At 60.0% G+C, this 57671-nt stretch carries 49 protein-coding genes (1 of these 49 running past the window's edge); 23 read left to right on the forward strand and 26 right to left on the reverse strand.

The window, feature by feature from the left end; translation table 11 throughout:
- Positions 1-274 precede the first annotated feature (274 nt).
- From ACN0SY_RS11125 to ACN0SY_RS11150, 6 genes are all read right to left on the reverse strand, one after another.
- Positions 275-1468 carry a thiolase family protein gene (locus ACN0SY_RS11125; RefSeq protein WP_417687208.1) on the reverse strand — a complete coding sequence of 398 codons (1194 nt, stop codon included), beginning with the start codon at positions 1466-1468 and terminating at the stop codon, positions 275-277.
- Complete coding sequence (locus tag ACN0SY_RS11130; protein WP_417687209.1) at positions 1465-2904, reverse strand: AMP-binding protein; 1440 nt, start codon at positions 2902-2904, stop codon at positions 1465-1467. Before ACN0SY_RS11130 ends, ACN0SY_RS11125 begins: the two co-directional genes overlap by 4 nt.
- A gap of 2 nt (positions 2905-2906) precedes the next feature.
- Positions 2907-3470 (reverse strand): biotin transporter BioY, encoded by a 564-nt coding sequence (locus ACN0SY_RS11135; RefSeq protein WP_417687210.1) that lies wholly within the window; start codon positions 3468-3470, stop codon positions 2907-2909.
- A gap of 153 nt (positions 3471-3623) precedes the next feature.
- Entirely contained in the window at positions 3624-4235 is a 612-nt protein-coding gene (locus ACN0SY_RS11140; protein WP_417687211.1) for an energy-coupling factor transporter transmembrane component T family protein, read from the reverse strand.
- Positions 4232-5011, reverse strand: a complete 780-nt coding sequence (locus ACN0SY_RS11145; RefSeq protein WP_417687212.1) for an energy-coupling factor ABC transporter ATP-binding protein — start codon at positions 5009-5011, stop codon at positions 4232-4234. Before ACN0SY_RS11145 ends, ACN0SY_RS11140 begins: the two co-directional genes overlap by 4 nt.
- Positions 5012-5131: 120 nt before the next feature.
- Positions 5132-6547 (reverse strand): PLP-dependent aminotransferase family protein, encoded by a 1416-nt coding sequence (locus tag ACN0SY_RS11150; RefSeq protein ID WP_417687213.1) that lies wholly within the window; start codon positions 6545-6547, stop codon positions 5132-5134.
- Positions 6548-6622: 75 nt separating this feature from the next.
- Here ACN0SY_RS11150 and ACN0SY_RS11155 point away from each other — a divergent pair, with 75 nt between their 5' ends.
- Entirely contained in the window at positions 6623-7219 is a 597-nt protein-coding gene (locus ACN0SY_RS11155; RefSeq protein WP_417687214.1) for a LysE family translocator, read from the forward strand.
- Positions 7220-7270: 51 nt separating this feature from the next.
- Here the strand turns inward: ACN0SY_RS11155 and purU are convergent, their stop codons facing one another.
- The 3 genes from purU to ACN0SY_RS11170 all read right to left on the reverse strand — a co-directional run bounded on the left by purU (position 7271) and on the right by ACN0SY_RS11170 (position 10299).
- Positions 7271-8137, reverse strand: a complete 867-nt coding sequence (purU, locus tag ACN0SY_RS11160) for a formyltetrahydrofolate deformylase (protein ID WP_417687215.1) — start codon at positions 8135-8137, stop codon at positions 7271-7273.
- A gap of 69 nt (positions 8138-8206) precedes the next feature.
- Entirely contained in the window at positions 8207-8956 is a 750-nt protein-coding gene (locus ACN0SY_RS11165) for a 3-keto-5-aminohexanoate cleavage protein (RefSeq protein ID WP_417687216.1), read from the reverse strand.
- Positions 8957-8982: 26 nt separating this feature from the next.
- On the reverse strand, positions 8983-10299 hold the full coding sequence (locus tag ACN0SY_RS11170) for an aspartate aminotransferase family protein (protein WP_417687217.1): 1317 nt from the start codon (positions 10297-10299) through the stop codon (positions 8983-8985).
- A gap of 288 nt (positions 10300-10587) precedes the next feature.
- Between ACN0SY_RS11170 and ACN0SY_RS11175 the strand changes: the two genes are divergently transcribed.
- Positions 10588-11013, forward strand: coding sequence for a YcbK family protein (locus tag ACN0SY_RS11175; protein ID WP_417687218.1), 426 nt, complete (start codon positions 10588-10590; stop codon positions 11011-11013).
- A 7-nt stretch (positions 11014-11020) separates the two neighbouring features.
- Here ACN0SY_RS11175 and ACN0SY_RS11180 read toward each other — a convergent pair whose 3' ends face one another.
- Entirely contained in the window at positions 11021-11380 is a 360-nt protein-coding gene (locus tag ACN0SY_RS11180) for an ArsC family reductase (RefSeq protein ID WP_417687219.1), read from the reverse strand.
- 254 nt (positions 11381-11634) lie between these two features.
- On the opposite strand from ACN0SY_RS11180, the gene ACN0SY_RS11185 reads away from it, so the two are divergent.
- The 9 genes from ACN0SY_RS11185 (at position 11635) to ACN0SY_RS11225 (ending at position 24238) form a co-directional block, all read left to right on the forward strand.
- Positions 11635-13311 (forward strand): adenylate/guanylate cyclase domain-containing protein, encoded by a 1677-nt coding sequence (locus ACN0SY_RS11185; protein ID WP_417687220.1) that lies wholly within the window; start codon positions 11635-11637, stop codon positions 13309-13311.
- A gap of 150 nt (positions 13312-13461) precedes the next feature.
- Positions 13462-14619: an acetylornithine deacetylase gene (argE, locus tag ACN0SY_RS11190; protein WP_417687221.1), complete on the forward strand. Its 1158-nt coding sequence runs from the start codon at positions 13462-13464 to the stop codon at positions 14617-14619.
- A gap of 142 nt (positions 14620-14761) precedes the next feature.
- Entirely contained in the window at positions 14762-16348 is a 1587-nt protein-coding gene (locus tag ACN0SY_RS11195; RefSeq protein WP_417687222.1) for an ABC transporter substrate-binding protein, read from the forward strand.
- 60 nt (positions 16349-16408) lie between these two features.
- Positions 16409-17383 carry an ABC transporter permease gene (locus ACN0SY_RS11200; protein ID WP_417687223.1) on the forward strand — a complete coding sequence of 325 codons (975 nt, stop codon included), beginning with the start codon at positions 16409-16411 and terminating at the stop codon, positions 17381-17383.
- 13 nt (positions 17384-17396) lie between these two features.
- The gene (locus ACN0SY_RS11205) at positions 17397-18341 is read left to right on the forward strand and encodes an ABC transporter permease (RefSeq protein WP_417687224.1); all 945 of its coding nucleotides are present in this window, start codon (positions 17397-17399) and stop codon (positions 18339-18341) included.
- A 10-nt stretch (positions 18342-18351) separates the two neighbouring features.
- Positions 18352-20079: an ABC transporter ATP-binding protein gene (locus tag ACN0SY_RS11210; protein WP_417687225.1), complete on the forward strand. Its 1728-nt coding sequence runs from the start codon at positions 18352-18354 to the stop codon at positions 20077-20079.
- A 373-nt stretch (positions 20080-20452) separates the two neighbouring features.
- Positions 20453-21916, forward strand: a complete 1464-nt coding sequence (locus tag ACN0SY_RS11215) for an HAD family hydrolase (RefSeq protein ID WP_417687898.1) — start codon at positions 20453-20455, stop codon at positions 21914-21916.
- 105 nt (positions 21917-22021) lie between these two features.
- The gene (locus ACN0SY_RS11220) at positions 22022-23821 is read left to right on the forward strand and encodes an IlvD/Edd family dehydratase (RefSeq protein ID WP_417687226.1); all 1800 of its coding nucleotides are present in this window, start codon (positions 22022-22024) and stop codon (positions 23819-23821) included.
- Positions 23822-23956: 135 nt separating this feature from the next.
- Positions 23957-24238, forward strand: coding sequence for an SCP2 sterol-binding domain-containing protein (locus ACN0SY_RS11225; RefSeq protein ID WP_417687227.1), 282 nt, complete (start codon positions 23957-23959; stop codon positions 24236-24238).
- A gap of 117 nt (positions 24239-24355) precedes the next feature.
- Here ACN0SY_RS11225 and gfa read toward each other — a convergent pair whose 3' ends face one another.
- Entirely contained in the window at positions 24356-24994 is a 639-nt protein-coding gene (gene gfa / locus ACN0SY_RS11230; RefSeq protein ID WP_417687228.1) for an S-(hydroxymethyl)glutathione synthase, read from the reverse strand.
- Positions 24995-25350: 356 nt separating this feature from the next.
- On the opposite strand from gfa, the gene ACN0SY_RS11235 reads away from it, so the two are divergent.
- Complete coding sequence (locus ACN0SY_RS11235) at positions 25351-26184, forward strand: isocitrate lyase/PEP mutase family protein (RefSeq protein WP_417687229.1); 834 nt, start codon at positions 25351-25353, stop codon at positions 26182-26184.
- A 120-nt stretch (positions 26185-26304) separates the two neighbouring features.
- The gene (denD, locus tag ACN0SY_RS11240) at positions 26305-27282 is read left to right on the forward strand and encodes a D-erythronate dehydrogenase (RefSeq protein WP_417687230.1); all 978 of its coding nucleotides are present in this window, start codon (positions 26305-26307) and stop codon (positions 27280-27282) included.
- A 20-nt stretch (positions 27283-27302) separates the two neighbouring features.
- Here the strand turns inward: denD and ACN0SY_RS11245 are convergent, their stop codons facing one another.
- Positions 27303-28484 (reverse strand): citrate/2-methylcitrate synthase, encoded by a 1182-nt coding sequence (locus ACN0SY_RS11245; protein WP_417687231.1) that lies wholly within the window; start codon positions 28482-28484, stop codon positions 27303-27305.
- A 76-nt stretch (positions 28485-28560) separates the two neighbouring features.
- On the opposite strand from ACN0SY_RS11245, the gene ACN0SY_RS11250 reads away from it, so the two are divergent.
- A complete protein-coding gene (locus ACN0SY_RS11250) occupies positions 28561-29658 on the forward strand; it encodes a citrate synthase/methylcitrate synthase (protein WP_417687232.1) in 1098 nt (365 codons plus the stop codon).
- An 82-nt stretch (positions 29659-29740) separates the two neighbouring features.
- Here ACN0SY_RS11250 and ACN0SY_RS11255 read toward each other — a convergent pair whose 3' ends face one another.
- From ACN0SY_RS11255 to ACN0SY_RS11305, 11 genes are all read right to left on the reverse strand, one after another.
- The gene (locus ACN0SY_RS11255; RefSeq protein WP_417687233.1) at positions 29741-31144 is read right to left on the reverse strand and encodes a TRAP transporter large permease; all 1404 of its coding nucleotides are present in this window, start codon (positions 31142-31144) and stop codon (positions 29741-29743) included.
- Positions 31145-31154: 10 nt separating this feature from the next.
- Positions 31155-31775 (reverse strand): TRAP transporter small permease, encoded by a 621-nt coding sequence (locus ACN0SY_RS11260; protein ID WP_417687234.1) that lies wholly within the window; start codon positions 31773-31775, stop codon positions 31155-31157.
- 149 nt (positions 31776-31924) lie between these two features.
- On the reverse strand, positions 31925-32932 hold the full coding sequence (locus tag ACN0SY_RS11265) for a DctP family TRAP transporter solute-binding subunit (protein ID WP_417687235.1): 1008 nt from the start codon (positions 32930-32932) through the stop codon (positions 31925-31927).
- 241 nt (positions 32933-33173) lie between these two features.
- Entirely contained in the window at positions 33174-34109 is a 936-nt protein-coding gene (gene sigJ / locus ACN0SY_RS11270) for an RNA polymerase sigma factor SigJ (protein ID WP_417687236.1), read from the reverse strand.
- Position 34110: 1 nt separating this feature from the next.
- A complete protein-coding gene (locus ACN0SY_RS11275; RefSeq protein ID WP_417687237.1) occupies positions 34111-34542 on the reverse strand; it encodes a carboxymuconolactone decarboxylase family protein in 432 nt (143 codons plus the stop codon).
- A 126-nt stretch (positions 34543-34668) separates the two neighbouring features.
- The gene (locus ACN0SY_RS11280; protein WP_417687238.1) at positions 34669-36006 is read right to left on the reverse strand and encodes a sigma-54-dependent transcriptional regulator; all 1338 of its coding nucleotides are present in this window, start codon (positions 36004-36006) and stop codon (positions 34669-34671) included.
- Between the two features lie 6 nt (positions 36007-36012).
- On the reverse strand, positions 36013-37791 hold the full coding sequence (locus ACN0SY_RS11285) for a sensor histidine kinase (protein ID WP_417687239.1): 1779 nt from the start codon (positions 37789-37791) through the stop codon (positions 36013-36015).
- A 20-nt stretch (positions 37792-37811) separates the two neighbouring features.
- Positions 37812-38969: a molybdenum ABC transporter ATP-binding protein gene (modC, locus tag ACN0SY_RS11290; RefSeq protein ID WP_417687240.1), complete on the reverse strand. Its 1158-nt coding sequence runs from the start codon at positions 38967-38969 to the stop codon at positions 37812-37814.
- Complete coding sequence (gene modB / locus ACN0SY_RS11295) at positions 38962-39669, reverse strand: molybdate ABC transporter permease subunit (protein WP_417687241.1); 708 nt, start codon at positions 39667-39669, stop codon at positions 38962-38964. Before modB ends, modC begins: the two co-directional genes overlap by 8 nt.
- Before the next feature lie 39 nt (positions 39670-39708).
- Positions 39709-40467 (reverse strand): molybdate ABC transporter substrate-binding protein, encoded by a 759-nt coding sequence (gene modA, locus ACN0SY_RS11300; RefSeq protein WP_417687242.1) that lies wholly within the window; start codon positions 40465-40467, stop codon positions 39709-39711.
- 89 nt (positions 40468-40556) lie between these two features.
- Positions 40557-42161, reverse strand: a complete 1605-nt coding sequence (locus ACN0SY_RS11305; RefSeq protein ID WP_417687900.1) for a GMC family oxidoreductase — start codon at positions 42159-42161, stop codon at positions 40557-40559.
- 222 nt (positions 42162-42383) lie between these two features.
- Between ACN0SY_RS11305 and ACN0SY_RS11310 the strand changes: the two genes are divergently transcribed.
- A complete protein-coding gene (locus ACN0SY_RS11310; protein ID WP_417687243.1) occupies positions 42384-43565 on the forward strand; it encodes a hypothetical protein in 1182 nt (393 codons plus the stop codon).
- Here ACN0SY_RS11310 and polA read toward each other — a convergent pair whose 3' ends face one another.
- The 3 genes from polA to ACN0SY_RS11325 form a co-directional block, all read right to left on the reverse strand.
- Positions 43566-46544, reverse strand: coding sequence for a DNA polymerase I (gene polA, locus ACN0SY_RS11315; RefSeq protein ID WP_417687244.1), 2979 nt, complete (start codon positions 46542-46544; stop codon positions 43566-43568).
- A gap of 55 nt (positions 46545-46599) precedes the next feature.
- Positions 46600-47631, reverse strand: coding sequence for an acyltransferase family protein (locus ACN0SY_RS11320; protein WP_417687245.1), 1032 nt, complete (start codon positions 47629-47631; stop codon positions 46600-46602).
- 179 nt (positions 47632-47810) lie between these two features.
- Positions 47811-48317: an FxsA family protein gene (locus ACN0SY_RS11325; protein ID WP_417687246.1), complete on the reverse strand. Its 507-nt coding sequence runs from the start codon at positions 48315-48317 to the stop codon at positions 47811-47813.
- A 228-nt stretch (positions 48318-48545) separates the two neighbouring features.
- Between ACN0SY_RS11325 and ACN0SY_RS11330 the strand changes: the two genes are divergently transcribed.
- From ACN0SY_RS11330 to ACN0SY_RS11365, 8 genes are all read left to right on the forward strand, one after another.
- Complete coding sequence (locus ACN0SY_RS11330) at positions 48546-49271, forward strand: Tim44/TimA family putative adaptor protein (protein WP_417687247.1); 726 nt, start codon at positions 48546-48548, stop codon at positions 49269-49271.
- Between the two features lie 99 nt (positions 49272-49370).
- Positions 49371-50486, forward strand: a complete 1116-nt coding sequence (locus tag ACN0SY_RS11335; RefSeq protein ID WP_417687248.1) for a murein transglycosylase A — start codon at positions 49371-49373, stop codon at positions 50484-50486.
- Positions 50483-51085 carry a Smr/MutS family protein gene (locus ACN0SY_RS11340; protein ID WP_417687249.1) on the forward strand — a complete coding sequence of 201 codons (603 nt, stop codon included), beginning with the start codon at positions 50483-50485 and terminating at the stop codon, positions 51083-51085. The genes ACN0SY_RS11335 and ACN0SY_RS11340 overlap by 4 nt, the downstream gene beginning before the upstream one ends.
- 4 nt (positions 51086-51089) lie before the next feature.
- Positions 51090-51461, forward strand: a complete 372-nt coding sequence (locus ACN0SY_RS11345; RefSeq protein ID WP_417687250.1) for a helix-turn-helix domain-containing protein — start codon at positions 51090-51092, stop codon at positions 51459-51461.
- 115 nt (positions 51462-51576) lie between these two features.
- A complete protein-coding gene (locus tag ACN0SY_RS11350; protein ID WP_417687251.1) occupies positions 51577-54402 on the forward strand; it encodes a [protein-PII] uridylyltransferase in 2826 nt (941 codons plus the stop codon).
- Positions 54403-54448: 46 nt separating this feature from the next.
- Positions 54449-56011 (forward strand): murein biosynthesis integral membrane protein MurJ, encoded by a 1563-nt coding sequence (murJ, locus tag ACN0SY_RS11355; RefSeq protein ID WP_417687252.1) that lies wholly within the window; start codon positions 54449-54451, stop codon positions 56009-56011.
- A gap of 119 nt (positions 56012-56130) precedes the next feature.
- The gene (gene trpS / locus ACN0SY_RS11360; RefSeq protein ID WP_417687253.1) at positions 56131-57210 is read left to right on the forward strand and encodes a tryptophan--tRNA ligase; all 1080 of its coding nucleotides are present in this window, start codon (positions 56131-56133) and stop codon (positions 57208-57210) included.
- Between the two features lie 147 nt (positions 57211-57357).
- A protein-coding gene (locus ACN0SY_RS11365; protein ID WP_417687254.1) for a heavy metal-binding domain-containing protein crosses the window boundary here: on the forward strand, positions 57358-57671 show its 5' portion. 7 nt of this gene lie beyond the right edge of the window; only the first 314 of its 321 coding nucleotides appear in the window; its start codon is at positions 57358-57360; the stop codon falls past the right edge of the window.

Raw genomic sequence — 57671 nt, forward strand, 5'->3', positions numbered from 1 at the left:
CCCTGCCGCCAGCGACGTTGCCGCCGTCGATGAACAGGCTTATACGCACCAACCCAAAAACCGTCAACGCCAAAATCCAAAAAAACAGAACAAATCAAAATCCAAAAATTACCCAATGTGGATAAGCCAAACGCAAGCAGATGCAGAAATGGCGGAAACCCGGGCTTAACTCGATATTCTTCGCGTGAATTCAAATGGTTAACGCATGCTAACGAGTTTTCCCCAGACGGCTGTACTGAATTGGCGTGTCGATGTTGGTACGCGTTGCAGGCGGTCAATCGTCAAAGCACAGCGCCATCGCGGACGCCAATCCGCCTGCTGCCGGAATGGCGGCAAGGCCAGTGAGGGCGGATCTGCTTGAGGGCGTCTCCTGCGTGAGCCCGTGAAAAAGCCGGACGGCCAGGACGGCTCCGGAAGCGCCAATCGGATGCCCCCTTGAAAGGGCACCGCCTTCGCGGTTGAGAACATCTGCGGGAATGTCCAAGGCGTCGCATGTGGCAAGGGCCTGAGACGCATAGGCTTCCATCAGCTCGATGCGCGCAAGATCAGCAATCGCGAGGCCGCACTGTTTCAGGAGGCTGTCGATGGCCGCAACCGGGGCAAGCGCCGGTTCATCCGGGGCGTCGCCCACCGACACCCCGGCGCAGACTGAAACACGTGCCCTACGCTGCCCCGCGCGCGCCATCCCTGTTGCCCGGTCCTTGCTCATGACCACAACCGCTGCGGCGGCATCCGCTTCAACGGCGGCGGTCGCAGCGTTGATCCCGCTGTCAGCAATTCCCGCAAGGACGGGTGCGCGCATTGCAACGCTCCTTGTCAATCGGCGGGCAAACGGATCGAAGGGAACCGGGGCAGCGGTTATGGTGACAAGTTCCCGCGCATAGGCACCCGCCTCATAGGCATCAAGCGCCTTGAGGTGAGACAGGCAGGCGAAATCCGCCTGAGTCTCACGTGAAATGCCGCGCCGCTCCGCCAGGCGCGCTGCCGCCTCGCTCAAATCCGGGTCCATTGCCGGATCCGGCGCGAAGGCCGGACGATCATAGGGAACTGCAGCTCCGCCCTTGTCCACCGGGCGATGCTGGCGAATTGGAGATCTTGAGAAACTCTCCATGCCACCGGCCACTATGCAATCGGCCGCCCCGGCTTCGACCATGCGAACCGCAAGCAGGATGGCATCCAGACCTGAACAACACTGGGTGTCTATGGTCATGGCCGGAACATGGGCCGGCAGCCCCGCCCGCAACGCCGCCATTCGTGCAGGGTTGCCACCGCCGTAAAGGGCATTGCCGAAAATCACGTGATCGACGTCTTCTTTCCGAACACCGGCATCGGCCAAGACTGCGGTGATCACCGGTGCAGCCAGCTCATCTGCCTGAAGCAGCCGAAAGGCGCCGCCTCTCGGAACAACCGCGGTCCGGCGGGCGGCGGTGATGACGGCTTTTGCGGGCACGTTTCCTGAACTTCTCATGACAGCTCCCCGGTATCGAGGCGTTGCTGCAGGGTCTGCAGGTCGATCTTGCCACCGGGGGTCAGCGGCAGCGTGGTGACCATGATGTAGCGCCGCGGCGTCCGTCCGCGTCCGAGGCGGACGGCGCAATGGCGGCGCAAGTCCCGGTCGGAAAGGTCGGCGTCCACGTCGGTCTGCATGACCGCTACCATGACCTTTCCGCGCAGGGGATCGGCCAGGGGAAGAACGGCCGCCGCGCGCACTTGCGGATGCTCCAGAAGTGCTGCCTCCACTTCTTCGGGAAAGATGTTGATCCCGGACGTGACGATCATGCGCTTCTGCCGCCCGGATAGAAACAGGAAGCCATCTTCATCGAGATAGCCGCAATCACCGACAGTCAACCAAGCCCCCTCGCGAACCACCTCGGAGCCACCGCCGCAAACGTAACCGGAGAACAGCATCGCGCTCGACACCCAAATTACGCCGGTGTCGCCCGGGGCACATGTCCGCCCTTGCTCATCGCGAATGCAGATAGATACGCCCAGGGCCGCCCGCCCCACGGATCCGTCAGGCGCATCGTCCTCCGGCGTCGACACCGTGATGAAACTCATCTCGGATGCGCCGTAGAACTCCACCAGGCGCGCGGCTGGAAACGGTACGGACATGGCCTTTCGGTCGTCTTCGCGCCACTTTGCCCCACTGGCCAGAACAAGACGCACGTTTTCTGCCGGGGAGCATTTGAGAATTTCGGCGGCCATCAGGCGCATCTGTGTCGGCGTTGCATAAAGAACGGCCGAACCCGATCCAGCAATGTGTCGAGCAAGGTTCTTCGGGTTGAACCGTTCGGCCAGAACAACACCTGCACCGACCACCAGACCATGGACCGCACCATATAGGTGCAGCGAATGAACCAGATTGCCCGGAATAATGACCGTGTCGGCGGGGCCGATCGGAAATTCACGCTGGCTCACCAGAAAGCTTTCGAGCCAGGAGCCATGGGAGCGCAGATAGGCCTTGGGCTCGCCGGTCGAACCGGAGGTGAAGCCCGCATAGAAAGGATCGGCAGCTTCCGGCACCCGATCCTCAACACCAGCCAGCAACCGAGCGGCCCCGCCCTCCGCACAAAGACCGGACAGTGCCAAATCATCAAGAACAATATCCGGTGCGACCTGGCGATCGATAGCGTCCCTGCGCATCTGCGGCCAGTCAGGATCATAGACGAGTGCAATGGCCCCGCGCCGGGCAACGGCGAAGAAGGCGATCAGAAGACTCGCCGGGTCGCGCAGACACAAAGCGACCCGCGCACCAAAGGGAACACGGGTCCGGAGTGTTGCACTGAGGCTGTTGATTTCACCGGTCAGGCCGGATCTGGTCCATGCCCTCTTGCCGCAACTTAATGCCGCGGCATCCGCGTCGAGCTTGGCCAGCGCATCAAGGCTGTCTCCGACGAAGGCCACGGCTATCGGGATAAGGTGCGGGACATAAGGGCCCGCGGCAGACCCCGGGACACGGTCTGTGCAACAACAGCCGTGATCGCCACCTTGATCAGGTCGCCCGGGATGTATACCGCACTTCCAAGCGCTGCCTTGACGAGCGGCAGCTCCGCCATGAGGGCAACGCCGGGAATGCCAAACAGATAGACAACACCAATTCCGCCGATGGTTGCCGCAATCGCCGCAGCCGGCAGGACGCTCAAAGATGTTGTCTTCTGCATGATCAAGCCGGCGGCAAAGGCGCCGATCGGCCAGCCGATCAGGAAACCGACCGACGGAGATGCAAATACGCCGAGACCGCCGCGCCCGCCTGCCAGGAGCGGCACCCCGAGTGCGACAAGGAAAAGAAACAGAAGCACGGCGAGAGCACCGCGAACCGGACCCAGCATGACGCCCGCAAGCATGACGCCGAGAGTCTGAGCCGTGATCGGTACCCCGCCCATGACCGGAATGGCGACTTTCGGCAGGAGACCCAGGGCAGCGATCAACGCCGCGTAGAATGCGATCTGCACAAGGGAACGGTCATTCATTGTGTTTTCCTTCTTAGCGAAACGTTCCGAAACTGGAGCCGCAGACCCAGTGAAGGCGGCCAAAAAATCTGGCCGCTTATTATAGGGAACGGCAGCAAGGTGCAAATGGCGTTTGGTCTCATGAACCACAGACGTCAGCATGTGAACGCCAACTCAGCGCCTCGGAAAACCCTCGGCACCCCCGCGCGCGGAGAGCGCTTCGGCGACATTCTCGGACATGGCAAGAGATTGCAGCAGGAACGGACTGATCAATCGCCAGCTCGTGCTTTTGCCACTGCGCGCCTGGAAGGCTTCCCGCAGCGATCCATAGACCGACAGGAGAACCGGTGCAAAGCGGATGACCAGGGAAACCGCCAACGCTGGCTTGCGTGACGACCACCCGAACCATTCCAGGGGAAGGAACAGCGGGCGAACGGCTTCGAGCATGTCATCCATGCGGGAGGTGATCGATACCAGGTTTGCCGCCAGCACCATTGCGACCAACCGGAGTATGGCGGTGAAGCCTGTGAGCCAGTCACCCGTGAGCGCATGGAGTGCGAAGATGATTGCGAGCAGGGAGACAAGTGGCTTCAAAGCCGCGACCTGAGCGAGACCCGCTTTTCCAAGGGACCCGTAAAGGGCAAGAACGCCGACAAGAACCGCAAGCAGGACAAGAGGATCGGTCACTGGGAAAACCAGCATGCCTGCGAGGGCCAGAACAACCAGCTTGATCCGGACCGGGCATCTGTGGAGCCGGCTTGTGCCGGGGAGGTATAACGAGATCATGTGAGATCGCTCCCCTCATCGTCGACCAGCCGTTCGCGGAGATCTGCTTCATAGGCGCTCAATACGTCCGCCGCCGCGCCGTCCATCCGCACCCCGTGATTCTCGATCCAAATGACACGGTCGAAATCCTTCAGGAGCGCCAGGTCGTGGCTGACCATGATGACTTTCTGGTCGAGGCCACGAAGCTTGGCCATGATCTTGCGGATTGCCAATGCATCCAGGGACGACATCGGTTCATCAAGCACCAGGAGACGCGGCTCCATGACCAGAACCGCCAAGATGCAAATCAGCTGCTTCTGGCCTTCGGAAAGTTCGGCGAAGGGCTTTTCCGCCAGATGCGCGCAGTTGTGACGATCGAGGAAGGCACGCGCCTGCTGCCGCGATTCATCCTTGCCGTGCCCAAGCTGGGTCAGGCCGAAAGCGATTTCTTCCTCGACAGTCGGAAAGATCGCCTGATGGTCCGGGTTCTGGAACACAAAGCCGACATACCGTGGAAGGGCCGAAGCCGCCTTGGTGACGTCCGCTCCGAACATCCGGACCGAACCGGCAGTAGGCTGGCGCAGGCCGTTGAGCAGGCGGACGAAGCTGCTCTTACCCGAACCGTTGAGACCAATGATTCCGATCCGGTCTTCTCTCAAGGAAAGGGCGACATCGCGCAATATCTGCCGGCCACCGATTTCCAGACTGACGCCATCGATCACCGCGAAGGGGTCTGCCGCCGGGTTGAAATCCGGCTCAGAACCGGCGGTTTTCTGTTTTCGCGTCCAGAACGGCATTTGGCGCAATTCAATCCGATAGCGGGAGATCTTGGGTTGGCCAGCTTATTGTCGGTGCAGAACTGAATGTCAAAGCCGCAATTGCATCAAGCGGGCGCCGCCCCGGACGCCTGACCTTTGTCAGCCGATCTGCCCGAGGCCAAAGCGGGTTTCACCAGCCTGGGCGATCACGTCTCGCGTGCGCATCAGCGCTGCCTCGAACTCCCTTTGTCCGACAATGGAGCCAAAGGTAATCCGAAGGAACGGACGAGGCGCCTTCTCACGTACCTGGAAATAGCGCGAGGAAAGAACCGCCACGCCCTGATGGGCCAAGCTCGCTTCGACGGCGACGGGATCTGCGCCCTTTGGCAATCCGACCCAGGCGAATACCTTGTCATCCGCGCCCTGAAGCGGCACTCCCGCAAGTATCTTTCTTGCGGTCCGATGGCGCTCGGCGTTTGCCTTCACCTTCTTCTCCAGCGTTCGGCGCAAAGTCCCGTCACGGATCCACCCGGCGATCAGCTCTGCCGTGATGGGAGAGGCCATCCAGGTGCTTTCGCCGATCAGATTACGCACGGTATTTCCATATGCCCGCGGCACATGCACATAGCCGATGCGGCTACCTGGCGAAATCAGCTTGGAGATACTGGCGATCGAGGCGGTCAGCTCCGGAGCCAGCATGCCGAATGCAAAAGGACAATTCCCGACAAACGGCGTGTAGGGATCATCCTCGATAATCTTGAGCCCGTGGTGACGAGCAACCTCGACCAGTCCCTGGCGCTCCTCGAGCGTCATCGTGTGGGTCGTCGGATTGTGCATGTTGGGCATCAGGAAAACACCCTTTACACCTTCGGTCCGTGCAGCAGCCGCCAGTGCATCCGGGTCCATCGCTAGAAAATCACCAGTTGCTTCGTCCCGCTGCAACGGGATGGGCACGAGGCGCAGGCCAAGATGGGGCGCCGAGTTGAGGATCGACGGATAGGTAAACTCGTCCACCGCCACCGCATCGCCGGGCATGAACAAGGCCTGAAGCAAAACCTGAATGCCGTGCTGGGCACCACAGGTCAGAGCGATGTTGGAGGGATCCGCATCGAGCCGGAAAAGATCGAAGAGTTTCGCTCCAGCCTGGCGATGGGTTGACAAGCCTTCGGAGGGAACAAAGCCGTTGAGGCGATCGATACCCGGCGTCCTTGCAACCCTGGCCAGCCCCTTGCTCAGGTTCGGATTAAGATGCGGGTAAGCGAAATTGCGCGCCAGATCGAGCTCGTTGGAGCGCTCCTCCCGCGGGATCAAAGGGGAGGCTTCGATCTCGGCCGGGGCGACATAGGTTCCCCGCCCGGTCTCGCCCTTCAATAGACGCCGCCGCTCAGCTTCCCGATAGGCCCTCGTCACCGTGCCCAGCGTGACACCGAGCTTGTAGGCGAGCTCCCGTTGCGGCGGCATTCGGTCCCCGGTCGAAAGAACGCCAGCACGGATATCGGCCTCGATCGCATCGGCGACGGCCAGGTATATCGGGCCGGAAGCGGCGGAGATGTCAGGGCACCAGATTGTCATCATAACAATAAATACATTGACGCCAGTTGGATCTCAAGTATCACGTTACTGCGGAAAAATTGTATCGATTGTGATAATATGGACAGCTCAACCCTAGCAGCCTTCGCGGTCTTCGTCGCGGTCATGACCGGAACGCCCGGCCCTGGTAACCTCACCTTCATGGCGATTGGCGCGACAGCAGGCTACCGGACGGCCTTTCCGGTGATCCTCGCCTCCCAGATCGGGTCGCTGGCACTCAATGTCAGCGTTGCCTTCGGCCTTGGCCAGGTGATGGCCGGGGGCGGGCCACTCGTCGTCCTCTTCAAGGGGTTGAGCATGGCCTACATGACCTATCTCGCGTGGAGGATCGTGTCGCTGAGCGTGAAGCCAAAAGGCGATGTCAGCCTGCCCTCGTTCTGGGAAGGGATCCTGATCCACCCGCTCAGTCCGAAGACCTGGGCCATGAGCCTCGTCGCCTTTACGAGTTTCTTTGCCGGAAACGGTCTGGGACTTGCCGAGAATGCCATTCTGCTGGCAGGCGGCTTCATCGCGGGCGGGATGGTCTCCCATTCGCTTTGGGCGCTTGCAGGCGTTTCCATACTGGCGATGATCGGCGATGGTCCCTTGATGCGTATCATCACGATCGCGATGGCAGCTGGTATGCTGGCCGCCACAGCCTGGGCGATGCTGATGTAATCAGCGCCCGCGAACTATTCGGCCGCTGCCGCTTGCATTTGAATTGAAGCCCTATTGGGTGAAGACAATCGTCTTGTTGCCGACGATCATGACCCGGTTTTCCAGGTGATACTTCACCGCGCGCGCGAGGACGCGGGCCTCGATGTCACGCCCACGGGCAACAAAGTCCTGAGCCGACAAGGAGTGGCTGACGCGCTCTGCGTCCTGCTCGATGATCGGGCCTTCATCCAGATCCGCGGTCACGTAGTGCGCCGTGGCACCAATCATCTTCACACCGCGCTGATGCGCCTGATGATAGGGCTTGGCCCCCTTGAAGCTGGGCAGGAACGAGTGGTGAATGTTGATCACCTTGCCGAACAGACGCTTCGACAGATTGTCGGACAGGACCTGCATGTAGCGGGCAAGAACCACCAGATCGGCTTCCGTCTCGTGCACAAGCTTGAGCAGCTTCTCCTCCTGCTCCGGCTTGTTCTCCTTGTTCACCGGCCAGTGGTGATAGGGAATGCCCTCGATCTCGGCCGTGCGCTGGCTGCCCTCATGGTTCGACACGATGGCGACAACTTCCGCGTCCATCCAGCCGACCCTGATCTGATACAGGAGATGCAGCAGCGCGTGGTCGAATTTCGAGACCATTGCAATGACCTTCGGCCGCTTTGACATGTCGTTGATCGACGTTTTCATGTCAAAGCGGGAAATCGCCGGAGCCAGCGCTTTCTGGATGCTCTCGCTTGTCGCTCCCATCGGCGCGATGAAGGCAATGCGCATGAAGAAGCGGTTGCTGACCTGATCCCAGAACTGGTCGCTTTCAGCAATGTTGGCACCGAGATCGGCCAGTTCCGTGGTCACCGCGGCCACGATGCCGGGCCGGTCTTCACAGGACAGGGTAAGTACAAAACGACCGTTCGACACTGGTTCCATTCTCCATTCCGATGCCCGGCATCCCGGCCGAACAAAACTCTTTCGTCATTCCTGACGGACAAAGCCGCCTTACCCGATGGCCCTGACCAGATCCCGCACCCGGCTGGCATTGTCTTCCGCCAACTGGCCATCGCTGTTCCAAAGGCCATTCTCGAACCCGATCCGCGCCTTGCCACCCTTGGAGATTGCGTAGGCAAGGCAATCGGTTTCCCTATGCCCAAACGCGCAAACGGCCCAGTCGAGGGTCAAGTCCGACGCCTTCGAATATAGAAGCGGCAGAAAAGGATCCAGATCTTCCGGAGCGCTTTCCTGATTTTCCGCATAGCGGCCAAGTACGCAGAGAACCTGGTGCGCGGCACCCGGAACAACATTCGCAGCCACCAGCGAGAAGAAGCGGGTCACATCCTCCGGACTGTAAAGGATGTGCTGAACCGCGATCTCCGCTTCCCGGCACCATGCATAGAAGCGTGCGGCTTCTGCGGTGTCTTCGTCGGGTACCATTTCGCGTACCGCGATCGAAACCGCTTCGGGCATCACGTCCTCAACAAGCTTGCGCTGTTCGGCCGGGGTGTATTTTCCAACAGCTTCCGTCGTGATCTGGACGGCCATTTGCGGCACCTTGTCCTTCATTTCCGACAGAAGCTCGCGATAAAGCCCGGCATCAAGCACATGGGCGCCAGTCTCATCGCGAACATGAGCATGAATACCCCCCGCACCGGCTGCATGACAGGCAGCGGCGGTCTCGACCGTTTCGCCTATCGTCACCGGCAGTGCAGGATGATCGGCCTTGGTCCGGCGCGCACCATTGGGTGCGACCATGATTCTCGGGAGCGGTTTCATAGATTCTAAAATACCTTGCCGAAGGCGGTCGCAAGCTTGTCCGTGATCTCGCCGACCTGCTCGTCCGTCATGATGAAGGGCGGTGCCAGCAGAATATGATCTCCCGTGACGCCATCGATCGTGCCGCCCATCGGGTAACAGACGAGACCGGCCTCGAATGCAGCCTTTTTCAGAGCCTTGTTGATGCCCTTCTTAGGGTCGAACGGCGCCTTCGTCGCCCGATCTTCCACGATCTCGATGCCGCGGAACAGGCCACGGCCACGAATGTCACCGACATGCGGGTGCTGGCCGAAGGCCTCTGTCAGCGAGGCTTGCAGTTTTTCACCCAGCGGCAGAACCCTGTCCACGAGACCGCCGGTCAGTTTGGTCAGCACTGCCAGGGATGCTGCACAGGCGGTCGGGTGGCCGATGTAGGTATGGCCATGCTGGAAGAACCCGGAGCCGTTTTCGATCGCTTCATAGATCTTGCCGGAACAGAGCATTGCGCCAATCGGCTGGTAGCCGGCGCCAAGCCCCTTCGCGGTTGCCAGGATGTCGGCCGTGACCCCATCCTGCTCACACGCGAACAAGGTTCCTGTCCGGCCCATGCCGCACATGACCTCGTCAAGGATAAGCAGGATGCCGTGATGGTCGCAGATCTCGCGGATGCGCTTGAAGTAGCCCTCGACGGGTGGAACGGCACCAGCTGTGGCACCGACAACGGGCTCTGCAACAAAGGCCATGACATTTTCCGGGCCGAGTCGCTGGATCTCAGTTTCCAGCTCGTTGGCGACGCGCTGACCGTATTCGAATGAAGTCTCGCCATCATCTCGTCCGCGATATTCGTAGCAGGGTGAGATATGAGACGTTTCGATCATCATCGGGGCGAAGGGCTCGCGCCGCCAGGCATTGCCTCCGGTCGCGAGCGCTCCGAGCGTATTGCCATGATAGCTTTGGCGGCGGGCGATCACCCGGTGCCGTTTTCCTTCGCCAATTTCAAGGAAATACTGGCGCGCCAGCTTCAGCGCGGCCTCCATCGCCTCGGACCCGCCGGAGACGAAATAGACGCGGTCGAGACCTGCCGGCGCATGCGCAATCAGAAGATCCGCGAGCTGCTCAGCCGGCTCTGACGTGAAAAAACCAGTATGCGCGAATGCGATCTTGTCGACCTGCGCCTTGATCGCCGCCGTGACATCCGGGTCACTGTGGCCCAGACAGGAGACCGCGGCGCCCCCGGATCCGTCGAAGTACCGTTTGCCGCTGGTGTCGATGATGTAGCAGCCGTCACCGCGGTCGGCGATCGGTGTCGCGGCCTTCGTGTGACGCGGAAAAACGTGGGACATGGCGCTGGATCCTGCCAGTAGGGCGTACAGCCTGTTCGGAATCATGCCGCTGCAAAAGTTAATCGCAGGACGACCGTCTTTCTGCCTATCGCATTCGGCTAGCCGCCGCCAGTCACTTCAATGACGCAGCGGCGCCAGCATGTGCCATGCCCAGCGCGGCAGTTACCGCAAACGTTAACGCCGCGAAGCGGAAACCCCCTTAGACCCCTTAAGTCTTAACCATCTTTATCATGACAATTTTAATGTCTGGCGGGCATGCTTTGAGAGAACCCACCCCCAAGATCCGCAATGGCGAACATGCTCAGGTCCATTCAAAACCTCGTCCTTGTCATAGTCCTCACCATGGCGCTTGCCGGGTGCGGCACCGTTGCCGGTGTGACGGGTCTGGGATGGATGACCGGTTCTCACGATGCGATTGCCTACAACGACACCGCGTGGTGCGTGCCGCGCAAGCTTAAGAAGGTGCTGAACCGGGTAGCCAAGCGGTACGGGTCGGTGCAGATACATTCGACGAAGCGCTGGTGGCTCGAGAACTGGTGGAAGGGCGGTGCGAGGGATTCCTATCACCTGAAATGCCGCGCAGTAGATTTTTCCGTGCGCGGCAACCCCTCGTCGGTAGTCGCCTTCCTGAAGGCACAGCCAGAGGTCGGCGGCTACAAGCACTATTCCTCAGGCCACTACCATATAGATACCGGTCCGCGCCGGACCTGGTAGGCAGGGCTTACTTCAGCTCACCGAGCTCCAGTGCCATCTCCCATGCGACCGGGTCGAAGCCGACGAAGTTCTTGGCCTCCCCCTCGACAATTGGACGCTTGATGATCGAAGGTTGTTCGCACATCAGCGCGATGGCAGAAGCGGCATCGGTCACGGTGTCCTGGACCTCCTCATCGAGCTTGCGCCAGGTGGTGCCGCGCTTGTTCAGGATCGTTTCCCAACCAAACTCGGAAGCAAAAGCCGTCAGCTTGTCCTGGTCGACGCCATCCTTCTTGTAATCGTGGAATGTGTAATCGACGCCCGCTTCTTCGAGAAACTTGCGCGCCTTTTTCACGGTGTCACAGTTTTTGATGCCGTAGACCTTCATGACCAATCCCGTTCGTTTCGATCAAGTGCAATTTGCCGGCAGTTTGCCGCTCTGGCGAAAGCATGCAAGGCCGATAGGCGAAAGACCGGGGGAAAGCACAGCATCCGGTCCGATCGTAACCGTGAAAATGATGGGTCTCGCGAATTCGGTTGCATCTGCACTTTTCACAGGGTTCGACATCCGCCAAGATCCGGGTCCGCCGATGAATAGACACACGACCATCGGGTAGAGCGACAGGAAAGGCATTTAGAACGATGTCAGGCAAGACGAACAGGCATCCTCCAGGGGCTGGCTCGCTAGAACAGCGCATCCGCCTGTCCGCCGGACTTGTGCTTTTTAGCTTTGTCCTGCTGCATTTTCTGAACCATTCCCTTGGCAACATCTCGTTGGCAGCGCTGGATTGGGGACAAGATCTCCGCTACCGGATATGGCACTCCACGATTGGCGGATGGTTGCTCTACGCGGCGCTCTTCACCCACGCCGGGCTTGCCCTGTGGAAGACGATGCGCCGGCGAACCCTGCGTATGCCCTTGTGGGAAGCGACGCAGATCCTGCTGGGATTGGTCATCCCCTATATTCTGATCAAGCATATCTATGCGACCCGAGGGGCTGAAGTTGCCTTCGGATCCTATATCGATTACCGCCACGAACTCACTGTCCTTTGGCCCGACAGCGCTCTTTTGCAAAGCACGCTCCTCGTGCTGGTCTGGCTCCATGGCTGCGTCGGCCTGCACTATTGGCTGAGAATGAAGGGCTGGTACGCCAAGGCGAAGCCAACCCTCTTTCTGATTGCCGTCATCATTCCTCTTCTAGCGCTGACAGGCTGGATCTCCGCCGCACGCCGACTTGTGCTGGAGAATGCGACGAAAAATAACGTCACAGCGGCTCAAAAGGCCGACCTCCTGCAATGGACCGAATGGACGCAGTATGGCTTCTACGCACTGGTCGCCCTCGTCTTCCTTGTCATCGCAGGACGGAAGTTGAGTGGATATGCGCGCGAACGCATCTCTATACGGTATCTCGACTCTCGTACGGTCAAGACAGCTCCCGGCCCGACTCTTCTGGAAATCAGCCGCATGAAAGGCATTCCGCACATGTCGATTTGCGGTGGCCGCGCGCGCTGTTCCACCTGCAGAACCCTGATCCTTTCCGGCCGGGCCGATCTGCAGCAACCTAACGCGACCGAAGCCCAGGTGCTCAAGCGGATTGGCGCGAGCGCGAATGTGAGGCTCGCCTGCCAGCTTCGCCCTTCCACCGACATGGTCGTACGTCCACTCTTTGCCGCCGGAAGGGCCCTGAACGGCGAGGGCCTTCACGACCGCTACAGATGGGGGGTCGAGCAGAAGATTGCCGTCATGTTCATAGACTTGCGCGGTTTCACGTCACTGAGCGAAGGCAAACTTCCATTCGACGTCGTGTTCATCCTCAATCGCTATGTCGATGGGGTCGTGCGGATCATCCGCAAGAACGGTGGAATGGTCGACAAGATCATGGGCGATGGGGTCATGGCTCTTTTCGGCGTCGAAACCAATTTCGACAAAGGCATTCAGTCAGCCATCGCGACCTTGAATGACCTTTCCACTGAGTTGGCACAAGTGAATGAAGACCTCGCCAGCCACCTGCCAGCACCGTTGCGAGTGGCCGTCGGCCTGCATGGCGGGACAGCCATTCTCGGTCGGATCGGTCTCGATGGTAAGAATGGTGTGGCCTCCGGACTGACCGCTCTCGGCGACGTGGTCAATGTGGCGGCCAGACTTGAAGGTGTGGCGAAGGAGGTAAATGCCCTCGCAGCAATTTCACGCGAGATCCTCCATGCGGCCGGCCTAGACGTTCCGCCATCAGCAGAAATTCGATCCGTTGACATCCGCGGCCGTGTCGCCCCTCTGGAGGTCGCCTGTTTCGCTACCTCAGGGGATCTTCCATCCCCGTGACACCGCAACCGTAATTCTGCCGTAGCGTGAGCCTCGTACCTGCCCGTAAGCTGTTCATGTCATTTGAAAATGCACTATTTCTGGCCTTGCAAAATTGGCGACACCGGGCTCTGATCCGAACTCAACCTGCCTGTCTTGCCGGAGGATTTCTTGGCAACCCGCTACACTCCCGCCGCCATGCTGGACCGACTGGTCAGCTTTCCGACCATTTCGCACCTGAGCAATCTCGACCTCATCGGCTTCGTTGAAGATTATCTCGCCGAGCACGGCATTGCCTCTGAGCGTGTGCCCGATGCGACAGGCGAAAAGGCAGCACTCTTTGCCACCATCGGCCCCAAAACGGACGGCGGAATTGTCCTGTCGGCCCACACGGATGTTGTTCCGGTCGAGGGGCAGAATTGGTCGTCGGATCCGTTCAAGCTGCGCGAGGCGGGAGGAAAGCTCTACGGTCGCGGTACAGCGGACATGAAAGGCTTTGCCGCAACGGTCCTTGCGCATGTGCCGGAGATGGTCGCGGCCGACTTGAAGAAGCCGATCCATATTGCGCTCTCATACGACGAAGAGGTCGGCTGTTTCGGCGCCCCGCCGATGATCGAGCGCATGCTCGCGGAGGGGCCGAAACCATCTGCGGTGATCGTCGGCGAACCTACCAACATGAAGGTTGTCACCGGGCACAAAGGTGTCATCGTCCTCAATACCAGGATCCATGGGCACCCCGTGCATTCCAGTCAGCTTGACCGTGGCGTGTCGGCGATCTCGGTTGCCGCACGGCTGATTTCCTGGATGGATGCGAGAACATCGGAGAACAAGGCCAACGCTGCTCCCGATTGTCCGTTCAATCCGCCTTACACGACCCTGCATTGCGGAACGATAAGGGGTGGTTCGGCGCACAATATCACCGCTGCGGAATGCGAATTCGTCACGGATATTCGACTCCTACCCCAGGAAACAGGAGCCGGCTGGCTTGCCCGGTACCTTGATTTCATCCGGACGGAAGTCGAACCGGACATGCAGGCGATCTTCGAAAACTGCCGTATTGAGGTCACCCAAACCGCAGACGTACCGGGGCTCGCGCCGGAAACAGATGGCCCTGCCGAGGCCCTCGCACGGAACTTGACCGGCGATAATGGAACTCATGTCGTTGTGTACGCAACGGAAGGTGGACAATTCCAGGAGCGCGGCCTGTCGACGATCGTCTGTGGTCCAGGTTCAATTGATCAGGGTCATCAGGTGGATGAATTCATCGAGATTTCGGAGATCGAAAAGTGCTCCGCCTTTCTCGACAGACTATGTTCCAAATTGTCCTAATCTTTCCGTGAGATAGGGCTGGACGGCAAAAAATCGCCTTGCCATGATGCAGGCTGACCTTTCCGCGGAGACATGTTTCCGCGGGTCAATCCGGGTCCGGGGATGGGCTCGTGTTCCGCATAACAAACCAAATGAGGGGACAATGAAAACACTGAAGCTTGGACTTGCATCGACCGTTTTGGCGGTCGGTCTGGCAGCGTCCACGGCACACGCCGAAACGCTGAAATTCGCCTTTCAGGGGACGCTGAACCAGCTGGATCCCTATAGCCTGAACGAGACCTTCACCCTGTCGGCTCTCGGCAACGTCTATGAGGGCCTGACCCGGCGCAACGCCAACCTCGAGATTGAACCGTCTCTGGCCGAAAGCTGGGAAGTGGTCGAACCGAACCGCTGGCGCTTCCACCTGCGCAAGGGCGTGAAGTTCCACAACGGCAATGACTTCACCGCCGAAGACGTCGCCTTCTCGGTAGAGCGCCTGCATGGCGAAGGCTCCGACCTCGCAACTCGCGTCAACTCAGAGGTAAAGGTCGAGATCGTCGACGATTACACGGTCGACTTCGTCCTGCCCGGTCCGAACCCGATCCTGCACTATGAGTGGGACACCTGGTACATTATGGACAAGGACTGGACCGAGGCGAACAACGCCGTGGCCATCACGTCCGCGTCCGACACGACCCCGAACTTCGCGGCCCTGAACACGAATGGCACCGGTCCGTTCAAGATCGTCAGCCACGAGCCGGGGGTGAAGACCCTCTACGAGAAGAATGCCGACTGGTGGGACCAGGCGAGCCACAACCTCGATACGGTCGAATTCACGCCGATCGGCTCCGACGCAACGCGCGTTGCCGCACTTCTGTCCGGCGAATTGGATATGGTCTACCCTATCCCGGTTCAGGACATCAAACGCGTCAACGACAACGCCGGAACCGAGGTTCTGACTGGTCCGGAACTGCGCACGATCTTCCTCGGCATGGACCAGCGCCGCGACGAGCTGCTCTATTCCGACGTGAAGGGCAAGAACCCGTTCAAGGACGTCAAGGTACGCAAGGCTGTCTACCAGGCCATCGACATCGAGGGCATCAAGAGCAAGATCATGCGCGACCTGTCGACTCCGTCGGCCATCATGATCTCGCCGTTCCTCTTCTCCCGTTCGGGGGAACTCGAGCGCTATCCGTATGACCCGGAAGCTGCCAAGGCTCTGCTCGCCGAGGCTGGCTACGCGGACGGCTTCTCCGTCGGCATGGACTGCCCGAACGACCGCTACGTCAACGACGAAGCCATCTGTCAGGCTGTTGCTTCCATGCTTGCGCGCGTTGGTATCAAGGTCGACCTGAATGCCCAGCCGAAGGCGAAGTATTTCGCCAAGGTCCTGGCATCGGGTGGCTATGACACCTCGTTCTACCTTCTCGGCTGGACGCCGGGTTCCTTCGACTACTGGAACATCATCTCCAACATCGAAGGTTGCCGTGACGACGCCGGCAAGGGCGGTCTGTTCAACCTCGGCGGTTACTGCAATGAGAAGATCGAAGAGCTGAATGGCAAGATCCTGGTCGAGAACGACCCGGCTGCCCGCGACGAGCTGATCGCTCAGGCCATGAAGATCACGCAGGAAGACGTCTCGCACATTCCGCTGCACCAGCAGGGTCTGGCATGGGGCTTCAAATCCGGCATCGAGCTGGTTCAGCGCGCTGACAACCAGTTCCACTTCCGCTTCGTGACCAAGAAATAATCACGCGCCGTGTCCCCGGCCCCGGCCGGGGACACCCAATCTGTTTGGAAAAGTATCGTCATGCTTGGTTTTGCAATACGTCGCCTCCTGCAGGCGATGGTTGTCATGCTGGTCGTCGCGCTCCTGGCCTTCACCCTGTTCCGCTTCGTTGGCGATCCGGTGAACCAGATGGTCGGCATCGAGACGTCCCAGGAAGAGCGCGAGGCCTTGCGTGAACGCCTCGGCCTGAACGATCCGATCCTGGTTCAGTTCGGCCGTTTCGTGACACGAGCAGCGCAGTTCGACTTCGGCACATCCTACCAGTTCCGCCAACCGGTCTCCGACCTGTTCGCCAAGCGAATTCCTGCAACGCTCGAACTGAGCTTCATGTCGGCACTGTTTGCGCTCGCGGTCGGCATCCCCATGGGCATCTATGCCGGGCTCAACCGCGAAGCTGCCCTGTCCAAGCTGTTCCTGTCCGTTTCCCTTGTCGGCATCTCGCTGCCGACCTTCTTCATCGGCATCCTGCTGATCTTCCTGTTTTCCGTGACCCTGCAGTGGCTTCCCAGTTTCGGACGTGGCGAGGTCACTCCTGTCGGCGACTGGTGGACAACCGGTTTCCTGACCGTGTCCGGTCTCAAGGCCCTGGTCCTGCCCTCAATCACGCTCGGGCTCTACCAGATGACGCTGATCATGCGCCTGATCCGGGCGGAGATGCTTGAAGTCATCCGCACAGACTACATCAAGTTCGCAAGGGCCCGTGGCCTTCCGGACCGGATCGTCCATTTCCGGCATGCCCTCAAGAACACCCTCGTCCCGGTCATCACCATCACCGGACTACAGCTCGGTTCGATCATCGCGTTCGCAACGATCACCGAGACCGTGTTCCAGTGGCCGGGCATGGGTCTGATGTTCCTGCAAGCGGTCCAGAACGTCGATATTCCGATCATGTCGGCGTATCTGCTCCTGACGGCGTTCCTGTTCGTGGCGATCAATTTCATCGTCGATATTCTCTATTTCGTGATCGACCCGCGCCTGCGGATCGGGCGTCCTTGAGCGGAGACAGATCATGACAGACATGACCCAATCCCCGGAAAAGCGCCCAGGCGTTATCGCGCGCATGCTCGACAGCGATATTTTCCATTCCTTCCTGCGTTCCAAGGTCACCATCGTCGCGGCGGCAGGTACCCTGATCCTGTTCCTGCTTGCGTTCCTGGCTCCCTGGATCTCGCCGCACAACCCATTCGATCTGGCATCCCTGTCGATCATGGATGCCCGCGTCCCACCGGTCTGGATGGAATATTCCGATCCGCGCTTCGTACTTGGCACCGATGATCAGGGCCGCGACCTCCTGTCCGGCATTTTCTATGGCATGCGGATCTCGCTGATCGTTGGCTTCTGCTCGGTAATCGCCGCCGCGTTTCTTGGCATCACCCTCGGCCTCGTCGCCGGCTACATGGGCGGACGCGTTGACGCGCTGATCATGCGCATCGCGGATATTCAGCTGACCTTCCCGGCCATCCTGATCGCTCTTTTGATCGACGGCGCCGCTCGCGGCATCTTCGGCTCGCTGGACCGGGAGGTCTTCTCCTTCTGGATCCTGATCTTCTCCCTCGCGCTTTCGTTCTGGGTGCAATACGCCCGCACCGTTCGCGGCTCGACGATGGTGGAGAAGAACAAGGAATATGTTCAGGCAGCCCGCGTGATCGGCATTCCGTCCGTTATCATCATGGTCCGCCATATTCTGCCGAACGTCACCGGTCCGGTGCTGGTCATCGCGACGATCAACCTGGCGCTGGCCATCGTTACAGAAGCCACCCTGTCGTTCCTGGGTGTCGGCATGCCGCCCACCCAGCCGTCTCTCGGAACGCTGATCTCCATCGGAAACGACTTCCTTTATTCCGGCGAATGGTGGATCGCGATCTTCCCCGGCCTGGCGCTTGCGCTCCTTGTGCTGAACGTCAACTTGCTGGGCGACTGGCTGCGCGACGCGCTCAACCCGAAACTGCGCTGAGGCCCGACCCATGAGCGTTCTTGACATTCATGACCTCAAGGTCGAATTCCCCGGCCGCAAGTCGACCTTCGTTGCCGTTCACGGCGTAAACCTGAAGCTGGAAGCGGGCAGGATCCTCGGTGTCGTCGGTGAATCCGGCGCAGGCAAGTCGACCGTCGGCAATGCAGTCATCGGTCTTTTGCAGGAGCCGGGCCGCGTTGCCGAGGGCGAGATCTTCCTGCACGGCCAACGCATCGACAACCTGCCAGACCAGCAGAAGCGGCTGATGCGCGGGCGCAAGATCGGCATGATCTTCCAGGATCCCCTGACCTCGCTCGATCCCTTGCAAACCGTCGAATCCCAACTCGTGGAAACCATCCGCACGCACTTGCCTCTTTCCAGCTCGCAGGCAAAGGCACGTGCGGTGGAGCTGCTGGATGCTGTCGGGATCCCGGACCCCTCGGAGAGGGTCAAGCAATATCCGCATCAGTTCTCCGGCGGCATGCGCCAACGCGTCGTGATTGCACTGGCCCTTTGCGCCGAACCTGAACTGGTGATCGCCGATGAACCGACCACCGCGCTCGACGTCTCCATCCAGGCGCAGATCCTGGAGCTGATGAAGAAGCTCTGCACCGAGCGAAACGTGGCCATGATGGTCATCACCCACGACATGGGCGTGATTGCCGACATCACCGACCATGTAGCGGTGATGTACCACGGCGAGCTGGTGGAATACGGCGAGACCACCCAGGTGCTGGGTGCTCCGCGTCACCCCTACACCCAAAGCCTGATCTCGGCCGTTCCGCGCCCGGATGTCCGTATCAGCCGGTTCCCGCAAGTGAACTACATCGAAAAGGCCGGGACACCGACGAAACACATCGATATCTCGACCCACTGGCTTGGCCAGTCCCGCGACTACACAAAGGTTGATGGTCCGCTGGTGAAAATCGCCGATCTCGACATGCGTTTCGAGACCCGCGCCTCGATCATCCCCTCGAGACGGCGCTATTTCAAGGCAGTGAAAAAGGTCAGTTTCGACATCCATGAGGGCGAGACGTTCGGAGTCGTCGGCGAATCCGGGTCGGGAAAATCGACAGTCGCCCGGCTGATTACCGGGCTCTATCATCCGACAGGTGGATCGATCAATTTCGCTGGCCAGGAGCTGACGTCGCTCAAGGACCGGCGAGAGGTACTGGCCATGCGCCGGCAGATGCAGATGATCTTTCAGGACCCTTATTCCTCGCTGAATGCGCGGATGAGGGTGCGAGACATCATTGCCGAGCCGATCAAGTTCCACAAACTGGCGTCATCCAATTCGGAAGTTCGTCAGATCGTGGCAGATCTTCTTGACCACGTAGGCCTAGGGGCAGCGGCCGGCGAGAAGTTTCCGCACGAATTCTCCGGCGGACAACGGCAGCGGATCTCCATTGCCCGTGCGCTTGCCACCCGTCCGAGGTTCCTGATCTGCGATGAACCAACCTCGGCACTGGACGTCTCCATCCAGGCCCAGATCCTGAACCTTCTGAAGGACCTTCAGGAAGAACTGGGGCTGACCATGCTGTTCATCAGCCACGACCTCGCCGTCATCCGGCAGATGTGCAACCGCATCGCCGTGATGCGTAACGGCGAGCTGTGCGAAGTCGCAGACTGCGATCAGCTGTTCGAAAATCCGCAGCATCCCTACACACGCGAACTGCTCAGCCTCATGCCATCAATGGAATTGCTGTCGCGCGCCAATCTGGAGCCTCTGCAGGCCTGATCCTGTCGGGCACAAAAAGGGAGGGGGATAACCCCCTCCCGCTGAAACGACTTTCACATAAGGTCAAAATATTACGCTCTGACCCTCAAATACGGCGGACCTTCAAAAAATTCCGTAACGTCATACTAATCAATTTTGACAGTATATAAAACCCAAAATTGCGCATTTTATATTCACCATTGAGCAGATTTTGCAGCTTCTGAATCCACTCCGCCTCATTCTGGGCCTATAGCCGCGCGATAGGACGAACCGCTGCTTCGGCAGGTCCTGCAATTCTGATCGGTTACCCCTCACAGTGCCCTTCCAAATTTTCGTATCGCGTTTGATTGCGTCGCTCCCGACCCTCCGGCTCGTGCATGTCGCCTTGCTTGCTGTGTCCCTCGCCCTTCTGCTTGCCGATCGATGGTTGACACCAGGTCTGCTTTCTCCGTCGTCATGGCTTGCGACTCTTGCCTTCCTGTGGACCGCAGGCCTGCTGCTAACCCTCGCAGGCACACGGTTTCGAGACCGGATTCTCAAGGAGAAAATCACGCTCACAGCAGCTGCAGGGTCTTTTCTCGCCGCACTCGGCGGGGCGGCGGTGACGGGCAACGAAACTTCTACCTCCGTTTTCCTGGCCGCAGGTGCGGTCATCATGGCAAGCCGCTTTCTGACGCTCCATCTTGCGCCAGGTGTGGAGTTCGCAGCACCTGAAATGCCCCGTCTTGTGGCATTTCAGGCAACGTTTGCTATCAGCCTGCTGTTCATCACCGCGCTGGCGTGGTGGTTTTTCGGTGCGGCAAGCGACGGGATGGCTGCCGCCGCCGCGGCATTCGTACTCGCCTGGCCACATGTGCCTGAATTGATGGTGCGCCTCGCTGCCAAAAGAGGCTTGATATCCGCTCGATCCGTGGGCGTTGAAATCAACGGTCTAAAGGCGCTGAATGAACTGTCGGCAGCCGAGCACATTGCCTTCGACAAGCCAGCGCTGCTCGAACGCGATACCCTTGTGGTGACGGATGTCCAGTCGTTCGACAACAAGCCGGAGCCACTGCTGTCCGTTGCCGCATCGGTGGAAAACCAGGCGCGCCATCCAATTGCCTCCGCTATCAGAACCATCGCCGGTGACTGGGGCGTCGCGGTCATGGCGCCTGAAGAATACGAGGAGGTTCCCGGTCTTGGCTGTGTTGCCATCCTGGGCGGGAAAACGGTGGCGGTCGGAAATGCCGGTCTCATGAAAGAGCTGTCGATCGACTGCTTCACGGCATCGGCATTGTGCAAGCCACTTCAGGCGGAGGGAAAGATTTGCGTCCTCGTGGCCTTGGAAGGGCGCCTCGTCGGTCTCATTGCCCTTCAGGCCGCCATGGACGGTGCCGCTCCGCATGTTCTTTCGGGCCTCAAGACAAGATCGGTCGGACTCACGCTCGTGACCGGAACAGAGGCGCAGACTGCTGCTGGGTTCGGAAAGGCTATCGGAGTCGAACGTGTTATCTCCGATATACGCCAGGGTAGCCGCTTCGCTACAGCCGAAGCTGGTCTGGCCAGTCAGTCTGCTCTTTTCGTTTCCGTCGCCGACAGCGGCCGGCGCGGAGTTTTCAGCCTTTCAGCAACGTCGACCGATGCAGAACGACTGCTTGCAACACTCGAACCCGGACATCTTGCCGGGCTGACCAAGCTACTCGATCTGAGCGCCCAGGCAACCAGACTTTCTCACAGGTTCACCTTGATCGCCGCAGGTGCCGCAGCAATCGCAGCCCTGTCGGGAAGCGCCGGACTGGTACCCTTACCGATCGCAGGTTTCCTGGCTCTCGGCCTCCCCTTCGCATTTCAGGTCGCAGTTAGCCGACAACACCCGTGATGGAGCGAAAGCTTCAACATTCAAACCGCTTTACAGAACTCCCTCGCAATGCTGTTAATCAGGTCAAAAGACGCGCGAAACGCCAGTTGCGAGGGAATAGATTTCATGTCCGAAAGAAAAGTGCCGAAACTGCGGTCTACGGCCTGGTTCAACAATCCTGACAATCCGGGCATGACAGCGCTCTATATCGAGCGATACCTCAACTTCGGGCTGACGCGGGAAGAGTTGCAGTCGGGCAAGCCGATTATCGGCATTGCGCAAACAGGGTCCGACCTGTCCCCTTGTAACCGCCACCACCTCGAGCTTGCGAAACGGGTACGCGAAGGCATCCGCGAAGCAGGCGGCATCTGTTTCGAGTTTCCGGTACATCCGATCCAGGAGACCGGCAAGCGGCCAGGTGCGGCCCTTGACCGGAACCTCGCCTACCTCGGCCTGGTCGAACTGCTCTACGGCTATCCGATCGACGGTGTTGTCCTGACCATCGGTTGCGACAAGACCACACCAGCCTGCCTGATGGCGGCTGCCACGATGAACATTCCAGCAATCGCCCTTTCGGTCGGCCCCATGCTGAACGGATGGCACAAGGGCGAGCGCACCGGGTCAGGCACGATCGTCTGGAAGGCGCGTGAGATGCTCGCGGCAGGAGAAATCGACTACGAGGGGTTCATGGACCTTGTCTCGTCGTCAGCACCCTCCGTCGGCTACTGCAACACCATGGGCACCGCGACAACCATGAATTCGCTCGCTGAAGCGCTTGGCATGCAGCTGCCCGGATCCGCAGCAATCCCCGCGCCCTACCGCGAACGGGGACAGATCGCCTATGAAACGGGTCGTCGCATCGTTGACATGGTTCATGAGGACCTGAAGCCGTCCGACATCATGACGCGGCAGGCTTTCGAGAACGCCATTGTCGTCAACTCCGCCATCGGCGGTTCGACCAATGCTCCGATTCACCTCAACGCCATCGCTCGCCATCTCGGCGTGCCCCTCGACAATGACGACTGGCAGGAAATCGGCCACGAGATCCCGCTCATGGTGAACCTGCAGCCGGCGGGAGAATATCTCGGCGAGGACTACCATCACGCCGGCGGTGTTCCGGCCGTCGTCAACGAGTTGATGCGTCATGGCAAATTGCCTCATCCCGGGGCGTTGACGGTCAATGGAAAGAGCATTGGCAACAACTGCCAGGGCCGGGAAATCGAGCTTGCGGAGGTCATCAGGCCTTTCGACCGTCCACTTAAGGAGAACGCCGGGTTCCTGAACCTGAAAGGCAACCTGTTTGACAGCGCGATCATGAAGACGAGCGTGATCTCAGCTGAATTCCGGGACCGGTACCTTTCCAACCCGGACGACCCGGAAGCCTTCGAGGGGCGCGCCATCGTTTTTGAAGGGCCGGAGGATTACCACGACAACATCGACAACCCGGACCTCAATATCGATGAGCACTGCATGCTGTTTATTCGCGGCACCGGGCCGATCGGCTATCCCGGCGGAGCGGAGGTCGTCAACATGCAGCCGCCCGCGGCGCTCATCAAGCGAGGCATCCATTCGCTGCCCTGTATCGGCGATGGCCGGCAATCGGGTACGTCGGGCTCGCCGTCGATTCTGAATGCCTCGCCGGAGGCAGCCGCCATGGGTGGTCTCGCCCTGATCCAGACAGGTGACCGGGTTCGGATCGATCTGCGCCTTGGCACAGCGGACATTCTGATCTCGGACGAAGAACTGGCCGACCGCCGAGCCACACTTGAAGCCGATGGCGGTTTTGCCTATGCGGATCACCAGACGCCCTGGCAGGAAATCCAGCGTTCCATGGTGGACCAGTTCGACAAGGGCATGGTTCTCAAGCCAGCCGTCAACTATCAAGATATCGCCCACACCAAGGGCCTCCCCCGTGACAATCACTAGGAGATCGCCGTTCAAACAACGAAATGGGAAAGAAAATCATCCGTTTCGGCTGAACGTACTTGACGATTACGTAAAGGTTATGTTTGGACTGTGACGAGGCGAGGGCGGGTTCCTCGCAAAGCACTGGAGTATGCAATGAGCCTGGAACAACTCACTGAAACCGTCCGCAGCAAGGTCGCTGGCGGCGGCATCGACGAAAGCGTCAAGTTCGACCTGGGCGACACCGGCGCCATTTTCGTGCAGGGCTCGACGGTCACCAATGACGACGCCGATGCAGACTGCACGATCACGATGTCGCCGGAAGACCTTTCCGACATGCTTGCAGGAGAACTCAACCCGACCGCAGCGTTCATGGGCGGCAAGCTCAAGGTCGATGGCGACATGAGTGTGGCCATGAAACTCGGCAGCATCGTCTGACGACAAATCCGGAGCATCCGCTCCAACGCCTGATCAGGCTCGAACGCCGGCCCAACCACCTGGGCCGGCGTTCCTTTTTCGCCGAAAGGGCTTACCCGATAGTGCTTTGCAGTGCCGTCAGGCGGCGAGCGCACCGCTCTTCTTTGCCGTGTGTGTCGCAATCAGATCCATGATCGGCGGCGACAATGCGTCATAGGGCTCAAGTCCGAGCTCCCGCAGGCGGGTACGCACTGCATCCATCTTTGCCGGCGGATAGCCGGATTCGATGATAGACGACACGAAGGCCGCAAATTCCGGCGGTGACCATCCAGCTTCCGGCGATAGTTCAGTGTGAATGAAGTCGAGTCCGTAGAGCGGATGCTCCGTGTTCTCGATCCGGCCATACATGTGAACGCCGCATTCCTTGCAGGCATAACGCTGGATCGGCGCATCCGGATTGACGATCTGCAGCTTGTCCGCATTGGCGGTAACGGAAACGGCTTCACGCGGAACCACGGCAATCTGACTGAACACCGCGCCAGCAGGTTTCCAGCACTTGGTGCAGCCGCAAACGTGATTATGGGCGCTCTGGGCGCTGACTTTCACCCGCACCGGATTTGTCGCGCAGTGGCAGCTCAGCGTTCCCCCGCCGAACCCGGCGCGCGCCGGTGGAAATCCATTGTCTACCTGCGGATGGATCTTGATGTTGCTTGGAGCGGGACGTCCCGGACGGCCGTTACCGTTGCCACTCCCGAATAGACCTGACAAAAATGACATTCTCACACACCTCCCTGCGTGTTTTTCACCTGCCTCGCGGCAAGGGAGATCCGTCATCAGGGGCCACGATACCTTGTGCCTTGTATTTATTCTTTGGCTGGCATGAATTTCATTTTCAAATACGGACCGCCCCGCACTCACTGTAGAAACAAGAGTTGCCATATCTCAATACAGACCAATGTGTCTGTTTTTCGTCTTCTCATCTCTCTTTGGCTGGTGCCGGATTTTCATAATCCGCCCTTTCTCGACACGTTTTACCTTACCTTCCCTTTCGGCATGGTGTCATAGTGACCGCAAGTCCTTTTCGGATCGAAACCCTCTCAAGTGCGTTCCACACGTAAACCTGGAGACGAGACATGGAAACCATTCGAGGCCGTCGGGAACGTTTCAAGCAGCTGCACCAGGCCGGCGCGGCCTTCCTGATGCCCAATCCTTTCGACACCGGTACGACCCGGATCCTGGAAGGATTGCGGTTCGATGCCTTGGCAACGACCAGTGCCGGGTATGCCTTTTCCCGAGGCCTGAAAGATGCCGAGGGTCTGATCACACGCGACATGGCACTTGCACACGCGCAGGAAATCGTCGAAGCGACGACGCTGCCGGTAAACGGAGATCTGGAGAACGGTTTCGGCGACAAGCCCGAGGACGTGGCCGAGACCATTCGCGGGGCAATCGAGGTGGGGTTGAGCGGCTGTTCGATCGAGGATTTTTCGACCGATCCTCAACAGCCTTTCTACGACCTTGAACTGGCCGTGGAACGGATCCGCGCTGCCGTTGACGTCATCGATCGGCTTGCTCCGGACTTTGTCCTGACCGCCCGTTCCGAGGCCCCGATCAACGAGCCAGAGCACCTTGAGCGGACGATCGAGCGTTTGAACGCCTTTTCCGCGGCCGGTGCGGACTGCCTGTACGCGCCTGATCTCGTCAGGCATGACGACATTGTTCAGGTGCTTGGCCGCATCGACAAGCCCTTGAACGTTCTGGCAGGACGGAAAGCCTTTCACATGACACGCAAGGAACTTGCCGGCATGGGCGTCGCCCGTGTGTCCATCGGCTCCGGTCTTGCGCGCATCGCCTATGGAGCCTTCACGGCAGCAGCGGAGGACATGAAGGACGGCGGAAGTTTCGGCTGCTTCGACCGGGCGGCGGGCGTGACGGATTTCGATCCCTTCCTGCGCGGTCGTGGCTGACCCCTGTAAGCCAAATAAACGTCAACGCCGGTCACATCGTGCCTTTTCCGCCCTTGGCGAACCTGCGGAAGCCATCCTAGTCTCCTCCCGAATGGTCTGAAATCCTGGGAGGAGATAGATATGACCAGCGTTCTCATTCTGGGCGCAGCGGGCATGGTTGGGCGAAAGCTGACCGAGCAGCTCGTACGCAGCAAACGACTCCGTGGTGCCGAGATCAGCAAGCTGTCACTGGTCGACGTTTTCGCTCCGACTGCCCCGGCAGACTCTCCTTGCCCGGTCGAAACCCAGGCGGTCGATTTCTCGCGTACTGGCGTGGCAGAAAGGCTGATCCAGTCGCGGCCGGACGTGATCTTCCATCTGGCCGCAATCGTCTCGGGCGAAGCGGAAGCCGACTACGACAAGGGCTACACGATCAACCTGGATGGAACACGAGAGCTTTTCGAGGCGATACGGAACGCCGGTGACGGCTACTGCCCGCGCGTCGTCTTCACATCATCGATTGCCGTCTTCGGCGCACCCTTCCCCGATCCCATCCCGGACGACTTCCATCTCACACCACTGACCTCCTACGGAACACAGAAGGCCATCGGTGAGATGCTTCTGTCCGACCTGACCCGACGCGGCATGATGGATGGCATTGGCATCCGCCTCCCGACCATCGTCGTCCGACCGGGCAAACCCAACAAGGCAGCGTCAGGCTTCTTTTCCGGGATCATCCGGGAACCATTGAACGGGCAGGAGGCACTGCTTCCCGTGACCGAAGACGTGATGCACTGGATGGCGAGCCCGCGCGCCGCCGTCAACTTCCTGATCCATGCCGCCGAAATCGAAGGCGAGGCCATCGGGACGCGCCGCAATCTTACAATGCCCGGACTGGCCGTGACTGTGGGAGAGCAACTTGAGACCTTGCGGAGGATCGGCGGCGAGGCACGCATGAAGCTCGTACGGAGAGAGCCTGACCAGACAATCGCCGGTATTGTTGCGGGCTGGCCACGGCGCTTCGACGCAGCGCGCGCGAAAAACCTCGGGTTTGTAGCCGATGAGTCCTTCGACGCCATCGTCAGGGCCTATATCGAGGATGAAGGCATTCCAGTCTGACAGAGACAGCTGAAGGGCGCCTAAAAGCGGATGCCCTTTGGCCGCTCACCGATATAAGCAGCACGGGGCCGGATGAGTTCACGCGCCTGATACTGTTCGAGTGCATGGGCGATCCAGCCCACCATTCGTCCGGCGCAGAACAGCACCTTGCCGGCATCCGGCGGCAGGTCGAGCGCGCGCTGTGCAACGGCGAGTGCGAAATCGATATTCGGACCAACGCCAAAGAGCTCATCAGCTGTCCCGACGATTTCGCGCGCGACTGCGATGAAGGGATCGCTTGTCCTTCTAGATGCAAGCAAGTCCAGGAGACAGGCAGCCCGCGGGTCCGTAGCCGAGTAGATCGTATGCCCGAAACCCGGCAGCGGTTCTCCGCGCTGCAGGCGGGCGTTCAGCACAATCCGGACATCCTCTACATCCCGGATTTCGGAGAGCCACGCGTTGACCCGGTCTATCGACGCCCCATGGCGGGGTCCTGCAAAGGCACCGACGCCCGAGATCAGCGCCGCGTGCAAAGGGGCGCGCGTCGAGGCAGCACAACGGACCGCGAAGGCGCTGGTGTTCAACTCGTGATCGGCGGACAGAACGAGGGCCGCACGCAACAGGCCTTCGACTTCCGGGTCGACCTGCCATGCTGCCCCAATCCCCTCATGAACGGTCGCCGAGCTGATTGGAACACCAAGCAGGGCTGTTACTCCAAGACGTAAGAGAGCTCCGCCTTTGCGGCGCAAAAGCCGGGGCGACAGCGTATAGGCCGAGGGATCCAGCGTCGGCCAGACCGCAAGCGCAGCCATGAGGCGCTCCAGCGGTCCGGCACCTGCCGGAAAATCCGTCAATACCGGACCAAACTCGCTGGCGAACGGATCATCGGAGCAATCCCAAAGCAGGGTCGCAACCGCTTCCAGACTCGAGGTCGCCGCCAACTCGAGCGCCGGAATACCACGATAGAAGTGTCCTTCATCAGTGATCAGTGTCAGCCGGGTTTCCAGGATAGGATCGTTTGCCGAGGGGCTCGTCCCAACTTCATCGCCCGGAGATTTCCGGTCCATCAGGCGACGGACGTCTGCCGCGTCGTAGCGCCGTTGCTTTCCCGGACCAGGGACCGACCGAATAAGGCCCCGGCTGACATAGGCGTAAAGGGTTGCGGCCTGAACACCGAGTTCGGCGGCCGCTTCACGGGCAGAGAGATAGATCGGAGAGCTCATATATTGATTGTATTTATCAATATTGACGATATCAAGCTTTGCAGAGTTTAGTCGCCGCAACAACAAGGAGAGCGACATGACTCACCCCCTCAAACATTCCGGCCTGGCTCCTGCGCCCGGCCTCGAAGGCCTTGTGGTGGCACAGACCGCCCTGAGTGAAGTCGACGGTCAGAAAGGCGAACTGATCCTGCGCGGCAGACGGATCGAAGAGCTTGCCGGCACGATGCCGTTCGAGCATGCGGTAGGGCATTTGTGGACGGATCTGGTGCCAATCAGTCAGGGCGACCTCCAGACCACCTTTGCCAAGGCCCGCATGCTTGCAATGGCTGCCGTCCCCGCGATGTCTGAAGCACCGCGCGAGCTGGACATCTACGAACGCATGCGATTGGGTATTTGCGCCCTTCCCGTCGACCTTGAGCTGACGTCTGCCGAACGGATTTGCGGCGCAATTCCCGTGATCCTGGCAGCAGCGGCAAGGCTGGAGAACGGGGAACAGCCGGTGGCGCCCGATCCGCACCTGGCAACGGCCGAAGATCTCTTGCGCATGCTGAGCGGAACACGCCCAGAGGCTTCGGCTGTTGCAGCGCTGGACCGGTATCTCGTCACCATTCTTGACCACGGTCTCAACGCGTCGACCTTTACCGCCAGGGTGATCGCCTCGACCGGGGCGGATATGAAGGATGCCATCACGGGCGCCATGGGTGCGCTCAAGGGTCCATTGCATGGCGGCGCTCCCGGTCCCGTGCTCGACATGATCGACGCAATCGGAACGCCGGAACGCGCCGCAGACTGGATAGCCAACGAACTGAGGGAAGGCAGGCGCCTGATGGGTTTCGGGCATCGCGTCTACCGCACACGGGATCCGCGTGCCGACGTCCTTAAGGCCGGTCTAGCGCTCCTTCCACAGGACAACCCCAAGCTCCGCAGCGCCGAAGCCATCGAGCGAGCCGCGCTGAACGCACTTGCGATCGCCAAACCTGACCGGCGCCTGGACACCAATGTGGAATTCTACACGGCGGTCCTTCTCAATGCGATCGGCATTGACCGCCAGCTCTTTACGCCGCTTTTTGCCACGGGACGTGCACCTGGATGGTGTGCTCACGTCATTGAACAACAGAAGACCGGCAGACTGATCCGGCCATCCTCGGAGTATATCGGCCCGATGCCGGGCTGAGCTCTTCGACCGTTTCCAGAGGTTGCCAATAAAGAAAGGCCGGAGCAATGCCCCGGCCTTTGGAAGTTGCCCGTCCCAACTTCTATCGGTTGGTGATGATCTCCGGCCCCATCAGGCTGTAGGGGAGCCAGGTGGAAAGACCGGGGACATAGGTGACCAGGATCAGGAACAGGAACAGGATCAGCACAAAGGGCGCCGAAGCCCGCACCACCTGGATCAGGCTCATGCCCGTGATCCCTGACGTGACAAAGAGGTTCAGGCCGATCGGTGGCGTGATCATGCCGATCTCCATGTTCACCACCATGATGATGCCGAGATGAACCGGATCGACGCCCAGCTCGATCGCGATCGGGAACACGACCGGAGCCACGATCAGCAGCAGGCCGGAGGGCTCCATGAACTGTCCGCCAAGCAGCAACAGCAGGTTGACCGCGATCAGGAACGTGAACCAGTTGAAGCCGGCACCGATCATCCAGTCGGTAATCGCCTGCGGGATACGCTCGGACGTCAGCACATGGGCAAACAACATCGCGTTGACGATGATGAACATGAGCATGATCGTCGTCTTGGCAGCATCCGTCAGGACCTTCTTTGTGTCCTTGTGGAAGCAGCCCGGGACAAAATAGATCACGGTCAGGATCAGGTTCCGGACAAAAGCGGCGGGAATGCTCTCACCATCCTTGCGCATGGGCACTTCCTTGAGCGGACCCATGTCGCGGTAGATGAAGATTGCGATCAGGAAGGAGTAGACCGCGGCCACGGCAGCAGCTTCCGTTGGCGTGAAGACCCCGCCATAAATTCCGCCCAGGATGATCACGATCAGCAGCAGACCGAAGGCGGCTTCACCGGCTGCCTTCGAAATTTCGCCGAACCCGGCGAACGGCTGCTTCGGCATGTTCTTCATGCGCGCGTTCACATAGATGGCGATCATCAGCATGAGACCGGCAACCAGCCCCGGAATCACACCAGCAAGGAACATGCGGCCAACGGAAACATCCGTCGCGGCTGCATAGACCACCATGACGATGGACGGCGGGATCAGGATGCCGAGTGTGCCCGCATTGGCGATGACGCCAGCTGCGAATTCCTTGGTGTAGCCGACCTGACGCATGCCTGCGATTGCAATGGTGCCGATGGCGACCACGGTTGCCGGCGACGATCCGGAGAGCGCCGCAAACAGCATGCACGAAAAAACCGCGGCAATCGCAAGACCACCGCGCACATGGCCAACACAGGCGATGGCGAAGCGGATGATGCGCCGTGCGACACCGCCGGTCGACATGAAGGCCGACGCCAGAATGAAGAACGGGATCGCCAGCAGCGTGTAGTTCTGCGAGGCCGTGAACAGCTGAAGGGCTACCGACGAGATCGAATCGTTGGAGAAGATGGCGATAGCCATGACGCTGGACAGACCGAGCGAGATGGCAATGGGGACGCCCAGGAACAACAGCCCGAGCACCATGATGAAGAGGATTGCGGCTTCCATTGTTTCTACCTCAATCCTTCAGAATGTCTTTGTTTTCAGCAACGAGATCCTCGGCCTCGTGGGCCGCGATCATCATTTCGCGCTCGCCGGTAATGATCTGCCACGCCGCCTGAATGCAGCGGAACAGGAACAGGGCAAGGCCAACCGGGAGAATGATGTAGGCGATCCAGCGCTGGACGCGCTCCTTGGTACCGAAGTTCTCGATGACATAATCCGGATAACGCAGGTCATCGAGGCCGATGCCGATCTTGTACATCTTCATCCAGTAGTCGATCGCACCGCCACGAGTGTTGAGACCGAAGACGTGCAGCCATTCCGAATAGAGCAACGTACCGGCATAGACGATACCGCACAGGGCTCCGAATACCGCAGCAACGCGGAAAAGTGGCTTGGGCAGGAGACGGATGACCGCATCGACGCCGAGATGGGAGCCGATTTTAACGCCATAGCTCATGCCAAAGAGGATCAGCCAGGCGAACAGGATTCGTGTGAATTCAAGGGCGCCGGTCCAACCGGAGTTGAAGCCATAGCGGGCGACCACCTGGGTAAAGGAGACGATGGTCATCGCAGCCAGAAGGAAAGCGAGAACGCCCTCCTCAAAGCGCGTGACCCAATTGTCGACGCGTTGCATGAGTTTCCCCCGAAACAGGCCCTGCCGGGCATGTTATTGATCGTGTCTTTTATTGATGCCGGTGCAGGCCCCTGTCGGCAATCCGGCTATTTGTCTGTATGGGGCGTGATGGAGGGCCGAACGGGCGGCCCTCCATCTTCAAGCCGTAATCAGCTTGCGCCGTTGGAAGCAACGGCAGCGTCGATCAGGTCCTTGCCGATGTCGCCTTCGAACTTGTCCCAAACCGGCTTCATGGCATCAACCCATGCCTTGCGCTGTTCAGGTGTCAGTTCGCGGATCGTCGAACCTGCGTCCAGGATACGCTGACGGTTTGCACCTTCCTTGGCCGCGACTTCACCGTTTGCAGCAGCCGTGACTTCCTCGACGATCTTCAGGAACTGGTCACGAACGTCTGCTTCCAGGCTGTTCAGCCACTCGTCGGAAGTGACAAGCAGGTAGGCCAACAGCTGGTGGTTGGTTTCGGTGATGCCGTCCTGAACTTCGAAGAACTTCTGGGTGTAGATGTTGGACCAGGAGTTTTCCTGACCGTCCACAACACCGGTCTGCAGGGCGCCATAAACTTCCTTGAAGGCGAGCTTCTGTGCGTTTGCGCCCATGGCTTCGATCATGGCAACAGCCACGTCAGAAGTCTGGACACGGAACTTGAGGCCTTCGGCGTCGGCCGGAACGTTCAGCGCCTTGTTGGCCGAGAACTGCTTCAGACCGGAGCTCCAGTAGCCAAGGCCCTGGAAGCCGTATTCGGTCATGGAGCCGAGCAGAGCCTTGCCGTCAGCACCGGTGGTGAAGCGCTCGACAGCGTTCAGGTCCTGGAACAGGAACGGCAGATCGAACAGACGGAACTTGAGGGTATAGGCTTCGAACTTCGACAGGGACGGAGCAGCAAGCTGAACGTCACCGAGCAGCAGGGCTTCCATGACCTTGTCGTCATCGAACAGCTGAGAGTTCGGGAACACCTGCATGCAGGCCTTGCCGTTCATCTCTTCGTTGACGCGATCCGCAAGCATCGTCGCAGCGTCGCCCTTCGGGTGGCCGGTAGCGGCAACAACGTGGCTGAACTTGATGACGATTTCGCCGTCGTCACATGCGTCGGCAGCCTGCGCTGCACCTGCAAATGCGAAGGAAGCTGCGGCAGCCGCAGCAAGAACGAACTTTTTCATGAAATGTCCTCCCAGACATTTTTCTGACACTCCGGCAGGCGGACGCCCCCGGTAGCGCGATTTTCACGCTGGAGCGAAGTTAGCAACGTGCGTGCCAATTCAAAAAAATGGCCGGAAGTTAACGAATGTTAGGAGATCTCTTGACGAAATACCTCTCACAACACGCCTATACGTGTCGGTTTCGACCCAATCCAAGATAGCAATGTGTCGACATCGACACATTCGAGTGTACAAACACAGGCTAATCGGGGGTCAAAGAGCCGTCGCTGGCCTGATGGCGGAACCGAAAATCCAGGCGTGCAAGCTTGTCCGGGTTGCGGACAATGTAGATCTGGCCAACCGTGCCGTCCTCATTGTAGCCAAGGGTCATGACGGCATGAACCCCGTCGTCCGCGACTGCAACCAGACCGAAGAGGCCGTTGACTTCCCTCTGCACCAGTCTGATGGGACCCCAGTACCTGCGAAGAGCCTTCACCACAAAGCCACTCACCTCGCGAGGCCCCTGGAGCACGCGACTGATGGTGACCACCTTGCCACCGCTGTCGGCACTCAGGCTGACATTTTCCGCGAGCAGTTGGGCGAGCTGGTCGGATCTGCCGGTTTCAAGCGCCAGCTGAAACGCCGCGAGGAAGGCGGCCTGTTGATCCGCGGAAGGCCGGAAGCGGGACTTTTCTTCACGCACAGACCGAGCCGCTCGCGACACGAGCTGACGACACGAGGCCTCGCTCAGGGTCAATGTGTCCGCAACCTCCTTGTACGGCTTGCCAAATACCTCGCGCAGAAGGAAGGCCGCTCGCTCCTTTGGCGACAAACGGTCAAGCAACAGCAAAAAGGCGGTGGTAAGCGACTGCGCCCTGTCGAGATCGTCCTCCGGACTTGCAAGTGTCTCCGTCTGCAGCGGTTCGGGAATCCAGGGACCGACATAATTGAGCCGGTTTCGCGACGCGGCCTTGAGAAGGTCCAGGCACCGATTGGTGCAGACCGTCGTCAGCCAGGCCTCCGCATTTCGAAGCTTCGACACATCGACAGATTGCCACTTCACAAACGTGTCCTGAACCGCATCCTCAGCATCGGCCAGACTGCCCAGCATCCGGTAGGCGAGCCCCATAAGCTGGGGCCGCGCCATCTCGAAGACCGCGGTCTTGCCACCGATGTCATCGCTGGCCGTTGTTGCCATGTCAGTGATTGGACACTCCCATTCGGTTCCACAGGTTGATCATGGCGATGAGCGCCGTGAGTGCACTGATCTGAGCATCCGAGTAGTGCTTTTGCAATTCCAGTCGCAGGTCCGCGTAGCCGGTCCTGTCATCCAATTCTGTCAGCGCTTCTGTCCAGTCGAGGGCCGCGCGCTCTTCCGGCGTGAAATCGTTCACGTGCCGCCAGACGATAAGACGTTCGACCCGCTCGTGCGTGTCGCCGTGCTTCAGGGCTTCGGAGGTATGCATCTTCACGCAATAGGCGCAATTGTTCAGCTGGGAGGCCCGCAGCTTCACCAGGTGGTAGAGCGTATCACTCAGGCCCGACTGGCGGATCTGGGTTTCGGTTTCAAGAAAGGCCTTGAGGATATGCGGCACATTCTTCTGATGGTCGACAATGGCAACTTGGTTCATTTGAGCCTTCCGGAATGAAGTTTGCGGGACTTACATCCGGACGACGAACCAGCTTCTGCTTTTGTGACTCAGATTCGAGAATTTTCGGGATATGCCGCGGACATCCGTGCTCGGGTCGCCAGCATTTCAGCCGGAGGTGTCCATCTCTTCCTTGCCCAGGCCGTATTTTCTCATCTTCTCGTAAAGCGCCTTGCGGCTCAGGCCAAGGTTTTCATAGGTCGTCTTGATCGAACCGGCGTTGCGCTTGAGTTCAGCCGCGATCAGGGCCTTCTCGTAGGCAGCGACCTGATCGAACAGGGTGGAACTTGCGCCCGGTTCCGGTTCACCCTGATCTTCGAGCCCCAGCACGAAACGGTCGGCGACATTGCGCAGTTCTCGGACATTCCCGGGCCATTCACGCGCCATCAACTTGGCCAGATAGCTGTCGGACACATCCGGAATCTCGCGGCGGTAACGAGCCCGCGCCTCGACAGCCAGATGCTGGAACAACAACGGGATATCCTCAAGGCGGTCACGCAAGGGCGGAATCGACACGGACACCACGTTCAGCCGATAGAAAAGGTCGAGACGGAAGCGCCCCTGTTTACCTGCCTCCTCGAGGTCCTCCTTTGTCGCGGCGATGAAGCGGACGTCCAGATCGATGGACCGGTTTGAGCCAAGCCGTTCGATCGTCCTCGTCTCGATCACGCGCAGCAGCTTCACCTGAAGCTCAAGCGGCATGGATTCGATTTCGTCGAGAAAGACAGTCCCGCCGTGAGCATGTTCGAGCTTGCCGATACGCTGGCCGCTGGCACCCGTGAAAGCGCCCTTCTCATGGCCAAAGAGTTCGGATTCGATAATTTCAGCGGGCAGGGCGCCGCAATTGAGAGCGACAAACGGTTTCGCCCTTCGCGGGCCTTCGTCGTGCAGCGCCCTCGCAACGACTTCCTTGCCGGAACCTGTTTCACCAAGGATGAGAACGTCCGCATCCGTCGTTGCGAGCGCCAGCACCGTCCGTCGAAGCTGATCCATGGCGGCGGTGCGTCCCACCAGACGTCCCTCGATGCCGGAGCGGTCGGCCAATTCCTCGCGAAGCTTCCTGTTTTCCAGAACCAGGCGGCGCTTGTCGAGTGCTCGTTCGGCCACAGAGGCGAGGCTGGTGACCGAGAAAGGCTTTTCCATGAAATCGTAGGCACCGGAACGCATGGCCTCCACGGCCAAAGGCACATCGCCGTGCCCGGTGATCAGAACCACGGGAAGGGCGGGGTCGATTTCCAGTGCCTTGCGCATGACCTCGAAGCCGTCGGTTCCCGGCATGCGGATATCCGTGACCAGAACGCCGTAGAAATCACGCTTGATCTTTTCAAGAGCAGTCTCGGGATCGCCGGTGGCGACCACCTTGTGACCGGTCAGCTCAAGCCCTTGTGTGAGCGACGCGCGCAGATCGTCTTCGTCGTCGACCAACAGGACACAGGCCTGATCCATGGCTGTCTATTCCGCTGCTAATGTTTGTCGCCCGGCCTCGGGCAACCGCATGACGAACAGGGCGCCGCCCGCTTCGTCGTTGCTCGCCGAAAGAGTACCGGAAAAATCGTGGACGATCTTGTAAGCGATGGAAAGGCCGAGGCCTAGTCCCGCTCCGACTTCCTTTGTCGTGAAGAACGGCTCGAAGATCTGGGACATGACCTGAGGGTCGATGCCCGGCCCGTTGTCGCGAACGCTGAGAACAGCAAAGCCGCCCTCGAGACGAAGATCCAGAGTGATACGCGGATCGGAAACAGCCTTCACCGCATCCACTGCATTCGAAACCAGGTTCATGACAACCTGTTCGAGGCGGATGCGGCCGCCACTGACGATAATATCCTCATCCGGGATCGAGGTCGTAAGTGTCACTCCGCTGCGCTTGATCTGAGGCATCAGCATGAGCATGGCCTCATCGATCACCTGGCGTAGGGAAACCGGCTTGATTTCAGTGCCTGACCGGCGTGAAAAGCCCTTGAGCGTCCGTGCGATCTCGGCCATACGGGCGACCATCTCGCCAATGCGGCCAAGGTTGGCCAGCGCCTTGTCGGGTGTGCCCCGGGCAATGAGCATTTCGGCGATTTCCGCATCCGAGCGAATGGCCGCGAGCGGCTGGTTGTACTCATGACTGAGGGCTGCCGACATCTTGCCGAGGGTTGCCAGCTTTGCTGCCTGAACAAGTTCGGCCTGTGCTTGACGCAGGTCGGCTTCTGCCTGCTCGCGATCGCGAACCTCCTGCTCAAGTCGGGCATTGGCCTTTCTGAGTTCGGTCGTACGGCTGCGAACACGGCGCTCCAGACGCAGAGCTGCGGCCTTGTCACGGCGAAGGCGCCGGGTCAGTTCCTCGCGCCGAGCCAGCATCGCCCAGACGGCCCCGCCTGCAATGACACATAGCAACAGCGCAATGACCATGGCACGGGCGGATTGGCGACGCGCTTCGGTCGTGTCGGCAAAGATCAGGACTTTCCACCCCAGAACCGGCAGGCTCGTGGTCAGTTCCATGCGGCTATGGGTCTGCCGACGGTCTGCAAGCTGTACAAAGTTCGCCGGATCACCCTCCTCAAGCACCAGCTGGATTTCGCGATCGGTTTCCACTTCACGGACGTTTCGACCACGCCAACTTGGAATATTGGAGACCAGGACTTCGCCAGCCTCGTCGGCGGCGATGATCGGGTCCTTGCTGAGCGCCCAAGCCTGTTCCACGCCCGCCAGTGAGACCCGGACGGCAAGAACGCCCGCAATAACTCCGTCGACCCGCACCGGAGACGCAAAGACATAGTTCGCCGGCGCTTCCGGCGTTCCGCGAAGGAGTTCGCGCCCTAGCTGACCCTGCAGCGCCTGCGTAAAAGCCTGAGGAATGGCGCTGGCTCCGCGGAGCGCAACCGAGAGGCCTGTGGTGTTGCTGGACGCGATGGCCGACCCGTCATCTGCCAGGAACCAGACTTCCTCCGCACCTGCCATGCCGGCGGCAAGCGCTGCAACCTGACGGCCGGTGAACTGATCTGCCGACGCCACGATATGCACCGCATCGGGGCTGCGCGCGACAAGCGGCGCCATCAGGCGAAACTTGTCCAAGAGACCCTCCAGAACTGCCGACTGGACCTGAAGGCTTGCCTCCGCGCGGGTTTGCACGTCTCCAAGGAAAAACCGGAGACTGGTGGCTCCCGTCAACCAGACAATCGCAAGGCTCGCCGCCAGCACTATGGCGATGGCAAAAAGCCTCAAGCGAAAGGCAAGCCGGCGTCTCATCACGGTTTTCATAGGCTGCATCATACCAGCCTTTGGGCGGGATCCGTATCCCCACCGATGTCCCTGTCGGGGCCGCCTGCCACATTTGCAGGGACGGGCGCGCTCTGCCGGCGGTCAATCGCGACGCTCTTGATCAGGAGATGAACGGTTCGTCCCGGATGAAGCCCGAGATCCGCCGCCGATGCTCGGGTCAGGCGGGCGCGCAGGCTTTGTCCGCCGACGGCACAGAGAACTTCGGTGTAGGGTCCGGTCTCATCGGTAATGGCCCGCACCGTTCCGGACAGGACGTTTCGGATGCTGATCCCGGTCGGCGGAGCCGTCGCAATCGCCACGTCGCGAGCGCGGATGCGAAGGCGGATGGCCTCACCGAGGTCGGCGTCGAGGCCCGGAACCTGCATCACCTGCCCCCCGCCGAGGTCAACCGAGCTCAGGCCCCACATCCGGTCGATGTGAGAAATCCGGCCCTGAAGGAGCGCGCTTGCCTCATGCCTGCCCGTCGCGCGGCCTAGATCAACGCGGGCCAGAATATCGGCAACCGGACCATGGGCAATGGTTTTCCCGCCCGATACGATGACGAGGGTCTGGGACAGGCGCGCGACTTCTTCCATGGCGTGGCTGACATAAAGGATCGGAATTCCCGCCTCGCTGCAGAGCCGGTCGAGGTAGGGCAGGATGTCCGATTTTCGTGCCTGGTCGAGAGACGCCAGCGGTTCATCCATCAGCAGGAGCCGAGGATCGGACAAGAGAGCGCGGCCGATTGCGACTCGTTGCCGTTCACCGCCAGATAATGTGCCCGGCTTGCGCTCCAGCAAATTGCCAATTCCAAGCAGATCGACAACTTCGTCAAGCGAACGGGTATCCCGGCGGCCACCCGCCCAGCGCGAGAATGTCAGGTTGGATTTCACTGACAGATGCGGGAAGAGACGGGCGTCCTGGAACACATGACCGATGCGCCGACGGCGGGCGGGAACGTCAATCCCCTGCGCGCTATCGAACAACACATCCCCATCCACGACGATGCGCCCCTCGTCCGGTCTCAACAGCCCGGCGACCATATTGGTGATGGTCGACTTGCCCGCCCCGGATTGCCCGAAGAGTGACGTGACACCCGCACTGGCCGTGAAGCTGGCCTCCACGGCAAAGCTGCCGGCCCGGCCATTGATGTCTACCTCAAGCATCCACGCCTCCGATTTTCTGGCGCAGACGTCTCGCCCAGACTTCCGAGGCAATCAGTGCGGCAAATGCCACGAACGCGGAAATCAGCGTCAGCCGGAAGGCCGCCAGATCGCCCGATGGGCTTTGGGTTGCCGTGTAGAGGGCCAGCGACAACGTCCGGGTCTCGCCGGGAATGTTGGAGACGAAGGTGATCGTCGCACCGAATTCGCCCATCGCCTTGGCAAACCCGAGAATGGCTCCGCCCAGAATTCCGGGCAATGTCAGCGGCAAGGTGACGACGGCAAAGGAGACAAGCCGCCGTGCGCCAAGCGAAGAGGCAGCCTGTTCCAGTTTCGGATCGACCGCCTCGAACGCAAGCCGGATGGGGCGGACCATGAGCGGAAAAGCCATTATTCCGGCGGCCAGGGCCGCACCGGCCCAGTTGAAGGCGAAGCTGATCCCGAAGGTTTCAGACAGGAACCTGCCAGCAGGGCCGTTCTTGCCGAAGGCGAGCAGGAGCAGATAGCCGGTGACCACCGGAGGCAGGACCAACGGCATATGGATCAGCGCATTGATCACGCCATGCCCCGGGAACCGCCATCTGGCGAGGGCATAGGCAACGGCAATGGCCAGAGGCAGCGAGAAGGCGAGGGCACTCAAGGCGACCTTCAGGGTCAGGGTGAGGGCCTGCCATTCCTGTGGCTGTAGCTGAAGAAACGCCAAACCGAACCATGTCCCCCGCGATGCCGATCCCGTGCCGGCTCACGGCCGGGTGGCAAATCCATAGTCCGCAAAAATCGCCTGCGCCACGTCGCCGGTCAAGAAGGCAAGAAAATTCGCGCCCAAAGAAGCCGTGCCGGAGACGAGTCCAGCCGGGTAATGTATGTCGGGATGGCTGGAGACCGGGAACTCGGCAACGACTTTCACCTGTCGTTCCACCGTGGCGTCCGAGCCGTAGACCACTCCAAGGGGTGTATCGCCCCGGGCGACCGAGGCAAGCGCAACCCGGACATTGTCCATCGGGGCGAGACGGCCTTCGACTGCGTCCCAAAGTCCGATAGCCGTGAGTGCCGCCTTTCCGTAGCGCCCGGCCGGCACGGTGTCCGGATCGGCTATCGCGAGACGGCCGTTCCCAACCCGGGCCGCGATTGCTTCGGACGTAAGTTCAAGACTTTTGGCATCCGCTGGACCGACGAGCACAAGGCTGTTGCCAGCGATAATTGTGACCGTCTGCGCATCGACTGCACCACGCGACGTCAGATAAGCCATCCACTCCTCGTCCGCCGAAACGAAGACATCTGCTGGCGCCCCGGCCTCGATCTGCCGCGCCAGGGTCCCCGTACCAGCGAAGGAGAAGACAATTTCCGTTCCGGTCTCCTGCTCGAAGGACGCACCAACCTCGGTCAAGGCTTCACTCATGCTCGCCGCAGCGAAAACGGTGATCCTGTCGCCCGCGGCCGCGGGAGAGGCGACACAGGCCAGAGCCCCGACGATGGCGGACATGATCCGAAAGACGCGCATGTTTGACCCGATACCTCCACGTGGACGCATCGAAACTAGTCGGAGTTTCGCAAATGTCCATGCCATCGCGCATCCGCTAACGGCAGGTTTTATCGTGTGGCCCGCCTGTCCTCGCGGATCATCTCCGCGCCCTTCTCGGCGATCATGATCGTGGGAGCATTGGTGTTGCCAGAGGTGATGGTTGGCATGACAGACGCGTCAACCACGCGCAGTCCGGAAATACCGCGCAGGCGCAAGCGCTCATCGACCACGGATGTCTCATCGGTTCCCATCCGGCAGGTGCCCACGGGATGGAAAATGGTGGTGCCGATATTACCGGCTGCCTTTGCCAGCTCCTCATCGCTTTCGAGCTGGGATCCCGGGAGATACTCCTCCGGATCATGTTTGGCCAGGGACGGGGCAGCCATGATCCGCCGTGTCAGGCGAATGGAGTCGGCGGCAACCTTGCGGTCGGCCTCAGCGGACAGATAATTCGGCAGGATTTCCGGCTGATCATTCCGGTTCGGCGATGTGATGTGAACGTGGCCGCGGCTTTCGGGACGCAGGTTGCAGACGCTCGCGGTGATGGCCGGGAAGTCGTGCAACGGGTCTCCGAACTTGTCGAGCGACAGCGGTTGCACGTGATACTCGACATTGGCGGTCTCGAAGGACGGATCGGACTTGGCGAATACGCCGAGCTGGCTCGGAGCCATCGACATGGGACCCGTGCGTCTCAGAACATATTCGAGGCCGATTTTTGCCTTGCCGAACCAGTTACCCGCCATCTGGTTCAACGTCACCGCATCCTTGATCTTGTAGATCGTGCGCAGCTGCAGGTGGTCCTGCAGATTCTCGCCGACACTCTTCAGATCATGGGTCGTTTCGATGCCAGCCTTCTTCAGCACCTCCGGATTGCCGATGCCTGAAAGTTCCAGAAGCTGCGGCGAGCCGATGGCACCGGCCGAGAGGATCAGCTCTCCGGCGACCGAAACCCTTGCAGCCTCGCCCTTGACGCTCAATTCGAGCCCAGACGCCCGGCCATCTTCGATCACTATGCGGCTCGCATGAGCCTCAGTGATGACCTTCAGGTTCGGACGCTTCATCGCCGGGCGCAGGAAGCCCTTGGCGGTGTTCCAGCGGATACCCGACTTCTGGTTCACCTGGAAATAGGAGACGCCATGGTTGTCACCGGTGTTGAAGTCATCGATCTTCGGAATTCCGATTTCCGAGCAGGCGTCCCGGAAGGCGTCGAGAACTTTCCATGACAGGCGCTGCTGTTCGACCCTCAACTCGCCGCCCTGACCATGCAGGTCGTCCTTGAGGTCGTAGTGATCCTCGGATTTGCGGAAATAGGGCAGGACGTCGTCCCAACTCCAGCCGGGCAGGCCGAACTGGCGCCAGCGGTCGTAGTCCCGCGCCTGGCCTCGCATGTAGATCATGCCGTTGATGGAGGAGCAGCCCCCCAGCACCTTGCCGCGCGGATACATTAGCGACCGGCCATTGAGGCCCGGATCCTTCGCAGTGTGGAATCCCCAGTCGGTGCGCGGGTTGCCCATGCAGTAGAGATAGCCGACTGGAATGTGCACCCAGATGTAATTGTCACTCTTGCCGGCTTCCAGCAGCAGCACCTTCGCATCCGGATCTTCCGAGAGGCGATTGGCCAGAACGCAACCTGCGGATCCGGCACCAACGATCACATAGTCAAAGGTTCCCAGATCGCGCATTTTGTCTTCCCGCCAAGCAGTCGTTTCCCATGCTGGATGGAGCCACGGGCAACGCCAAAGGACAAGGGGGAGTTGCGCACATCAAGACTATAGTTTGCGCACATCAACACTCGTATTCGGCAGTTCTAATGCGCAAATATGCGAGGTTTACGTAAAAATTACGGGGATGCTTCAGAATCACCACCGGCTCGGTCAACCTCCGGAGACACATCGATGACACCCGCATCCAGACTGCTGGAAACCTGCTTTGTCGGCGTGTACCGACCTACCGCCCGGCTCTATCGGCGGTTCAATACCTTGATCGGCGCCGGCATACTGGCGCTGTTCGGCCTGATGGTCGCCGCGGTCGTGACCGTCTATCCGGTCTCCAACTGGGACATGATCGCCTATACGGCGGTCGTTCTGGAGGATCGTGTCACCGATCCGGTCGAGATGCATGATCAGGCCTTCGGGCTCGTCCGGGAGAACCTGAGCCCGGGCGAGTTCATCGTGCTGACCGAGGATCGGGACTATCGCATCCGGCAATATGAAGACCCGGCCGCATTTGCAACCATGCTCGGCTTTTACCGGCTGAAGATTGCCTATGTCGAAACCGCGCGGGCCATCAGCGCCTATATGGATCCGGTGAAGGCTCTCAGAGCGATTTCAACCGCGTCGAGCTTAGCGATTATCGGTATTCTGCTTGTCTGGCTCGCGCGCAATGGGGCGCTGTCCTACGGACCGGTCGTGGTGGGGATGCTGGTTGCGGCGCAGTTCGGAGCTGCCGCGAGCCTGATAACCCCGGACCTTTTTGGCTCGATCTTCCTGCTCCTCGCCGGTTTTCTCTACATCGAACGACGAGACCTGCTGGCGGCGATCTGTCTCGTGGCCGCGCTTTTCATCCGGCCCGACCATCTCGCCTTTATCGGCGTGTTCTTCGTCTTTGCCGCGATCTATGGCCCCGGTCGGTGGATCATGACGGCGACGTTCTTCGTCTCGGCGGCAGCCTACTTCTTCGTTCTCAAGGACGACAGCCATCCAGGCTGGTGGATCCACCTCTGGTTCAGCCACATCGAATATGTGCCGACGCTCGAGGGCTTCGACCCGCCGTTCTCGCCCGTGATCTATTTGCAGATGCTGGTGCGTGCCACTGTGCGCTCACTGATGAACCAGACATGGCTGGCCGCCCTGTTCGGTCTCATCATTTTCTATGCGCGCGCCATCGACCCGGCGCAGCTCGGCACCCGTGTCCGCGCCCTGCTCTTCGGGGTATTTACCTCGATCTGCGCGAAGTACCTTGTCTTCCCGCACTACGAGACCCGGTTCTATTTCCCCTACCTGATGCTTCTCGGCATGATCCTGCTGATCCAGTGGCACAAGCAGGCTGGAGAGGGCCACAAGACCGGCATCCGCTGATCAGTGAGCTTCGTCCCAGTTGTCGGCGGCGCGGGCGTCGACCTGTAGCGGAACCGAGAGCTGCAGCGTCGGCTCGCAGGCCTTTTCCATGACCTCCTTGATCACCGGAATCGTGGCGTCCACCTGATCTTCCGGCACCTCGAAGATGAGTTCGTCATGCACCTGCAGGAGCATTTGCGCGTCGAGCTTCGAGTGGTTCAACCGGTCTTCCATGCGCACCATTGCCCGGCGCAGGATATCCGCGGCAGAACCCTGGATCGGCGCGTTGATCGCCGCACGCTCGTAGAATGACCGCATGTTGGGGTTCTTGGTGTTCACGTCCGGATAATGCGCCTTGCGACCGAAGATCGTGCTCACATATCCGTTGGCGTGAACCTCCTTCTTGCTCGCTTCCATATAGTCCCTGATGCCGGGGAAGCGCTCGAAATAGGTCTTGATGTAGTCGCTGGCCTCGCCCCGGGCGATACCGAGCTGGGCCGCTAGACCGAAGGCGGAAATGCCATAGATGATGCCGAAGTTGATGGCCTTGGCTCTGCGGCGAACCATCGGGTCCATGCCCTCGATCGGCACGCCGAACATTTCGGACGCAGTCATGGCGTGAATGTCGAGGCCGTCTTCGAACGCCTTCTTCAGCTGCGGGATGTCGGCCATATGAGCGAGCACGCGCAGCTCGATCTGGCTGTAGTCGGCGGAAATTAGCTTGTGACCGGGCGTTGCAATGAAGGCCTTGCGGATCTTGCGGCCTTCCTCCGTCCGAACCGGAATGTTCTGCAGGTTCGGCTCTGACGAGGACAGGCGGCCTGTGGTCGTCGCGGCCAACGAATAGGACGTGTGAACGCGCTTGGTCTCGGGATTGATGAAACCGGGCAGGGCGTCGGAATAGGTCGACTTCAGCTTGGACAGCTGGCGCCAGGAGACGATCCGGGAAGGCAGCTCATGCCCTTCGGCGGCCAGATCCTCCAGAACGGAAGCGGAGGTCGACCAGGCACCAGTCTTGGTCTTCTTGCCGCCCGGCAGCCCCATCTTGCCGAACAGAATGTCTCCGAGCTGCTTGGGCGAGCCAATGTTGAAGTTCTCGCCGGCGAGTTCATAGATCTCGCTTTCCAACCCCGCCATGCCTTGCGCAAAGTCGCCGGACAGGCGCGACAACATCTGCCGGTCAACAGAAATGCCGCGCTTTTCCATGCGCGCCAGAACCGGAACCATCGGCCGTTCCAGACTTTCGTAGACCGTCGCCATGCGCTCGGACGCCAGCCGCGGTTTCAGGACCTGCCACAGGCGAAGGGTCACGTCCGCGTCCTCAGCCGCATAGGCCGTGGCCTTGTCTATCTCGACCTTGTCGAAAGTGATCATCGACTTTCCGGAGCCACAGATCTCCTTGAACGGGATCGGCTTGTGACCGAGCCAGCGCTCGGAAAGTTCGTCCATTCCGTTGCCGCCCTTTCCCGCATCCAGCGCGTAGGACAGCAGCATAGTGTCGTCGAAGGGCGATATATCGATACCGTGGCGGGTCATGACCAGCCAATCGTATTTCAGGTTCTGGGCGATCTTCAGGACCGACGGATCCTCCAGCATCGGCTTGAGAACCTCAAGCGCATCGGCCATTGGGATCTGGCCTTCGACCAGACCTCCGCCGCCGAGCAGATCGCCTTCGCCATCAACATGGCCGAGTGGGATGTAGCAGGCCTTTCCAGGGGCCGTTGCCAGCGAAACGCCGACAAGATCCGCCTGCATGGCATCCAGCGAGGTGGTCTCTGTGTCGAAGGCGACGTAGCCGACTTCCAATGCCTCGGCGACCCAATCCTTCAAACGGTCGATTGTCTTCACCGTCTCGTAGGCAGAGGTGTCGATGGTGCTGTCACGGGCCGCTTCAGCTCGGGCATCCGCCACGGTTTGCGGCACCATCATGTCGCCGTCCTTCGGCGCGGAGGCTGTTTCCGCCGCAGGCTCCGGACGGTTGGACGGAGCGTTCTCGGACATCCGGCCCTTGTGGTCCGGCACATCCCAACCCGGTACTTCGAACTCGTCCGGGTCGATATTGGCCATTTCGGCGCCGGTGACTTCGGCAACCCGCTTGGTCAGCGTGGTGAAGCCCATGGCCTTCAGGAAGCCGACTGCCTTCGGCCCGTCGACCTCGGTGACGGAGAGCGCGGCAACCGGCACTTCGACAGGCACATCCTGTTTCAGCGTGACCAGCTTCTTTGAAATGCGGGCCTGTTCGGCGAACTCGATCAGGTTTTCCCGGCGCTTGTTCTGCTTGATCTCGGAAGCGCGCTCCAGCAGCGTTTCCAGATTGCCATATTCGTTGATCAGCTGGGCCGCGGTCTTGATGCCGATCCCCGGAACCCCGGGAACGTTGTCGACACTGTCGCCCGCCAGCGACTGGACCTCGATGACCTTGTCGGGACCGACGCCGAATTTCTCGAACACTTCCTCCTCGGTGAAGGTCTTGTTCTTCATGGTGTCGATCATCGAGACCTTCGGTCCGATGAGCTGCATCAGGTCCTTGTCGCCCGATGCAATGGTAACGCGCGCGCCCATTGCCGCCGCCTGGACCGCATACGTCGCGATCAGGTCGTCTGCCTCGAAGCCTTCCTGCTCGATGCAGTGGACGGAAAACGCCCGCGTTGCCTGGCGGATCAGGCCGAACTGGGGAACGAGATCCTCCGGCGGCTCTGGCCGATGGGCCTTGTACTCGGGATAGATGTCGGACCGGAACGTCTTGGCCGAATGGTCGAAGATGACAGCGAAATGGGTCGGCTCGTCGCCCGGCTCCGGCGTCAGTCCTTCCTGCAGCAGCTTCCACAACATGTTGCAGAACCCGGACACCGCGCCGACCGGCAAGCCGTCGGGCTTGCGCGTGAGGGGCGGCAGAGCGTGATAGGCGCGGAAGATGAAGGTGGAGCCATCGACCAGGATCAGGTGGTCGTCAGCGGTGAGCGCGGGAACGGAGTTATCAGTCGACATGGCGCGGATCATGCCCGCACGCGGCCTGCGTGAAAAGGCCTAATCGGGCTAATCCGCAGTCGAGTGATCACTCGGCCGGCTGGAAGCTCCTTGGCCTAATGCGCGTGCCGTCCAGATAGGCCCACTCGGGACGCCGGAACAGGAACCATCCCATGTTTGTGCGCTCGATCATCCAGAGCAGGATCATGGGACTGGTGACGGCAGCAGCCGTCACGAGAGCGGACACGGTGCCGATATCGAAGTACCCGAGCTTCATCAGAATGATGCGCGTGACCGCCATCGGGAAAAAGAATGCCAGATAGATGACGATCGAGTTCTGACCGAAGTTACGCAGGAACCCAAACGTGCCGGATTTTGCGATCAACGCGCTGGTCAGAATGATTGCCATGGCACCAGCAGCACCAAGCACAAGCGAGACGACCGGCAGTTCGGCCCAACCAGCCGCGACGAGGCCGCCGTTTACGAGTGCCCAACCGAAAAGCAGCATCAGGCTGGAGGAAACGCGGGCGCTCGCCCAGTCCGCCAGGGCAAAAATCCGCGGCGCGAAGATGTAGCCTGCATAAAAGAACACGAAGCGGTCAGTGAATTCGTTGAGCAATCCCCATCCGGTCTGGATGGGCGCGACCTGAAGAACAATTCCGATGCCAAGCATGACCTGCCAGGGGATGCCTTTGTCGTGCGCCAGTTTACAGACCACGAAGAAGATCGGGAGCATGTAGATGAACCAGAGGGTTCCGAACGGCTCCACGAAACTCAGGGCGAAATTGTAGACGACGTAATCCCAACCTTCGTTGGCGACAAACCCTGGCGTCTTGACCGCGAACTGCAGGATAAGCCAGAGCAGATAAAAATAGAGGAAGTGAACGACCTTCCGGTCCAGATAAAGCTTCCAGTCCCGGTTGATCACATTGGACAGAAACAGGCCGGAGATCAGAAAAAAGTCGGGCATCCGGAACGGTTTGGCAAAGGTGACGACCGCATGCATCCAGCCGGTCTGTCCAGCCTCGGCTTCGACACCAAGAACGGAATGCATCATCACAACGAAGATGATGCAGATACCCTTTGCCGTATCCACCCATTCCACTCTGGGAGAGCCCATAGCCTTAACCTTGCCGCGAAAACAATGGCCAAATCCTAGGCTTTTCCTGGGGTGGATGGGTTAAGAGGCGTGGTTAAGATCCCAAAATGGTAAATTTGACAGGTCACATTGACGTGAGGTGATGCTCATGCCCGGTCACAAGCCGTTTTCCAGATGCACCGGAGCGGCGTCCCAGGGGTTCAATCCCGTTCGTTTTTGTTGTCCACCCAAGGGCTGATGCGCTGCTGACCATCCCGATCGGCGCCTGGTGCACCACTCCGCGACCAGTCGCCCTCATCAAGATCGACAACGCCCTCGTCGCCCCGATAGACAGATCCTCCCTGAACGATGGAGACATTTGCACGGGAGATGACAAATCGCGCGATCGCCGAGCGAACCGGCGGAATGAAGAGAGCAAGTCCGAAACCGTCTGTAACGAAACCAGGAATGAGCAGGAACAGGCTGGCGAGGACGATCATCGCGCCGTGCATGATGTCTTCCCCCGGCACCCGTCCGGCATTCATCTCGGACTGCATCCGCATGACCAGCGAAAGACCCTGCTGTCGCAACATCAGCGTTCCCGCAACGGCCGTCAGCACCGTCAGGATCACGGTGGGTAAGACACCAATGGCGCTGCCGACCTGGATAAACACCGCGATTTCGATCAAGGGCAGCAGGATGATTGCCGCCAGAATGTAAAGGGCCACGAAACTTCCGTCGTTTATGTCATACTCTATTCACAACGTAGTCATCCGTCCGGAGGATTACGAGCCTTTTGATGCCGGGAAGCGCCTGTTTGCCATAACAGACTTGCCCTCGGCACTAGATGCTGGTTGAAGAACGCCTTAAATAGGAAGAAATAGTCTGCGTACCGAGGGAAGGGGCCATGACCCCGCTGGTCGGAACGTACCCCTACAGGATAGCCGGTAGCTGCGATGAACGAGATTTTCGACGTTTACAACATCATATTCCTTGCGCTGGCCGTGTTCATCATCTTCCGCCTGCGGTCCGTTCTCGGACGCCGCACCGGCAACGAACGCCCGCCCTTCGACCCGTATTCCAAATCCGAGCGGCAGGAACGCCAAACACAGTCCGACAACGGCAATGGCGGCGACAACGTAATTCCGCTTCCGGGCCAGGACATAGACGAGCCGGTCAATCCACGCGCAAACGATGACGTGGTGATTGAAAAGGTTGCTCCGGCAGGTTCTGCCCTCAACGACGCGCTGCGCAACATACTGTCCGTCGACCGGAGCTTCGAGCCGGAACCCTTCATTCAGGGCGCGAAGGCAGCCTACGAAATGATCGTGATCGCCTTCGCGGAAGGTGACCGAAAGAGCCTGAAGAACCTGCTCTCGAAAGAAGTCTACGAGGGCTTTGTCAGCGCGATCGAAGACCGTGAGAAGCGCGGCGAAAGCATCGATTCAACATTTGTGGGCATCGACAAGGCCGAGATCGTCGAGGCAGCACTCAAGGGCAATCAGGCCCAGGTTACCGTGAAGGTTCAGAGCCAGTTGATTTCCGCAACCCGTGACAAGAACGGTGAAGTCATCGACGGTGATCCGAACAAGGTCACGGAAGTGATTGATATCTGGACGTTTGCCCGCGACACCACTTCGCGGGATCCAAACTGGAAGCTGGTTGCCACCGAATCTGCTTGAGCGATGGGATCCCGGTCCGTCAGAGGCGGACACGCCGGTCGCACGACGCTCGGATTCCTGCTTGGAATATGCATAGCCGCAGGGGTGGGGACTGACGCCGTGAAAGGCATTTCAACAGCGCAAGCCGCTCCCGGTCTCGTTCGAACGTCCTTCGACAAGATCTCCGGCTGGAACACCGATGACCATGCGAGCGCACTTACCGCCTTCGTCCGCGTCTGCCGACAGGCACCTCAGGTGTTCAAGAAAAAGCCGCTCGATCTTTCGTCCGCGCGTGTGCGCGAGCTGTGTGCCCGCGGCGAGGCTGCGTTGGGCCGCGGCAACGAGGATGCCCGCAGCTTTTTCGAGAGCGAGTTCACACCGCACCACTTTTCGAGCTCAGGGTTCCTGACCGGCTATTTCGAGCCGGAACTTCCCGCCTCGCGCATCAAGACCGACGACTTTGCCACCCCGCTTCTGAAGGCACCTGAAGGACTTGTCGCAATCACGGACCGAAATCGGCCGGATGGCTGGGCGAACGAGCTGAGCCACGGTCGCCTGACAGACAAGGGCCTTGTGCCTCTGCCGGACAGGCCCGCCATCATGGATGGCGCGCTGCAGAAAGAAGAGCTCGAATTCGTTTATCTGGCCGATCCGATCGACGCGTTCTTTGTTCATGTTCAGGGCTCAGCGCGATTGAAACTGGACGACGGTTCGGTCATGCGGGTTGGATATGCCGGCAAGACGGGACATCCCTATACGTCGATCGCCAGGGTTCTGGTGAACCGTGGAGAAGGGCGTCCTGAGGATTTGACGGCCTCTGGTCTGCGCAAATGGCTGCAGGACAATCCGGACAAACGCGACGACCTGTTTCGCGAAAACCGCTCTTTCATCTTCTTTCGCGAAGTGCAGCTGGATGATCCGCAGGACGGTCCAGTTGGTTCAGTTGGCATACCGCTTGTCGCCGGTCGCAGTCTGGCAGTCGATCCCACTCACATCCCCTACGGCGCACCGGTCTTCGTCAGTGCCGACATCTCAGGCATTTCCGACAACCCGATTTCCTTTCCCCGTCTTGTCATCGCTGACGACACCGGATCCGCGATCCGCGGCGCGGCCCGCGGCGATCTCTTTGCCGGCTCCGGCGCCGAGGCAGGCCGTATCGCAGGCGAGCTGCGTCACGGCGCAAGAATGACCGTTCTTCTTCCCCGCAAGCGCACCACGCAAGGCAGCAAGGGATGATGGGTCCTAAGAAGCGCAAAAAAGGGCACTTGTCGCCCGAGGACCGCGCGCTGTGGGCGAAGGTGACGAAGACGCTGACGCCTCTGAACCCGAAAACGGCCAGTCAACCGGATGCGGAAGACTTCGAACAGCTTCTGGACCCTCCCAGTGCTACTCCGGCAGCGAAGAAAGCGACAGCGACGGCCATGCGCGCGCCGACGGCGGCGCCTGCTGTTTCAGCTACACCCAAGCCGCCACCGCTTCATCAGCTAGAGCACCGCTATCGCAAGAAGCTCGTGCGCGGCGTCAAGCCGATCGACGCACGCATCGATCTGCACGGACTGACGCAACATCAGGCGCATGAACGCCTTCGCGGGTTCCTCTATAATGCCCAGGCGAGCGGTCACAAGGTCGTCCTGGTGATCACCGGCAAGGGCGGGAAAGGCAAAGGCAACGACTTCCGGCATGACCATTGGGACGACATGGGGATTCTTCGGAGGGCCGTGCCGCAGTGGCTGGCCATGCCCGAGATGCGTCAGGTCGTGATCGGATATGAGGAAGCGCATGTGACGCATGGCGGGGCAGGCGCCCTCTACGTGCGGATTCGCAGACGAAGGTAGAAACGTGACGCCACTTGGAGCAAAGATCCGGGAGCTGCGCCAGAAGCGCGGCATTTCGCTGAAGGAAATGGCAAACGGGCTGTCGGTCTCAAGCGCTTATCTGTCCGCGCTGGAGCATGGAAAGCGCGGCAAGCCGACCTGGTTCCTGGTCCAGAGGATCATCACCTATTTCAACGTCATCTGGGACGAAGCTGAAGAAATCCAGAGACTGGCAGAACTGTCTGATCCGCGTGTCACCATCGACACGTCCGGCATGCATCCCAAGGCCACGGAACTGGCAAATCGCCTGGCAGGCAAGATCGAGGGACTTTCCCCGGAGTCCCTGGAGCATCTCCTGCATCAATTGCGGGTGGTCTCCGCAAAGGATGGCGTATAAGCATGTCATCCATTGCGATGCCTTTACGCAGCATTATCTCCCGGGCTCTATAGAGAGCGCAGACAAGACAGTTGGTTCGGAGGTATTCCGGACCGGATCGAAGACGGCCCGTTTCATGAAGATTTCCCAAGACGACCTTGCCGGCCTGATTGATACAGATGCCCTGCGCCAACGCTTGACGGATCTGACATCCCAGACCGACGGTGACGGCTCGGACCTCAAGATCCGATCGCAGGTGCTGAGTGAACTCAAGGCGGCCATGAAATCCGGACGCGAAGTCGCTCAGAACGGACTCAACGAGGATGGTGGCGGGCTTCGCTGCGCCTGGCGCCTATCGCATCTGCAGGACGAGCTGATCCGGGTCATCTACGATTTTGCCCTGTATCACGTCTACAGAATCAAAAATCCGTCGACGGCCGAGCGCATGTCCGTGGTGGCCGTCGGAGGCTACGGCCGCGGCACCCTGGCCCCGGGATCGGACGTCGATCTTCTGTTCGTGCTACCCTACAAGCAGACCCCCTGGGGCGAGCAGGTGGTGGAATATATTCTCTACATGCTCTGGGACCTGGGCCTGAAAGTCGGCCATGCAACCCGGAATATCGATGAATGCATCCGGCTGTCGCGACAGGACATGACGATCCGTACGGCTATCCTGGAGGCTCGCTACATCTGGGGCGACGAGGATCTCTACAACGATCTGGTAGAGCGCTTTGCCGCCGAGGTGATCGACGGGACAAGTTCGGAGTTCATTGCCGCCAAACTCCAGGAGCGCGACGAACGCCACCAGAGGCAAGGCATGTCCCGTTACCTTGTCGAACCGAACATCAAGGAAAGCAAGGGTGGACTGCGGGATCTGAACACCCTCTTCTGGATCGCCAAGTATCACTACCAGGTCCGGGACCAGTCTGAACTGGTGAAAAAGGGCGTCCTGTCCCGATCCGAGTATAACCGTTTCGTCAAGACCGAGGACTTCCTCTGGGCCGTGCGGTGCCACCTGCACTTCCTGACCGGCCGCCCGGAGGAACGACTGTCCTTCGACGTACAGCGGGAAATCGCCATCCGTCTCGGCTACACACAGCATCCTGGCATGAAGGATGTCGAGCGCTTCATGAAGCACTATTTCCTTGTGGCAAAGGATGTCGGTGACCTGACCCGTATTCTTTGCTCCGCGCTGGAAAATCAACACGTCAAGCAGCCGCGCGGCCAAGGCGGGATTTCCGGGCTGGTCCGCCGTCTGCGTGCCGGCCGACCGGCAGGCAATGCCCAACCGGTCGACGGCTTTGCCGGTTTCGTGGTTGACAACAACCGCCTGAACACGACGTCAGAAAATGTATTTGCCGATGACCCGGTGAACCTGATCCGGGTCTTTCATGTCGCGGACAAGAACGACTTCAACCTGAACCCGGAACTTACAAAGCTCATCCGGCGATCGCTCAAGCTGATCGACGCGAACCTGCGCAAGGATCCGGAGGCCAACCGGCTTTTCCTCGCCATACTGACATCGCGCAATACGCCCGAAAAGACCCTGCGCAAGATGAACGAGGCCGGCGTGCTCGGCCGGTTCGTGCCCGATTTCGGCAAGGTCGTGGCGATGATGCAGTTCAACATGTATCACCACTACACGGTCGACGAGCATCTGATCCGGTCGATCGGCGTGTTGTCCGAAATCGAGCGCGGCGAATCCGGCGACGATCATCCCCTGGCGACAGACCTGATCCGCACATTGCAAACGCGCAAGCTTTTGTATGTCGCTATGTTCCTGCACGACATTGCCAAGGGTCGGCCCGAGGATCACTCGATTGCCGGCGCGCGGATCGCGCGCAAGCTCTGTCCGCGCTTTGGCCTCAACAATGCCGAGACCGACACGGTCGCCTGGCTGATCGAGCATCATCTGGACATGAGCACAATCGCCCAGTCGCGCGACCTGTCCGACCGCAAGACGATCACCGATTTCGCCAACATGGTGCAGTCGGTCGAACGTCTGAAGCTGCTGCTGATCCTGACCGTTGCCGACATTCGCGCGGTCGGCCCCGCCGTCTTCAACGGCTGGAAGGGGCAATTGCTGCGCACGCTCTTCTACGAGTGCGAGCCGCACCTGACGGGTGGGCACACCAAGGTCTCGCACAGTCAGGCCGTCGAGGAATCGAAGCGGATCCTGCTATCGAAGCTGGACCATTGGACGGAAAAGGCACGCCAGAGCTACATTGACCGTCATTACCGAGCCTACTGGCTGCGGATCGATCCCGATCGTGCCCTAGCCCACGCAGAACTGCTCCGGAATGCGGACAAATCGGGCGATCAACTGGCATTTTCGGTAACCCCGCATTCCTTCGAAGGGGTAACCGAAATTACCGTCCTGGCACCGGATCATCCACGCCTGCTTTCGGCAATCGCCGGAGCCTGCTTCGTCACAGGCGCGAATATCGTCGACGCACAGATCGACACGACAAAAGACGGCTTCGCCCTTGATACGATCTTCATCAGCCGCGAGTTGCCGGACGATGCGGATGAAAAACGCCGCGGCGAGCGCATTGCACAGCTGATCGCCAAGACGCTGCGCGGCGAAGCGCCACTACCGGAGAACGCAGTCAAGAAATCCAGCGTGAAGGGCCGGATGAAGGCGTTCAAGGTGGAAGCGGAAGTGCTGGTCAACAACTCCTGGTCGGATGACTACACCGTCCTGGAGGTTTCCGGGCTCGACCGGCCCGGCCTTCTGTTCGACCTTACGCGCTCCATCGCGACGCTGAACCTCAATATCGGCTCGGCGCACATTTCAACCTTTGGGGAGCGGGTCGTTGACGTATTCTACGTCACCGACCTGACCGGACAAAAGATTGCCAATATCGGGCGTCAGGAAATCATTCGAGAGCGCCTTGCGGCAGCGGTCGGCGGGGAACTGGACATGAGTCCGGCAGCTCCGGTTTCACGACAGGCCTCCTGAGCTCTCGAACATTTCCGGGTAGGCCCCGGGCCATGAGTTTTGCACGATGAGTCTGTTGAAGAATTTCGCGACGGTTGGCGGAGCCACCATGGCGAGCCGGTTGCTTGGCTTCGTACGGGACACATTGCTCGCCGCGGCCGTGGGGACCGGGCCCGTGGCGGATGCATTCGTCGTAGCCTTTCGCCTTCCCAATCTTTTCCGGCGGCTGTTTGCCGAAGGTGCGTTCAACTCTGCCTTCATTCCCCTGTTCGGCCGAGCGGTAGAGGAAGATGGCACTGCTGGAGCGCGGAAGCTGGCAGGTGAAATCGGCTCGGTCCTGATCAGCACTCTTCTCGTCCTGACGGCGCTGGCTCAGATCTTCATGCCGGGCGTGGTCTGGGTCCTGGCGCCCGGGTTCGTCGACGATCCGGCGAAATTCGACCTGACCGTGCTGATGAGCCGGATCGCCTTCCCGTATCTCATCTTCATGTCTGCGCTCGCGTTCCTGAGTGGCATCTTGAACACCTACGACCGCTTCGGCGCTGCGGCTCTTGCCCCCGTCATGCTGAATGTGGTGATGAGTCTGGTGCTGATCGCGATACTTGTCCTCGACGTAGAGCATTCCCAGACGCTTGGGATTATCCTGACCATCGGCGTGAGCGTTGCCGGGCTGGTGCAGCTTGCCGTGGTACTTTGGGACATGCGCCGGGCGGGGTTGTCGGTTCCGATCCTGCGCCCGCGAATGACCCCGTCGGTAAAACGACTCCTGAAGCTGGGTGTCCCCGGGGTCGTCGCAGGTGGTGTCACGCAGATCAACGTCGCGGTCGGACAGGTCATTGCATCCCTCCAGGAAGGCGCGAATGCCCTGCTCTACTATGCCGACCGGCTCTACCAGCTTCCGCTCGGCGTCATCGGCATCGCAATCGGCATCGTTCTGCTGCCCAGCCTGACGCGCCAGCTGAGATCCGGTCACCTCGACCAGTACCAGCGCAGCCTGAACAACGCGCTGGAATTTTCGCTCGTCCTGACCCTGCCGTCTTCTGTGGCGCTGGCAGTCATTCCGCATGAAATCGTCTCAGTGCTTTTCCAGCGCGGTGAATTCGATGCAACCGCTACGCAGGGTACCGCGGCTGCTCTCGCAGCCTTTGCCTTCGGGCTGCCCGCGTTTGTGCTCAACAAGGTCTTCTCACCGGGCTATTTCGCGCGCGAGGATACCAGGACGCCAATGTATTTCGCGGCTGTCGGCATGGCGGTGAATGTCGCGCTTTCACTTGCTCTCTTCCCCTACCTCGCACATGTGGGGATCGCTCTGGCCACAACTGTCGCCGGTTGGATCAACACGGGTCTGCTGGTCGTCGTGCTCTGGAAACGCGGGCATTTTTCCCCGGACCTGAGGATCCTGCGCAAGCTGGTCTTCATCCTGCTCGCCAGCCTCGGGATGGGCATCGTGATCCATTTCGCCTCGATCTGGCTGGCACCGTGGATCTTCGGACCGGGCCTGCCGGTTCGGATCGGGGCTCTTGGCCTGCTGGTCCTGATCGGCATGGCGGCATTCGCTGTGCTGGTCCAGATTACGGGCGGCAGCAATCTGGTGGGCCATATCAAAACGTTGAAGCGCGGCAACACCTGAGAGCTGATTTCCTCTCGAAGGGCGAGATTGCTTGCATGATCGCGCGGGCATGCCTAAACCCGATCCGTCAATGAAACCAAGGGCCCTTCCAACCGGCTACTTGCGAAAAGGATCATACTATGACGGCCTTCCAGCCTCGCGTCTTCTCCGGCGTCCAACCGACCGGCAATCTCCACCTCGGCAACTATCTCGGTGCGGTCTCCCGCTGGGTTCCGCTTCAGGACCAGATGGAAACCATCTTCTGTGTCGTCGATCTTCATGCGATCACGGCCGGGTTCCCTTCTGCCGCAGAACTGCAGGGTGCTACCCGCGAAGTTACCGCCGCTTATATCGCCGCCGGTATCGACCCTAAGAAATCGATCATCTTCAACCAGAGCCAGGTCCGTGAGCATTCGGAACTGGCCTGGATCTTCAACTGCGTGGCGCGTATGGGCTGGCTCAACCGCATGACCCAGTTCAAGGAAAAGGCAGGCAAGAACAAGGAAAACGCTTCCGTCGGCCTGTTCGCCTATCCCAACCTGATGGCGGCCGACATTCTGGCCTACCGCGCAACCCATGTGCCGGTGGGCGACGACCAGAAGCAGCACCTGGAGCTGACGCGCGACATCGCGACGAAGTTCAACCACGACTTCGCAGAAAACATCAAGGAACTGGGCTTGGGCGTGCCGAACCCCACCCCGTCCCCTGAAGTACCGGACGAAATCTTCTTCCCGCTGACAGAGCCGATGATTGCAGGTCCCGCGACCCGCATCATGAGCCTTCGCGACGGCACGAAGAAGATGTCCAAGTCAGACCCTTCCGACCTGTCGCGCATCAATCTGACAGACGACGCGGACTCCATCGCCAAGAAGGTGAAGAAGGCCAAGACTGATCCGGAGCCGCTCCCGAGCGAGACCGATGGCCTGAAGGACCGCCCGGAAGCCGACAACCTCGTCGGCATCTACGCGGCCCTTGCCGGCATGTCGAAGGCGGAAGTCCTCGGCGAATATGGCGGCCAGCAGTTCTCGGCCTTCAAGCCGGCACTCTCCGACCTGGCAGTGGCCAAGCTGTCGCCGATGACCGACGAGATGCGACGCCTGACCGCTGACCCCTCCGAAATCGACAAGATCCTCAAGAATGGTGCGGAGAAGGCCTCTGCAATTGCAGAGCCTGTCCTCAAGGATGTGCGCCGGATCATCGGCTTTCTGGAAGTTCGCTGAGACGCCACGTTCTTTGAAAAACATCTCCAACGCCCGGGCATGTCCCGGGCGTTTCTATATTTCCGGCGAGGACCCGCAACGGCACTAGACTTGTTCCGGCCAGCCGGAAGTCCCATGTCTCAATAACCACGCGACAGGGAGCTTGAAATGCTAGTGACGACCACCAACACGCTGCAGGGCCGCGAAATCACCGACTACAAGGGCATTGTCACCGGCGAGGCCATTCTGGGTGCCAACCTCTTCAAGGATATTTTCGCAGGCATCCGCGACATCGTCGGCGGGCGATCGGGCGCCTATGAGGAGGAACTGGCGAAAGCCCGACAGATCGCGCTGCACGAAATGCAGCAGCAGGCCTCGGCCATGGGTGCCAATGCGGTGATCGGCGTGGATCTGGACTATGAAACCGTCGGGCAGAACGGCTCCATGCTGATGGTCAGCGCAACCGGCACCGCCGTTACATT

The organism is Roseibium sp., assembly GCF_048261595.1.
In the GTDB taxonomy this organism is placed as follows: domain Bacteria; phylum Pseudomonadota; class Alphaproteobacteria; order Rhizobiales; family Stappiaceae; genus Roseibium.

Excerpts from the sequence above, each read along its gene's own strand:
- ACN0SY_RS11205 (WP_417687224.1), top strand. The coding sequence starts at position 17,397 with ATGACAGACATGACCCAATCCCCGGAAAAGCGCCCAGGCGTTATCGCG.
- modA (WP_417687242.1), bottom strand. The coding sequence starts at position 40,467 with ATGCGCGTCTTTCGGATCATGTCCGCCATCGTCGGGGCTCTGGCCTGT.
- ACN0SY_RS11225 (WP_417687227.1), top strand. The coding sequence starts at position 23,957 with ATGAGCCTGGAACAACTCACTGAAACCGTCCGCAGCAAGGTCGCTGGC.
- ACN0SY_RS11235 (WP_417687229.1), top strand. The coding sequence starts at position 25,351 with ATGGAAACCATTCGAGGCCGTCGGGAACGTTTCAAGCAGCTGCACCAG.
- ACN0SY_RS11125 (WP_417687208.1), bottom strand. The coding sequence starts at position 1,468 with ATGAGAAGTTCAGGAAACGTGCCCGCAAAAGCCGTCATCACCGCCGCC.
- ACN0SY_RS11210 (WP_417687225.1), top strand. The coding sequence starts at position 18,352 with ATGAGCGTTCTTGACATTCATGACCTCAAGGTCGAATTCCCCGGCCGC.
- ACN0SY_RS11245 (WP_417687231.1), bottom strand. The coding sequence starts at position 28,484 with ATGAGCTCTCCGATCTATCTCTCTGCCCGTGAAGCGGCCGCCGAACTC.
- ACN0SY_RS11140 (WP_417687211.1), bottom strand. The coding sequence starts at position 4,235 with ATGATCTCGTTATACCTCCCCGGCACAAGCCGGCTCCACAGATGCCCG.
- ACN0SY_RS11170 (WP_417687217.1), bottom strand. The coding sequence starts at position 10,299 with ATGTCCCACGTTTTTCCGCGTCACACGAAGGCCGCGACACCGATCGCC.
- ACN0SY_RS11330 (WP_417687247.1), top strand. The coding sequence starts at position 48,546 with ATGAACGAGATTTTCGACGTTTACAACATCATATTCCTTGCGCTGGCC.
- ACN0SY_RS11180 (WP_417687219.1), bottom strand. The coding sequence starts at position 11,380 with ATGAAGGTCTACGGCATCAAAAACTGTGACACCGTGAAAAAGGCGCGC.
- trpS (WP_417687253.1), top strand. The coding sequence starts at position 56,131 with ATGACGGCCTTCCAGCCTCGCGTCTTCTCCGGCGTCCAACCGACCGGC.
- ACN0SY_RS11145 (WP_417687212.1), bottom strand. The coding sequence starts at position 5,011 with ATGCCGTTCTGGACGCGAAAACAGAAAACCGCCGGTTCTGAGCCGGAT.
- ACN0SY_RS11260 (WP_417687234.1), bottom strand. The coding sequence starts at position 31,775 with ATGCAACGCGTCGACAATTGGGTCACGCGCTTTGAGGAGGGCGTTCTC.
- ACN0SY_RS11200 (WP_417687223.1), top strand. The coding sequence starts at position 16,409 with ATGCTTGGTTTTGCAATACGTCGCCTCCTGCAGGCGATGGTTGTCATG.
- ACN0SY_RS11250 (WP_417687232.1), top strand. The coding sequence starts at position 28,561 with ATGACTCACCCCCTCAAACATTCCGGCCTGGCTCCTGCGCCCGGCCTC.
- ACN0SY_RS11310 (WP_417687243.1), top strand. The coding sequence starts at position 42,384 with ATGACACCCGCATCCAGACTGCTGGAAACCTGCTTTGTCGGCGTGTAC.
- ACN0SY_RS11340 (WP_417687249.1), top strand. The coding sequence starts at position 50,483 with ATGATGGGTCCTAAGAAGCGCAAAAAAGGGCACTTGTCGCCCGAGGAC.
- polA (WP_417687244.1), bottom strand. The coding sequence starts at position 46,544 with ATGATCCGCGCCATGTCGACTGATAACTCCGTTCCCGCGCTCACCGCT.
- ACN0SY_RS11165 (WP_417687216.1), bottom strand. The coding sequence starts at position 8,956 with ATGGTCGCACCCAATGGTGCGCGCCGGACCAAGGCCGATCATCCTGCA.
- ACN0SY_RS11150 (WP_417687213.1), bottom strand. The coding sequence starts at position 6,547 with ATGATGACAATCTGGTGCCCTGACATCTCCGCCGCTTCCGGCCCGATA.
- ACN0SY_RS11255 (WP_417687233.1), bottom strand. The coding sequence starts at position 31,144 with ATGGAAGCCGCAATCCTCTTCATCATGGTGCTCGGGCTGTTGTTCCTG.
- ACN0SY_RS11220 (WP_417687226.1), top strand. The coding sequence starts at position 22,022 with ATGTCCGAAAGAAAAGTGCCGAAACTGCGGTCTACGGCCTGGTTCAAC.
- gfa (WP_417687228.1), bottom strand. The coding sequence starts at position 24,994 with ATGTCATTTTTGTCAGGTCTATTCGGGAGTGGCAACGGTAACGGCCGT.
- ACN0SY_RS11155 (WP_417687214.1), top strand. The coding sequence starts at position 6,623 with ATGGACAGCTCAACCCTAGCAGCCTTCGCGGTCTTCGTCGCGGTCATG.
- murJ (WP_417687252.1), top strand. The coding sequence starts at position 54,449 with ATGAGTCTGTTGAAGAATTTCGCGACGGTTGGCGGAGCCACCATGGCG.
- sigJ (WP_417687236.1), bottom strand. The coding sequence starts at position 34,109 with ATGGCAACAACGGCCAGCGATGACATCGGTGGCAAGACCGCGGTCTTC.
- ACN0SY_RS11175 (WP_417687218.1), top strand. The coding sequence starts at position 10,588 with ATGGCGAACATGCTCAGGTCCATTCAAAACCTCGTCCTTGTCATAGTC.
- modC (WP_417687240.1), bottom strand. The coding sequence starts at position 38,969 with ATGCTTGAGGTAGACATCAATGGCCGGGCCGGCAGCTTTGCCGTGGAG.
- ACN0SY_RS11350 (WP_417687251.1), top strand. The coding sequence starts at position 51,577 with ATGAAGATTTCCCAAGACGACCTTGCCGGCCTGATTGATACAGATGCC.
- ACN0SY_RS11285 (WP_417687239.1), bottom strand. The coding sequence starts at position 37,791 with ATGAGACGCCGGCTTGCCTTTCGCTTGAGGCTTTTTGCCATCGCCATA.
- ACN0SY_RS11275 (WP_417687237.1), bottom strand. The coding sequence starts at position 34,542 with ATGAACCAAGTTGCCATTGTCGACCATCAGAAGAATGTGCCGCATATC.
- ACN0SY_RS11185 (WP_417687220.1), top strand. The coding sequence starts at position 11,635 with ATGTCAGGCAAGACGAACAGGCATCCTCCAGGGGCTGGCTCGCTAGAA.
- purU (WP_417687215.1), bottom strand. The coding sequence starts at position 8,137 with ATGGAACCAGTGTCGAACGGTCGTTTTGTACTTACCCTGTCCTGTGAA.
- ACN0SY_RS11265 (WP_417687235.1), bottom strand. The coding sequence starts at position 32,932 with ATGAAAAAGTTCGTTCTTGCTGCGGCTGCCGCAGCTTCCTTCGCATTT.
- ACN0SY_RS11135 (WP_417687210.1), bottom strand. The coding sequence starts at position 3,470 with ATGAATGACCGTTCCCTTGTGCAGATCGCATTCTACGCGGCGTTGATC.
- denD (WP_417687230.1), top strand. The coding sequence starts at position 26,305 with ATGACCAGCGTTCTCATTCTGGGCGCAGCGGGCATGGTTGGGCGAAAG.
- ACN0SY_RS11195 (WP_417687222.1), top strand. The coding sequence starts at position 14,762 with ATGAAAACACTGAAGCTTGGACTTGCATCGACCGTTTTGGCGGTCGGT.
- ACN0SY_RS11280 (WP_417687238.1), bottom strand. The coding sequence starts at position 36,006 with ATGGATCAGGCCTGTGTCCTGTTGGTCGACGACGAAGACGATCTGCGC.
- ACN0SY_RS11320 (WP_417687245.1), bottom strand. The coding sequence starts at position 47,631 with ATGGGCTCTCCCAGAGTGGAATGGGTGGATACGGCAAAGGGTATCTGC.